Origin of the sequence: Shewanella livingstonensis (assembly GCF_003855395.1) — a bacterium.
GTDB lineage: Bacteria > Pseudomonadota > Gammaproteobacteria > Enterobacterales > Shewanellaceae > Shewanella > Shewanella livingstonensis.
The window spans coordinates 4,090,282-4,147,952 of the sequence record NZ_CP034015.1 but is presented as its reverse complement, the minus strand read 5'-3'; the positions used below and the strand labels follow the sequence as shown (position 1 = coordinate 4,147,952).

General features: G+C 41.0%; 53 protein-coding genes and 7 tRNA genes (1 of these 60 running past the window's edge). 27 read left to right on the top strand and 33 right to left on the bottom strand.

Annotated elements, in window-relative coordinates; genetic code table 11:
* Both EGC82_RS18035 and EGC82_RS18030 read right to left on the bottom strand, forming a co-directional pair.
* On the bottom strand, positions 1–1,139 hold the 5' portion of the coding sequence (locus EGC82_RS18035) for a site-specific integrase (RefSeq protein ID WP_124731977.1). 1,063 nt of this gene lie to the left of the window's left edge; 1,139 of the gene's 2,202 nt are visible here — the first part of the coding sequence; the start codon lies at positions 1,137–1,139; the stop codon falls past the left edge of the window.
* Entirely contained in the window at positions 1,132–1,716 is a 585-nt protein-coding gene (locus tag EGC82_RS18030; protein WP_124731976.1) for a hypothetical protein, read from the bottom strand. The genes EGC82_RS18035 and EGC82_RS18030 overlap by 8 nt, the downstream gene beginning before the upstream one ends.
* A 393-nt stretch (positions 1,717–2,109) precedes the next feature.
* Here EGC82_RS18030 and EGC82_RS21285 point away from each other — a divergent pair, with 393 nt between their 5' ends.
* From EGC82_RS21285 to EGC82_RS18010, 6 genes are all read left to right on the top strand, one after another.
* Positions 2,110–2,268 (top strand): hypothetical protein, encoded by a 159-nt coding sequence (locus tag EGC82_RS21285; protein ID WP_164839159.1) that lies wholly within the window; start codon positions 2,110–2,112, stop codon positions 2,266–2,268.
* Positions 2,269–2,563: 295 nt separating this feature from the next.
* Complete coding sequence (gene fic / locus EGC82_RS18025; protein ID WP_124731975.1) at positions 2,564–3,676, top strand: protein adenylyltransferase Fic; 1,113 nt, start codon at positions 2,564–2,566, stop codon at positions 3,674–3,676.
* Positions 3,677–3,964: 288 nt separating this feature from the next.
* Positions 3,965–5,068 carry an ISAs1 family transposase gene (locus EGC82_RS18020; RefSeq protein WP_124731974.1) on the top strand — a complete coding sequence of 368 codons (1,104 nt, stop codon included), beginning with the start codon at positions 3,965–3,967 and terminating at the stop codon, positions 5,066–5,068.
* Positions 5,069–5,365: 297 nt separating this feature from the next.
* Positions 5,366–5,584, top strand: a complete 219-nt coding sequence (locus tag EGC82_RS21380; RefSeq protein WP_208646905.1) for a hypothetical protein — start codon at positions 5,366–5,368, stop codon at positions 5,582–5,584.
* A complete protein-coding gene (locus tag EGC82_RS21890; RefSeq protein WP_462939095.1) occupies positions 5,505–5,741 on the top strand; it encodes a Tse2 family ADP-ribosyltransferase toxin in 237 nt (78 codons plus the stop codon). Before EGC82_RS21380 ends, EGC82_RS21890 begins: the two co-directional genes overlap by 80 nt.
* Positions 5,742–5,984, top strand: coding sequence for a hypothetical protein (locus EGC82_RS18010; RefSeq protein ID WP_124731973.1), 243 nt, complete (start codon positions 5,742–5,744; stop codon positions 5,982–5,984).
* Between the two features lie 892 nt (positions 5,985–6,876).
* On the opposite strand, the gene EGC82_RS18005 is transcribed toward EGC82_RS18010, so the two are convergent.
* Positions 6,877–7,044, bottom strand: coding sequence for a hypothetical protein (locus EGC82_RS18005; protein WP_244212486.1), 168 nt, complete (start codon positions 7,042–7,044; stop codon positions 6,877–6,879).
* Between the two features lie 231 nt (positions 7,045–7,275).
* Between EGC82_RS18005 and EGC82_RS18000 the strand changes: the two genes are divergently transcribed.
* The 6 genes from EGC82_RS18000 (at position 7,276) to lysC (ending at position 13,905) form a co-directional block, all read left to right on the top strand.
* Positions 7,276–8,550: an alpha/beta hydrolase gene (locus EGC82_RS18000; protein WP_244212485.1), complete on the top strand. Its 1,275-nt coding sequence runs from the start codon at positions 7,276–7,278 to the stop codon at positions 8,548–8,550.
* A gap of 360 nt (positions 8,551–8,910) precedes the next feature.
* Positions 8,911–10,614, top strand: a complete 1,704-nt coding sequence (locus tag EGC82_RS17995; protein WP_124731971.1) for an ATP-dependent nuclease — start codon at positions 8,911–8,913, stop codon at positions 10,612–10,614.
* 1 nt (position 10,615) lies between these two features.
* Positions 10,616–12,247: a UvrD-helicase domain-containing protein gene (locus tag EGC82_RS17990; RefSeq protein ID WP_124731970.1), complete on the top strand. Its 1,632-nt coding sequence runs from the start codon at positions 10,616–10,618 to the stop codon at positions 12,245–12,247.
* A gap of 525 nt (positions 12,248–12,772) precedes the next feature.
* Positions 12,773–13,240, top strand: a complete 468-nt coding sequence (locus EGC82_RS17985) for a lysozyme (RefSeq protein WP_124731969.1) — start codon at positions 12,773–12,775, stop codon at positions 13,238–13,240.
* Positions 13,240–13,467: a hypothetical protein gene (locus EGC82_RS17980; protein ID WP_124731968.1), complete on the top strand. Its 228-nt coding sequence runs from the start codon at positions 13,240–13,242 to the stop codon at positions 13,465–13,467. The genes EGC82_RS17985 and EGC82_RS17980 overlap by 1 nt, the downstream gene beginning before the upstream one ends.
* Before the next feature lie 87 nt (positions 13,468–13,554).
* Positions 13,555–13,905 carry an Rz1-like lysis system protein LysC gene (gene lysC, locus EGC82_RS17975; protein WP_124731967.1) on the top strand — a complete coding sequence of 117 codons (351 nt, stop codon included), beginning with the start codon at positions 13,555–13,557 and terminating at the stop codon, positions 13,903–13,905.
* 6 nt (positions 13,906–13,911) lie between these two features.
* On the opposite strand, the gene EGC82_RS17970 is transcribed toward lysC, so the two are convergent.
* The 6 genes from EGC82_RS17970 to aspA form a co-directional block, all read right to left on the bottom strand.
* Positions 13,912–14,964: a porin gene (locus EGC82_RS17970; RefSeq protein WP_124731966.1), complete on the bottom strand. Its 1,053-nt coding sequence runs from the start codon at positions 14,962–14,964 to the stop codon at positions 13,912–13,914.
* A 235-nt stretch (positions 14,965–15,199) separates the two neighbouring features.
* Positions 15,200–15,925 (bottom strand): fumarate reductase iron-sulfur subunit, encoded by a 726-nt coding sequence (locus EGC82_RS17965; RefSeq protein ID WP_124731965.1) that lies wholly within the window; start codon positions 15,923–15,925, stop codon positions 15,200–15,202.
* Complete coding sequence (locus EGC82_RS17960) at positions 15,922–17,931, bottom strand: fumarate reductase flavoprotein subunit (RefSeq protein WP_124731964.1); 2,010 nt, start codon at positions 17,929–17,931, stop codon at positions 15,922–15,924. The genes EGC82_RS17965 and EGC82_RS17960 overlap by 4 nt, the downstream gene beginning before the upstream one ends.
* A 203-nt stretch (positions 17,932–18,134) precedes the next feature.
* Complete coding sequence (locus EGC82_RS17955; RefSeq protein ID WP_124731963.1) at positions 18,135–18,860, bottom strand: fumarate reductase cytochrome b subunit; 726 nt, start codon at positions 18,858–18,860, stop codon at positions 18,135–18,137.
* Between the two features lie 138 nt (positions 18,861–18,998).
* Complete coding sequence (locus EGC82_RS17950) at positions 18,999–20,300, bottom strand: anaerobic C4-dicarboxylate transporter (protein WP_124731962.1); 1,302 nt, start codon at positions 20,298–20,300, stop codon at positions 18,999–19,001.
* A gap of 114 nt (positions 20,301–20,414) precedes the next feature.
* Complete coding sequence (gene aspA / locus EGC82_RS17945) at positions 20,415–21,857, bottom strand: aspartate ammonia-lyase (RefSeq protein ID WP_124731961.1); 1,443 nt, start codon at positions 21,855–21,857, stop codon at positions 20,415–20,417.
* Positions 21,858–22,448: 591 nt separating this feature from the next.
* On the opposite strand from aspA, the gene ansB reads away from it, so the two are divergent.
* Entirely contained in the window at positions 22,449–23,507 is a 1,059-nt protein-coding gene (gene ansB / locus EGC82_RS17940) for an L-asparaginase 2 (RefSeq protein WP_124731960.1), read from the top strand.
* A 299-nt stretch (positions 23,508–23,806) separates the two neighbouring features.
* A complete protein-coding gene (locus EGC82_RS17935) occupies positions 23,807–25,237 on the top strand; it encodes an IS4 family transposase (protein WP_124730358.1) in 1,431 nt (476 codons plus the stop codon).
* Positions 25,238–25,948: 711 nt separating this feature from the next.
* Here EGC82_RS17935 and EGC82_RS17930 read toward each other — a convergent pair.
* The 3 genes from EGC82_RS17930 to EGC82_RS17920 form a co-directional block, all read right to left on the bottom strand.
* Positions 25,949–27,310, bottom strand: coding sequence for an L-serine ammonia-lyase (locus tag EGC82_RS17930; RefSeq protein ID WP_124731959.1), 1,362 nt, complete (start codon positions 27,308–27,310; stop codon positions 25,949–25,951).
* Between the two features lie 70 nt (positions 27,311–27,380).
* Positions 27,381–28,640, bottom strand: coding sequence for an aromatic amino acid transport family protein (locus EGC82_RS17925; RefSeq protein WP_124731958.1), 1,260 nt, complete (start codon positions 28,638–28,640; stop codon positions 27,381–27,383).
* Positions 28,641–28,830: 190 nt separating this feature from the next.
* Positions 28,831–29,508: a helix-turn-helix transcriptional regulator gene (locus EGC82_RS17920; RefSeq protein ID WP_124731957.1), complete on the bottom strand. Its 678-nt coding sequence runs from the start codon at positions 29,506–29,508 to the stop codon at positions 28,831–28,833.
* A 778-nt stretch (positions 29,509–30,286) separates the two neighbouring features.
* On the opposite strand from EGC82_RS17920, the gene EGC82_RS17915 reads away from it, so the two are divergent.
* Positions 30,287–30,661, top strand: coding sequence for a hypothetical protein (locus EGC82_RS17915; RefSeq protein ID WP_124731956.1), 375 nt, complete (start codon positions 30,287–30,289; stop codon positions 30,659–30,661).
* A complete protein-coding gene (gene rimI, locus EGC82_RS17910; protein ID WP_124731955.1) occupies positions 30,648–31,106 on the top strand; it encodes a ribosomal protein S18-alanine N-acetyltransferase in 459 nt (152 codons plus the stop codon). The genes EGC82_RS17915 and rimI overlap by 14 nt, the downstream gene beginning before the upstream one ends.
* Before the next feature lie 90 nt (positions 31,107–31,196).
* On the opposite strand, the gene lipA is transcribed toward rimI, so the two are convergent.
* The 14 genes from lipA to leuS form a co-directional block, all read right to left on the bottom strand.
* Entirely contained in the window at positions 31,197–32,162 is a 966-nt protein-coding gene (gene lipA, locus EGC82_RS17905) for a lipoyl synthase (RefSeq protein WP_124731954.1), read from the bottom strand.
* The gene (lipB, locus tag EGC82_RS17900) at positions 32,162–32,812 is read right to left on the bottom strand and encodes a lipoyl(octanoyl) transferase LipB (protein ID WP_124731953.1); all 651 of its coding nucleotides are present in this window, start codon (positions 32,810–32,812) and stop codon (positions 32,162–32,164) included. Before lipB ends, lipA begins: the two co-directional genes overlap by 1 nt.
* 102 nt (positions 32,813–32,914) lie before the next feature.
* The gene (gene ybeD, locus EGC82_RS17895; protein WP_011636177.1) at positions 32,915–33,181 is read right to left on the bottom strand and encodes a DUF493 family protein YbeD; all 267 of its coding nucleotides are present in this window, start codon (positions 33,179–33,181) and stop codon (positions 32,915–32,917) included.
* Between the two features lie 155 nt (positions 33,182–33,336).
* Positions 33,337–34,548 (bottom strand): serine hydrolase, encoded by a 1,212-nt coding sequence (locus EGC82_RS17890; protein WP_124731952.1) that lies wholly within the window; start codon positions 34,546–34,548, stop codon positions 33,337–33,339.
* Between the two features lie 153 nt (positions 34,549–34,701).
* A complete protein-coding gene (locus tag EGC82_RS17885) occupies positions 34,702–35,514 on the bottom strand; it encodes a septal ring lytic transglycosylase RlpA family protein (protein WP_124731951.1) in 813 nt (270 codons plus the stop codon).
* On the bottom strand, positions 35,504–36,466 hold the full coding sequence (gene mltB / locus EGC82_RS17880) for a lytic murein transglycosylase B (protein WP_244212595.1): 963 nt from the start codon (positions 36,464–36,466) through the stop codon (positions 35,504–35,506). Before mltB ends, EGC82_RS17885 begins: the two co-directional genes overlap by 11 nt.
* 65 nt (positions 36,467–36,531) lie before the next feature.
* The gene (gene rodA / locus EGC82_RS17875) at positions 36,532–37,653 is read right to left on the bottom strand and encodes a rod shape-determining protein RodA (RefSeq protein WP_415837667.1); all 1,122 of its coding nucleotides are present in this window, start codon (positions 37,651–37,653) and stop codon (positions 36,532–36,534) included.
* Positions 37,635–39,491: a penicillin-binding protein 2 gene (gene mrdA, locus EGC82_RS17870; RefSeq protein ID WP_124731948.1), complete on the bottom strand. Its 1,857-nt coding sequence runs from the start codon at positions 39,489–39,491 to the stop codon at positions 37,635–37,637. The genes rodA and mrdA overlap by 19 nt, the downstream gene beginning before the upstream one ends.
* A gap of 129 nt (positions 39,492–39,620) precedes the next feature.
* Positions 39,621–40,091, bottom strand: coding sequence for a 23S rRNA (pseudouridine(1915)-N(3))-methyltransferase RlmH (rlmH, locus tag EGC82_RS17865; protein ID WP_124731947.1), 471 nt, complete (start codon positions 40,089–40,091; stop codon positions 39,621–39,623).
* The gene (gene rsfS / locus EGC82_RS17860; RefSeq protein WP_011636184.1) at positions 40,091–40,420 is read right to left on the bottom strand and encodes a ribosome silencing factor; all 330 of its coding nucleotides are present in this window, start codon (positions 40,418–40,420) and stop codon (positions 40,091–40,093) included. The genes rlmH and rsfS overlap by 1 nt, the downstream gene beginning before the upstream one ends.
* A gap of 161 nt (positions 40,421–40,581) precedes the next feature.
* Positions 40,582–41,217 carry a nicotinate-nucleotide adenylyltransferase gene (gene nadD, locus EGC82_RS17855; protein WP_124731946.1) on the bottom strand — a complete coding sequence of 212 codons (636 nt, stop codon included), beginning with the start codon at positions 41,215–41,217 and terminating at the stop codon, positions 40,582–40,584.
* Positions 41,218–41,236: 19 nt separating this feature from the next.
* Positions 41,237–42,271 (bottom strand): DNA polymerase III subunit delta, encoded by a 1,035-nt coding sequence (gene holA / locus EGC82_RS17850; protein ID WP_124731945.1) that lies wholly within the window; start codon positions 42,269–42,271, stop codon positions 41,237–41,239.
* Positions 42,271–42,765, bottom strand: a complete 495-nt coding sequence (locus EGC82_RS17845; protein ID WP_124732700.1) for an LPS-assembly lipoprotein LptE — start codon at positions 42,763–42,765, stop codon at positions 42,271–42,273. The genes holA and EGC82_RS17845 overlap by 1 nt, the downstream gene beginning before the upstream one ends.
* Before the next feature lie 129 nt (positions 42,766–42,894).
* A complete protein-coding gene (gene leuS, locus EGC82_RS17840; protein WP_124732699.1) occupies positions 42,895–45,486 on the bottom strand; it encodes a leucine--tRNA ligase in 2,592 nt (863 codons plus the stop codon).
* Between the two features lie 120 nt (positions 45,487–45,606).
* Between leuS and EGC82_RS17835 the strand changes: the two genes are divergently transcribed.
* Positions 45,607–46,107 (top strand): zinc ribbon-containing protein, encoded by a 501-nt coding sequence (locus EGC82_RS17835; RefSeq protein WP_124731944.1) that lies wholly within the window; start codon positions 45,607–45,609, stop codon positions 46,105–46,107.
* Between the two features lie 16 nt (positions 46,108–46,123).
* On the opposite strand, the gene EGC82_RS17830 is transcribed toward EGC82_RS17835, so the two are convergent.
* The 7 genes from EGC82_RS17830 to miaB all read right to left on the bottom strand — a co-directional run bounded on the left by EGC82_RS17830 (position 46,124) and on the right by miaB (position 52,664).
* Entirely contained in the window at positions 46,124–46,414 is a 291-nt protein-coding gene (locus tag EGC82_RS17830; RefSeq protein ID WP_164839158.1) for a DUF6482 family protein, read from the bottom strand.
* Between the two features lie 110 nt (positions 46,415–46,524).
* Positions 46,525–47,037, bottom strand: a complete 513-nt coding sequence (locus EGC82_RS17825) for a prepilin-type N-terminal cleavage/methylation domain-containing protein (protein ID WP_124731942.1) — start codon at positions 47,035–47,037, stop codon at positions 46,525–46,527.
* Positions 47,038–47,049: 12 nt separating this feature from the next.
* Positions 47,050–48,612 carry an apolipoprotein N-acyltransferase gene (gene lnt, locus EGC82_RS17820; protein ID WP_124731941.1) on the bottom strand — a complete coding sequence of 521 codons (1,563 nt, stop codon included), beginning with the start codon at positions 48,610–48,612 and terminating at the stop codon, positions 47,050–47,052.
* Between the two features lie 3 nt (positions 48,613–48,615).
* Complete coding sequence (corC, locus tag EGC82_RS17815; protein WP_124731940.1) at positions 48,616–49,494, bottom strand: CNNM family magnesium/cobalt transport protein CorC; 879 nt, start codon at positions 49,492–49,494, stop codon at positions 48,616–48,618.
* 45 nt (positions 49,495–49,539) lie between these two features.
* Entirely contained in the window at positions 49,540–50,010 is a 471-nt protein-coding gene (ybeY, locus tag EGC82_RS17810; RefSeq protein ID WP_124731939.1) for an rRNA maturation RNase YbeY, read from the bottom strand.
* Positions 50,007–51,071 carry a PhoH family protein gene (locus tag EGC82_RS17805; protein ID WP_124731938.1) on the bottom strand — a complete coding sequence of 355 codons (1,065 nt, stop codon included), beginning with the start codon at positions 51,069–51,071 and terminating at the stop codon, positions 50,007–50,009. The genes ybeY and EGC82_RS17805 overlap by 4 nt, the downstream gene beginning before the upstream one ends.
* A 168-nt stretch (positions 51,072–51,239) precedes the next feature.
* Positions 51,240–52,664: a tRNA (N6-isopentenyl adenosine(37)-C2)-methylthiotransferase MiaB gene (miaB, locus tag EGC82_RS17800; protein WP_124731937.1), complete on the bottom strand. Its 1,425-nt coding sequence runs from the start codon at positions 52,662–52,664 to the stop codon at positions 51,240–51,242.
* Positions 52,665–53,305: 641 nt separating this feature from the next.
* Between miaB and EGC82_RS17795 the strand changes: the two genes are divergently transcribed.
* The 10 genes from EGC82_RS17795 (at position 53,306) to EGC82_RS17750 (ending at position 57,545) form a co-directional block, all read left to right on the top strand.
* Positions 53,306–54,529, top strand: a complete 1,224-nt coding sequence (locus tag EGC82_RS17795; RefSeq protein WP_244212484.1) for an FAD-dependent monooxygenase — start codon at positions 53,306–53,308, stop codon at positions 54,527–54,529.
* 218 nt (positions 54,530–54,747) lie between these two features.
* Positions 54,748–55,335: an aminoacyl-tRNA hydrolase gene (gene pth / locus EGC82_RS17790; RefSeq protein ID WP_124731935.1), complete on the top strand. Its 588-nt coding sequence runs from the start codon at positions 54,748–54,750 to the stop codon at positions 55,333–55,335.
* Between the two features lie 77 nt (positions 55,336–55,412).
* The gene (ychF, locus tag EGC82_RS17785; RefSeq protein ID WP_124731934.1) at positions 55,413–56,504 is read left to right on the top strand and encodes a redox-regulated ATPase YchF; all 1,092 of its coding nucleotides are present in this window, start codon (positions 55,413–55,415) and stop codon (positions 56,502–56,504) included.
* 214 nt (positions 56,505–56,718) lie between these two features.
* Positions 56,719–56,795: transfer RNA gene (locus EGC82_RS17780), tRNA-Met, on the top strand.
* A 45-nt stretch (positions 56,796–56,840) separates the two neighbouring features.
* Positions 56,841–56,925 (top strand) — tRNA-Leu (locus EGC82_RS17775).
* A 45-nt stretch (positions 56,926–56,970) separates the two neighbouring features.
* Positions 56,971–57,045, top strand: a tRNA-Gln gene (locus EGC82_RS17770).
* A gap of 23 nt (positions 57,046–57,068) precedes the next feature.
* Positions 57,069–57,143 (top strand) — tRNA-Gln (locus EGC82_RS17765).
* 5 nt (positions 57,144–57,148) lie between these two features.
* A tRNA-Met gene (locus tag EGC82_RS17760) sits at positions 57,149–57,225 on the top strand.
* 93 nt (positions 57,226–57,318) lie between these two features.
* Positions 57,319–57,403: transfer RNA gene (locus EGC82_RS17755), tRNA-Leu, on the top strand.
* Positions 57,404–57,470: 67 nt separating this feature from the next.
* Positions 57,471–57,545, top strand: a tRNA-Gln gene (locus EGC82_RS17750).
* Positions 57,546–57,671 lie beyond the last annotated feature (126 nt).

Here is a 57,671-nt window from a genome sequence, read left to right as displayed (position 1 = left end):
TGTACTAAAGGTTTTATCGTTTGTCTGTACTTTTGAGTTGGCAATAGGTGCTGTCTGATTAAGGTATTTTCTTCGGTGTTGAAGTTCCACAGCGAAAGTTGCTCAAAGGGATTACCGAGCATTAATGAAGCTAAGATGAATGAGCGTGTTAAATCATTGTGTTCGTTATTTAAGCAAAATTTCAATAGTGTCTCTATTTCAAAATTACTTGCATTATTGATGTCGCATGGTAATGCCATTTGGTTCTTTAATACTTGATTGACCTTCGCTCTTGCTTGTAGCTTTTGAATGGCGTATCCATTCATTAAAGGCTTTTTCATTGAAACTAGGTAAGCATTCTTAGTTTTTTGAGTTCCCGACTCTTCACGTTGCCATTGTTCTTTTGTTCTTGCGACTTCACTTAGCTCAATGATAGTTGACTCATTTGTATCGTCTTCAATTTTTTTGCCAACAATGACTGTTTTTCGACGACCAAATTGAGGCTTTACGTTCCGAGTTATACCTTCTTTGTTGTTGTGACTATCACGGATCGGAATATACATTCTTGATAATTGCTGTCCCACTTGCTCAGTAGCGCTGACCTCAAGGTTTTTTTTACGAGCATCATCAAGCTCGAGTAATAGCCGTTCTATTTCATTGTTTATAACGTCTGGAAGGTTATTGGACAATGAATCACGCTTACCTAGCGCCCACTGTCTGAGTTCATTGCATGCACCTTTGATTGCCGATTCGTGTGAGCCGATCATATATAATCTGGCACATACGAGTAGGATTATTGCTTTATATTGGTCATATTGATTTTTATCTTGGGAGGGAGATGACATAACGCAGGATATAAACGCAACAAAGTAATATTTTTCGAGCTGCTTGTTGCTTTTTAGATGGCTGTATAATTCTTTTAAATTTGTGTGATCCGCATTGACCATGATGCTTTGATCAGCAAAAGATTCGGCATGTTCTTTGATTGTTGTGAGCTCTTTAAATTCACGTTTATATTGGCTTTTAAGTAAGCTGGTAAGTCGTAGCACCTCGCTAGCAATAAGATGATGATAAGTTGATAACGCTTTAGGAAATGCATTGTTGAGTGCATTTAATATCACCTCTTTTGCAAATCGACTGCTAGCTTGGTTCTCATTCATGTAGCTTTTCCAAAACCATTGCAAATACAGATTCGGCATCCATTTTTTCGATAGTTGATTGCTCAAGCCGCTTTTTTTTGGCTCTTTGTTTAGCAATACAATCTCGAGATTTTGTGGCTATACTTGCGAATTTTTCCTCTGATAACCTTTTGGCGTTAAATAGCTTTTGCATAATATGTTCTGGCATTAGCTCATTAATGCTATCGAATGTGGCTCCCAGGCTATCTTCTGTGATCGAGCCGAATAATGATTTTGAGATTACAGCTTTCCAAGCATGGGACTCTATATAAGCCTGAGAGGAAGCTAAGGGGTGAACGATGACGATTGAATCGTCTAACTGAATGTTGTTGATATCGAAAAATGCGTGTTCAAAACCGCTGATGAGTTGGAGCGTATCTGACTTATGTATAGCGTGTAGTACTTGTTGAGGGCTAAATCCTGTTTGCTCTAATAACGTTAACCCCGGTCCGAATAGAGACCGTTTTTGGTGTGAAAATTGGTAAGCAGTTTCGGCAAACGTGTGAATCGAGATTTTGTGTATTCTTCGAGCGTATTTTTTGCGCAGTAGTGAAACCATCCTGGTCTCCTCCCTTAAATCCTTGTAGAACCTATATACATTTTTTTGTGACCAAAAGTCAACGTGCGAATCAATAAACTGTGATAATAGGCGTTAAATGATAGTTTTCGATTTAGTAATAATTTGCAGTTAAAATATTGAATACTCCGCTTTTTACGTTAATTGTTGGTTGATATCATTCTAGCCTGTTTGGGCTTTAGTCGGTCTCCAAAACCGATGGTTGCGAGTTCGAGTCTTGCCACCCCTGCCAAATTTAGAAGGCCTAGCAGAAATGCTAGGCCTTTGTCTTTTCTGGCTTTTATGAATTTTTTATTCTCCTCTATAGCACGAATTCCATACCCCAGAAAATTTCAATTTTGCAATTGGTGACCAAACCGTGACCACGAGCTTTTTATGGGACTTTCTCGTCTGCAAAATATTGTTACTGATGACAAGAGTGCTCAGTTAATTGTTGATAACCAAGCTGCAATAATAATAGTACCTAACGCCAGGGTAACACTAGATATGTTGATATGCGTTCGTGAAGAGGTCGAAGCCGGTGTGACTGCATAGGTATAGATAACCCCATTTTCTATACATATTAACTGAACATGTATAGATTTCGGCAATTTCTATATGTTAACGCCTGTATTTCAAAGCAGATATCTCACTGCCTGTATCTATAGCAAAGCGCAAAACAGTCGCGAAGAGGGTGGTTAATGTTGATTCAATCGACATGAGCGCAATAAACAACCATAACATGTCGATTAAATCAGTTTTTATAAACATGTTTTCTTTACATGTCGATTGAATCGACATAAGCTCACTGCAATCTCTTTATATGTCGAAAAAAGAAGGTTTTTTAAACATGGAATGGCAAGCTGAGCAAGCATACAACCATTTGGCCCCTTTACCGCTAGACAGCGCACTCGCAGAGTTGGCCGAAACCTTACCCATACTCAAAGCCTGTATTCCAGCTCGCGCAGCCCTTGCTGAATTAAAGCAAGCGGGAGAGCTATTGCCTAACCAAGGGTTACTGATCAACTTACTGCCGCTGCTCGAAGCACAAGGCAGTAGTGAGATAGAAAACATTGTCACCACCACCGACAAGCTATTTCAGTATGCTCAAGAAGACAGCCAAGCCGACCCCATGACCAAAGAAGCGCTGCGTTATCGTACTGCGCTTTATCAAGGTTTTACTGAGCTAACAAGTCGGTCGCTATGTGTTACAACTGCACTAGAAATTTGCAGTACCATCAAGTCGGTGCAAATGGATTTACGTAAAGTAGCTGGTACCAGTTTAACGAATCAAGCCACGGGTGAGGTTATCTACACCCCGCCATCAGGCGAGAGCGTGATTCGTGATTTGCTCAGTAACTGGCAAGCTTTTTTACATAATCAAGATGATGTCGATCCACTGATTAAAATGGCCATGGCACATTATCAGTTTGAAGCCATTCACCCTTTTACCGATGGTAATGGGCGTACTGGCCGTGTGCTTAATATTCTTTACCTAATTGACCAACAACTGCTTAGTGCACCTATCTTGTATTTAAGCCGTTATATCGTCGCCAACAAGCAAGACTATTATCGTTTATTACTTAACGTGACCACTAAGCAGGAGTGGCAACCGTGGATAATCTTTATGCTTAATGCCGTAGAACAAACGGCTAAGTGGACGACCCATAAAATAGCCGCCGCCCGTGAGCTCATTGAGCACACGACCGAACATGTTCGTCAGAAATTGCCCAAAATCTATAGTCATGAATTAGTACAAGTCATTTTTGAGCAACCTTATTGCCGTATTCAAAACTTAGTCGATAGTGGCCTAGCTAAGCGCCAAACCGCCTCAGTCTATTTAAAGCAGTTGTGTGACATTGGCGTATTACAAGAAGTACAAGCAGGCAAAGAAAAGCTATTTGTGCACCCTAAATTTGTCACACTCATGACCAAAGACAGCAACCAGTTCAGTCGCTATTAAGCGGTCAATAGTAAGCGATCACACTAATAAAAAAGTGACGCTAAAACCCTATTCAGTCAGCGCCGTAATCGGCCTAATGCAAAGAGTAAATTAAATGAGCACTACTGTAAGCAGCAACGATATCGTCCAAAAACGGTGAAACCTCTGTGACGTACTGCGCGACTAGGAGCTGATCATACTCGATCGATTTTCATACATCCTTTTAAAAACATAGAGATAAAAAAATAGCTTGATTGATCTCACCAGTGTGATCAAATAGCGCTCTTTTTCTTTGTCTTTATACTTAATATGCTTAAACATCTCGATAAGATTACTGATTGCCGTTCCCATATAAATCAAGAACATGATGTCATTGATATCTGCTTCCTCGTCCTAAGCGCAGTGATATCAGGTGCGCAAAGTTGGGCCGATTGCCACGAGTTCGGGACATTAAAACTCATGTGGCTGCGTAAATATCGTCCCTTCGCTAATGGTATTCCCAGCCAGCAGAGCATTGGTCGCATCTTCAGAGGAGTGTCAAAGCAATCCTTGCTAGATGCCTTGTTGAGTTGGGTCAACGAGCATCGGCTTAGCACAGGACTTTCATCTATTGCGATTGATGGGAAAGTGCTTAAAGGTGCCAAAGCATCAGCCTCAAGCGCAGCGTTACATATGGTAATCGCATATGATACCGGCTCTGGTTTAGTTTTCAGCGCTAAATCAGGTGCGAGCAAAAAGAGTGAGCTCAAACTCGTTCAAGAATTGTTGATGTGTCTTGATTTGAAGTCTGAGTTACTGACATTAGATGCGCTGCATTGCCAGACACAAACACTGGATTATATTGTCAAAAAAGGTGGGCATTGTATTTTACAAGTCAAAGGTAATCAACCCAAGCTGTACGAGGCAGTACAGGCACAATTTACTGATTACATTACAAATACCCCTGATGCTGAATGCTTTACGCAAGACGATAAAGGCCATGGTCGAGTTGAAAAACGGATAACGTTTCAGTGTCCGTTGCATTTACCCGCCGAGATAAAGATGAAATGGTCTCAATTAAAAACATTAATCGCAGTAGAACGTCATCGAAAAGTGGGTAACAAAACCAGTATAGATACACACTTTTATGTCAGCAGTGCAGTACTGACATCAGAAGCCTTTGGTAAAGCGATTAGGGCTTACTGGCAAACGGAAAATAATCAACATTGGCTTTTAGATACACTATTTCAAGAAGATAAGCAGAAGATGTATGATGAGGATGGTGCCAGTATTCTGGCTATTTTAAGGTGTCGGGCATTAAATCTAGTGAAGCTACATCCCGCTAAAACAAACCAGAATCAGAAATTCAATAGGGCTTGTTGGAGTGATGATTTCAGGGAAGAGATTATTTTTGGCGCGGGTCAAAAAGTGTAATCAGCCCCTGATTTTTATGGGCGTTTCACTGTGGTTTTTTGCAGTCTAAAGGACTATGTTGAGAACAATAGGGCTGCTCTAGTTTGTTGATATTGTTTGGTTTATTTCTTTGCATTTGATGCGGGCACTGTTAACGCGCAATTTATGTTTTTTATTTGAGTGTAAGAGTCATTAAATTGCTTTACTTCAAAGACATAGAAAACATCGGATGATATTAATCAATAACTTAAACGATCGAGCTGTTCAATAAGCTGTTATAGCAATAAATCTACAACTCGTACTTAATAAGGATATTTTATGAAACAAGAAGATTTATATTTTGCACCAGAGGATCTATTTAGGTTGGGTAACTCATCAGGACCTCGATTAACAAATGTGAGAAGACCTAAAGATGTAAATACAACAGAAATAAATTGTATATGTGTTGTTATTGCTAATGGGAAAGGTATTTCATTATCAACCAAGAGCCGCCTCGATAATACCCTATATGTCAGGATGGGTTTGGAAAATTGGTAAAGGTATACAAATGCCAGTAGGTTTAACACTAATAAACGATCGACTTGGGCACTATACTGTATGCCCCACATCTAATATGGCATTAGATGAATTTATTGGTTTGTTATCTAAATTAGCTCTAAAATGTCAAAAGGTATTTAAAAAAGAAGTAGTGTAAATGATTGTTACTCGTGAGCTTAATGTAAATCTTAATGATTGGGAGACTAGATATATCCTAGAATCACTATCTAAAGAAATGGCACATTTAAAAGCTATAAACGCTTCATCAGAAGATGAGGACGAGGTTGCAGATGCAGGAAATGACTTTATTGAGCTGTCAGGTCTGTATGATCAAATGTCATCTAATGCAGTAGAAGTGTTTGGACAACAAATACTAGATTTTAGCAGAGACGAAATTTAGCTATCAAGTTGCTTAGACGGATACGTATAGTTTGCTCTCGCTTCGCAAATTGTACTTAGTCCTAGCAAGGTGTTGAACTAAGCTGCTGCGCGGAGCCAAATGAGGCTGCAATTGAGTGTATAATCCTCATTGAAACCGTTAGGCTTAAAGATGTAAGATAGAAAAATAAAATGAAAAGGAATTTCAATGAAAAACTTACCCACTACTCAATATCAACAGTCCAAAACTGCTTTGTATTCCATAGCCAGCATCAAAAAAAGCAAATTCCTATAGCATGAAGCATGGCAATTAATTTTGACTAGGCATAGGCCAAGTCCAACAAGCGATTTATGCGCTGAAAATAGCGCATAAATACTACAACGTTATGTGTACAGGGAATTACTGTGAATAGTCTACAAAATTACTATTTATTGGGCTTTATTTTATCTTCTGCAATATTGAATGCATTTATCGATGAGCAATCTATTGGTATAAAGCTTTTGTGCTTAACTTTATTAACTACAAGTTTCATTTTTGCTTCTCTATTTCATAACTTAAGAAATAGAGTGTCTAAAAGTAAGCTTACAACATAGAGTAATGTACACATACAAATAAGGATAGGCCGCGCGAAGCCGCGTCCTTATCCCAAGTGTTGAACAAGCCCGAACTCCTGAGAGTGACTCTTTATTATGTAAATAACAGCTCAAGAAAACGAGCTGTTTGATGTGATAGTTATCGTGCTAATTTTCTGTAGTCAATATATCGGGTAAGCGCTTGACCTGCGGTGGCTTAACAATACTCAGCCACTCCCAGTGTTGGTTAAGGACATACCGGTAGAAAAACTGTAATCCATTACGGTCGAGTTTTACGGTACTTCAGGAATGAGAGGCAATTAAATCAGCAAAGTACCGCTTCAAATCATTGGTTGAAAGGTTATCAGGGCAACAGTCAAAATAAGCACTAATACGCCGACTGCACGGCTATAAGCATCGATGGCAGCAGGCCGCTTGCCTTGCAGCGTTAAATAGGTAAGATGTTGTTGATAAAGACAATCAAAGCGTTGTTGTTCTGATGTGTTCATAGTGATACTCCTAGATAGCTGCCAAGGTAGGCAGGGTCTAGTAAGTATTTATGATGGGGCTAAAGATGTGTTTTTATCTTTTCTTCCGCAGAGCGGCTTCGTTCAACAAGCAAATTAACAAGGACTTAAAACAGTTGACTGTTTTCGTACCTCGCTATTATAGCCAGTCATTTTTAGCCGCTTAGTGAGGTGTTAGCCCTTTAACAAATATTATACCTACGGATGGCTATAATGATAAAAACACTCACTCTCGTCTTCGCTTTACTATTTTTAATTACACCAAAACTTTCCTTTTCGGCCGAACTAAACACCGGAGAGCGGGTAAAAATACAATCAAGCGTTCTGAAGGAAGAGCGAGAAATTCAAATTCTGCTGCCCGAAAGTTACTCTAGTCATTCAGCTGCAACTTACCCCGTCATTTACCTTATAGACGGTGATTATACGTTTCATGGTATGTCCGGCATGTTGGATTTTTTAGCAAATAAAGCGCAATTAATTCCAGATGTGATTGTTGTGGCTATCGCCGATAAAGGCACTGAGATATATCGTCAGAACATGACACCCAAGGGGTTAACCGCACCCATTAAAAAAGAAGATGCTGGCAAAGCCGAGCTATTTTTAAGTTTTTTAACAAAAGAGGTTAAACCTTACATAAATAGCAATTACAGAGTGGCGGATAACGCCATTTTGGTGGGGCATTCTATGGGCGGGTTATTTGTGCTTAATGCACTATTTGAGGCACCCAATGCCTTTGAGCATTTTGTCTCTATGAGTCCATCGGTTTGGTTAAATGATTATGCCATTATGGCAAAGGCAAAAATCTTTATTGAAAAAGATGACCATAAACCAACTTCATTGTATTTATCATTAGGCGATGAAAATAGGCAGGGAGTCTATGGGGTTTTACAATTACTGGATGAAGCCGAACCTAAAAATACCCACTGGCAGTTTTCACAATATCCCAATGAAAATCATAATTCTGTCGGGCTAATTGCCTTGCGCGACACCTTAAAAGCCATATTTAAGGGATGGTATATTACGGATAAAGAATTATCGCAGTCAATGTCACCAGAGCAACTACTACAGCATTACAAAGCACTGTCTTTATCGCTAAACCTTAATCAATCCATACCAACGCCAAGCATTAAATCTGCCATCCGATATTTTTATCGCCAAGAAAAAGCCAGCGAAATCCCTGCGTTTATGGCTAAGATAAAAAAAGAACTGCCCGCATCAGAGCAAGGCTTTATTATTATGCAGTCGAGTTATGTTGGACATTATGATTCACCTGAGTCCGCTTTAAAAATATTACAACTATCTGAAGAGCGTTTTAATCACTCGGTAGAATATTTAAAAAGTATTGCTTCAACCTACGAGCAGTTGGACAATACCATTTTGGCCATTAACTATTATGAAAAAGCGTTGAAATTGGCCCAGCTATACAATAGTAATCAATGGCAAATAAATATTATTGAGGCTAAGTTGCTAAAAATAAGGGCTAAATAGAATTTAAAGCGGGACACCAAACAAAAATGGTTACTTGATGTAGCCATTTTTATGGGCGTTTCACTGTGGCTTTTTGCAGTCTAAAGGACTATGTTGAGAAAAATAGGGCTGCTCTAATGTATTGATATTATTTGGTTTATTTTTTACATTTGATGTGGGCACTGTTAACGCGCAATTTACGTTTTTTATTTGAGTGTAAGAATCATTAAATTGCTTTACTTCAAAGACATAGAAAATGTAAGGTTATGCTCATCAATAAATAAACGGGCGGCTTTATCAGTCGAGCCGTTCAGTAAGCTGTTACAAGGACCAATCTGTAGCTCGGTGCCTTCTGATAATGTTAACTATAAGGATATTTAAGTGATAATTGAAAAAGTTGAAGTTATCGGGTTCAGGAATTTTACTCAAGCTACTATTCGTTTTAACGAGAGTACTCTGGTTATAGGTTCAAATGATATCGGAAAAACTAACCTAATATATGCCATTAGAGTATTACTCGACAAATCTCTTTCAGAAAGAGATATTGAACCACAATCCACTGATTTTCATATATTTGAAGATGGAAGCCAATCCAAACAATATTCAATTACGATCTTTTTTAAAAACATTAATGAAGATGCAGCTCTATCTTCATTAAAAGATCATGTGAGTGATGCTGGCTGTTCCATTTTTAAATTCGTAGCAGACGACAGTTTTGATTATAAAATATATATCGGTAGCGACGAAGCAAACCTTGAAGAAATACCTAGTCGATATTACCTAAAATATATTAATTTAAGGTATGTAAAATCACGTCGTGATTTGAGAAAGTTCATAGATATTGAAAAGAAACAATTACTTAATTTATCTAAAGAAAGCCGTGACACTACAGAGTCTTCAAGCGATGATTTACAACTTAGTAAAATATCAAGGGGGCTTAATGTTATCAACGAAAGAGTCAGACGTTTAAATTATGTAAAAGAGTCAACATCTTTAGTGAATGATGAATTGAAAAAACTTTCACATTGTTATGATGACTATTCAGTACATCTAGATTCAGGGGCAATCAAAGTACATCAATTTATTGATAATTTAGAACTTGGTGCTTCTAGCGCTGGAGCGAAGCTAATGCTCGGTGGGGATGGGAGAGATAATCAAATTCTATTAGCATTATGGAAAGCAAAAAGTGAAAGAGAATTTGATCCTGTTCACGAAGTGACTTTCTATTGTGTAGAGGAACCGGAAGCGCATCTTCATCCACATCAACAGAGAAAGTTGGCTGATTATTTGATAAAAGAGTTGCCAGGTCAAACGATCATTACTAGTCATTCTCCTCAAATAGCTGCTAGATATAAACCCAATTCAATTGTACGTATTACAAGTAAATTTGGTAATAGCTATGCCGCAAATAATGGATGTTCTGATTGTATTAGTGATGCTTGGGATAATCTAGGCTACAGAATGAGCATTCTACCTGCCGAAGCGTTTTTTTCACATTGCGTTTTTCTGGTTGAAGGGCCTTCTGAGCAACTATTTTATCAAGAGCTTGCATATTCATCAGGAATTGATTTAGATTTTTTTAATATCTCTATTCTCTGTGTTGACGGGGTTCAATTTGATGTTTACGGGAAAATACTAGATGCTCTTGAAATACCTTGGGTAATGCGAACAGATAATGATGTATCTAAAGTTCCATATAAAGACTTTAAAAACTTAGCCGGAATTAATCGATGTTTAAATATTAAGGGACTACCCCCATATCCTCATCATACAATTCAAACGACACCGCAGAGCCTCGTTCAAAATGGAGTTTGGGCAAATGTTTCTAATATAATAAACCCTCTAGGATTATACCTTTCACAAGTCGATCTTGAACATGATATCGCTTTGGAATTACCTAAAGAATTATTAGAATATGCAAATGAAACTGATATATCAAAAGCAATAAGTTACCTGCAAGCACAAAAAGCAATTCGTATGCGAGAGTTTTTGGTTCTTCACAAAAATCAGTTGAAAAATATTAGTACAGGTTTATTAATTCAACCATTAATTCATGCAAAAAAAATCGCTGAAGGAGTGAAATGAAATGGTAGGTTTTGAGTTTACGCCAGATCAAAATGCAGCGATAGAATCAAAATCTAATATGGTTATCACTGCCTGCCCAGGAAGTGGTAAAACATCCGTTATCGTTGAGAAAATAAGACGAGAAGTTGCTGGCTTGCAAGCGTATAAAGGCGTTATAGGTATCACTTTTACTATTAAAGCTAGTAAAGAGTTAAAGCAACGATGTAAGCAAGGTGGCTTAGATACAAAATCAAGTTTTTTTGGGACAATAGATCACTTCTGTTTGTCTGAATTAATATTTCCTTTCATATCGAGATTATACGGAAAGTCAGATTATACCGTTGAGTGTAAATCGTATACCGAACTGGATGAAAGCCTAAAAATAGGATTGCCACCGTTAGATGATATTGGACATGAATTTAATACTGATGACTATATTACATATGAAAATAAATTTAAATTGTTACACGATAATGGAGTTGTTCTTCTAGAGTCAATTGGTGTTATTGCTGTACAAATAGTTACTGACTCTTTAGCTTGTAGGAATTATATACTTTCTAAGTATACGTCACTGTATATTGACGAATATCAAGATTCATCCCAACCACAACATGAGTTGTTTCTTAGCTTATTAGAACTTGGCTTGAAGGCAGTAGCGGTAGGGGATGTAAAGCAGTCTATTTATGCATGGCGAGGAAGTGACCCTCAGTATATTCAATCTCTAATTACAAAGCCTGAAATATTTGAGCATCATATAGTGAATGTTAATCATAGGTGCCATCCTTCAATTGTTAATTATGCAAATCGAATTTTTGACAGTAATTGTTTGTTATTGCCCACAAGTGATATTCGAGTTTACCAATGGGTATTAAATGGCACACAACATGATGTGGCAGAGTATTTGACTGAAAGTATCAATAAGTTACTTGCTGATAAAATTGTACAATCACTTTCAAATATAGCTATTTTAGTGCGGAATAATAATAGTCTTTCTCTCCTTGAAACTAAACTAGGAGTCCCAAATAGGATATTTGGCGAAAATCCATTGAGTCAAATTAATACTTCAAAAACTAAATTAATGAGCAGTCTTTTGGCTTATTATTTGGATCATAAGGTATTAATTAATGATGTTGTTGAGGTGGCCGAGCATTATTCTTCTTTTTCTCCATCAAGTTTGAAAGATTTGAGGGCTTCGGTTAAATCAATTTCTGATCTCGACAGTTCTACTATAAAAAATGCAATCTTAGAGTTGACTAACAAAATTTTGGATGAAAAGGTTATTGAGATTGAAGTGAATGCTTTAGAGCGAGTGCTATCGGATAAAAACATTTTGAAGCAATACATGCCTGAAAATAAAAATGAAGTTCAAATCATGACACTACATAAATCTAAAGGTCTAGAGTTTGATATAGTTTTTCATCTAGATCTTTACGACTGGATAATGCCCAAACGAGAATTCATAAGTGGTTGTTATGATGAGGTGTTTGCTAGTTGGGAGCAGGATCTGAATTTGCATTACGTAGGAATAACTCGTGCAAAAGAACATTGTATTCTTGTGAATAGTACAAATAGATTTAATCATGAGGGCGTTATAAAACAAGGGAAAAAATCACAATTCATGATGCTTGATGGTTTGACTGGGTTATATAAATAAATACTAATGTTAGTGCGTACTAAGGTACTTGCAACAAGGAATTTAAACGGAACTAAAACAGTTATTTAGGTTTCGCTGCGCTACACATTATAGCCAACAATTTTTGTCCGCTTAAGCGGGCGTAAATCTCAACTATAGTTAACATAAGGTGATTTCAGAGCGTTTAGCCTTTTTTGTCCATCAACAAGTTCGCTGATAGCTCGCGCACCATTTCTTACTTGCAGCAACTCACTTAACCGATAACTTTTAAATCAAACCTAGAAGTTATCGGTTTTACATATCACACAATTTCAATTCGACCAACGCCATATGTGGCGTAAAACACGCCATATATGGCGTGTTTTTACCCCTAAAAACCGCTACAGTTTATATAAGCTTGATACCACTGCGTAACTGGCTTTGCTTCCGCGCTTGCTCCTTTATGCGTTCTCTCTCGTTCTCTCTCGCTCTCTGTCTAGTTGCATCCTCGCCGTTGGGCTCCTGTATTGGAGCCCATTTTTTTTGCTCATATTGACCAGGTGCTGCATGAATATTAAAACAAGGCTTTTGGCGCTGGGGTTTACTGGTGCCATTCTTACTGGCGGTGTGTTAGTTGCCACGGGTGAGGGTGAAGTGTTGCGCACCTATGTTGACCCTGCCGGTATTGAAACGGCCTGCTTTGGCCAAACTGGCCACAATATTAAACTTGGCATGGTGTTCACTCACCAGCAGTGCTTAGACATGTTGGCAACCAGCCTTAAAACCTTTGACCGTGAATTGCTTAAACTCACGCCGCCATTAAGCGAGGGTGAGCACATTGCTTACTTAAGTTTTATTTACAACGTAGGGGCCGAGGCTTTTGGGGCTTCTACGCTGCGCAAAAAGTTGTGGGCTGGTGACCGCGTTGGCGCATGTAATGAGTTGCCAAGGTGGGTTTACGCCAAAAAGAAAAAGTTACCTGGTTTAATTAAACGCCGCTCAAATGAGCGGCGTTATTGTTTGAGGGACTTGTAATGTTCAACGATTTTAAAACCACAGTGCTGTTATGTGCAGTGCTGGTTATGGCGACGGTGATTGCCGTTGGGGCGTTAGGCATTACCTCACTAAAAGCGAAAAACAGCTCATTAAGCGATGACTTGTTGCAGTCGCAAGTTAGCGTGGATGCGTTACTGAGCAGCAACGACAACAAAGATGAACGGATTAAATTGCTTGAACGTGATTACCGTATTATCCCCAGCTAAACACCTCGCACCGCAAGCAACTGGCTGAGCTTGAATCGACGTTAGATCACAAACTAGCACGTGCTGATCAGCTAAGGACATCGCACCATGAGCCAACTAAAACATGGGTTAATACTGATTTGCCTAGTGATGCTGTGCAGCTGCTCAAGCAAACCGATTGTGAAAGTGGTGACACACACCAACACGGTTTATGTGTTACCGCCCGCTGATTGGCTTGAGCTTTGTGATAGCCCACATTTTAGCGGGTTCTCAAATCTGGATTTACTGAATTATTCCCTTACTCAAACCAACGCGCTAGCAATGTGTAATGTAAACATGCTGCGCTTACAACAATGGCGGCAGCAATATCAGCATGCCTCACTCTCTGGAGTCAATGGCGCTCTATTGGGGATCACCTTCTTAGTGCGCCAATACCAAAATCAATTAAGTGATGGCTGAATGTAACTAAAACGTATAGTCAAAGTTATAACGCATACCAACCATTATCTGGTCATTCGTTTCTTTGTATTCAAAATCTTTTTTCTGATATTCGATAAAGGTGCTGAATTTCGATGTTTTATGCCATTCTAGTGTCGTGTTATAGGCATTATAATTCTCAGAGGTAATATCACTACCACCGTCATCGTATTTAGCTATTCCGAGCTTAATTTTATAGGTTTCATTGATGAAGTAGCTTGCGACGATATCAAGAGTTGAACCATCGACAGTGTCTTTTTCTATATTTTGATAAGCAGCTGCTAGATAAAGGGAATCGAAGTTTTTGGCTAAGGTGATACCTACGGTATTTTCATCGGTACCGTCTTCTAACTCCTTGGTGTAAAACGCCGCGGCAATATAAATTAGTTCGGTTTTATAACGTAAACCAGTGTTAAAGAAATCACTTCCATCACTGCCTTTATTACCATCAAATTGGCCATCTGCCGAAAATAAGATATCGCCAAATTGTTTACGATAAGTCACAAGATTATTAAGTCGAAATGGACTTGCACTGTCATAGGCTATAGGCGTTCCTGAGCGATTAAAAATATCGACTGGATCGTAGATGATTTCTTGTGTGACAGCTTGCTTACCAATTGCAACTCGACCAAAAAAGCCCTCAAGCCCAACATAGGCTTTTCGTGCATCGCCAAAATCACCATCGTTTCTTATATCAACTTTAAACTCACCTTTGGCAAAGGCCGTTAAGCCACTTCCTAATTGGTGCTCCGTTGCAAAACCAATCCGTGAGTTTGCATCGCCAACATCCCATACATCGTCTGAATTAGTGTGCGTAAGACCGAAAGTAGGACGTAAAGATCCATAGAAATTAAACTGGGTATCAGATGGAGTCGATGGCTCACTGTCTTGTGTTTCTAGCGTAGCGAGCCGTTGTTGAATTTGCTTTAATTCAGCTCGTAATTCATCATTTGTCTCAGTGTCATTATTGGCTTGAACGGTGAAGATGGGTGCGGCAAAGCTCAGCATAATCATCGCTGATGCTAGTCTGGACTGTTTCATTTATGTTTCCTTACATAACAACTACTAGCGCTTTGCTAATGGATTTTGTTGCCGGTGAAACAGCACTGCTAGTAGTAAGGATGTGCACTCGTAAAGTGCTTGAGTCGAGGCCATCTAAAATACAGAGGCCTCGGATGTCTGCTGTAGGTCGAGTTGGCCTGTTAGCAAATTTGGTGCTGTGTTGCCTTTATCCATCCCGCTAAACTCGCGGGATGTTGATTAAAGGATTTTAGGACTACAGAATTGTCGAGGCCATTTTTCGGCGTAAGTAGGCAATTTGTTGCATATGTGGAAGGTCTTTAGGGCAATTATCTTGGCAGCCCAGCAACGTCATACAGCCAAATACACCATCTTGATTACCGATAACATGATAGAAATCATCCGCGCTGCGGTTGTCTCTGCTGTCCATTTCAAAACGGGCAATTTTCATCATGCCTACCGCACCCACAAAGGTGTCGCGCATTTGTTTAGTGGCACAGGCGGAAACGCAGACCCCACATTCGACGCAGCGTTCTAGCTCATATATTCGCGCGGCTTCTTCAGGTGCCATTGGGTTTTCGAGGCGGTGCATGTCTTGGTCGTCAGGTTTAGGGTGCAGCCATAGCTTTAATCGCTCGGCTAATTCACGCATAAATTTACCGGTATTTACCGATAAATCGCCAATCAGTTCAAAGCCTGGCAGAGGCATTAAGGTAATTTCACCATCAGGATAATTCGCCGTCAAAGTTCGACAGGCAAGGGTGGGGAAGCCATTAATTACCATGGCACAACTACCACATATACCTGCTCGGCAGACAAAGTCGAACTGTAACGAGGTATCTTGTTGTTCACGCAGTTGATTTAAGGCGATAAACACCGTCATACCAGGTGTTTCCGTTAATTGATAACGTTCCATCTTTGGCTTGTCTTGGCCATCTTGAGGATCGTAGCGGAAGATATTAAAGCTTATTTGACGGCTCATAATGGTTTATTTCCTACCGGTTGAGATGGCGTGATCGCTAAGGTGTCGCTAAGACGTTCGTTGGGTGGCAGCAGATGGCTAGGTAGCGTATACGGCATCAAGGCTTGCTGTAGCGTGTGCCTATCTGGGTCGTCGCCTAGCGCTGCGATCACTTTGTTTATTTCTATGATCCGTTTTTCAGTATCTGGATGGGCGATGGTATTGTCGTTACCGTAACCACGGTATCCCGGTGGTAACTCCATTTTCATCACATCTAGGGCTTCATAGCGTAATACTGGTGTTAATGACTCTGCATCTGGCCAGGTCGCTAGTGTACGATTTAGCCAATCTTTATCATTGCGTTGTGGATAATCTTCTCGCGAATGCGCGCCTCGGCTTTCGGTGCGAGCAGCGGCGCCACAGGCGACAGTTAAGGCTACTTTCAACATTCGGGTGACACGGAGTGCTTCAACCAATTCAGGGTTTGAATGGCGTTTTTTACACTTAAGCCCAAGATTTTTTGCGCGCAGTAGTAATGCTTTAAGCTCTTGAATTGCTTTGTCTAGCTCAGGACCGTTTCGGAAAATACCGACGTAGTTCATCATTATCCGCTGCATTTCTTTCTTTAATTCGAAGGGGTTTTCTTTACCGTTACCGTCGACTAAGTTATCAATTTCGTTTTGCAATTTATCGATAAATTTTTGGGTCAGAGCGGTATCAATTTCTAAGGAATTTTGTTCACAAAAATCGGCTACATATTTGCCGATAATCATGCCGCCAACAACGGTTTCAGCCACTGAATTACCCCCTAAACGGTTAAACCCATGCATATCCCAGCATGCCGCTTCTCCGACACTAAACAACCCTTTGAGTTGTGGGCTTTCACCAGTGGCATTGGTGCGAACGCCGCCCATAGAATAATGCTGAGTAGGTCTAACAGGGATCCATTCTTTACAAGGATCAATTCCTAGAAAGTATTCACAGATTTCTTTCACTTCGCGCAGATTGGTTTCAATATGCTCACGGCCTAGCAGGGTAATATCTAGCCAGAGATGCGGGCCATAAGGGCTGTCGACACCATTACCTTTACGCATATGTTCGGTCATACGGCGCGATACCACATCGCGGGAGGCGAGTTCTTTTTTCTCCGGCTCGTAGTCAGGCATAAAGCGATGACCGTCTTTATCGCGTAATATGCCGCCGTCACCTCGACAACCTTCAGTGGTGAGGATCCCGGCAGGAACGATAGCAGTGGGATGAAATTGTACTGCTTCCATATTACCTAAGGTCGCCACGCCAGTGTCTAGTGCTAATGCTTGGCCTATGCCTTCGCAGATAGTGGCATTAGTCGATATTTCATAAATTTTGCCATAACCCCCTGTGGCAATCGTGGTGGACTTTGCCACATAAGCGCGCAGTTCACCGGTCACTAAACAACGTGCGATTACCCCATGGCAACGTTTACCGTCATGGATCAATGACAAGGCTTCAATTCGTTCATGTACCGGAATACCCATAGATATTGCTTGGTTATCTACTGCATACAGTAATGAGTGACCTGTGCCATCAGCGGTATAGCAGGTGCGCCATTTTTTGGTGCCACCAAAATCGCGAGCATTGATAAGGCCATGAGCCTCCTCTGCTTCATGTAGGGTCACCTTTTGCGCATTCATAATTACATCGCGTGGACCTGCAGAAACTCTAGACCAAGGGACTCCCCAGTTGGTCAGTTCTCGAATAGCTTTGGGCGCGCAGTGGGCAAACATACGCGCCACATCTTGGTCACAACCCCAGTCAGAGCCTTTTACAGTATCTTGAAAATGTATGTCTTCGTTGTCACCCATGCCTTTTACTGTGTTACCAAGGCTTGCTTGCATGCCGCCTTGAGCTGCTGCGGAATGTGAACGCTTGGCAGGAATAAGCGATAATACCAGTGTATCTAGGCCGCGCTCTTTGGTGGCAATAGCGACTCTAAGGCCTGCTAGCCCGGCACCAATGACTAATGAGTCTGTATAAATAAGTTTCAAAATCAGCTCCTTACCTAATAATTTAGATAATATGTATGAATTTCTATTGCGCGCTCTGCGATAGAGGTAATACACCTATTCGTCAGAGGAGGATCCATGTGTTGAGGCTTAGCCTTGCTATATAGGGGTGGGTGCTCATTTTGTTATTTGCTCTGGCTGTTTGTTGCCAGGCAATCACACTTAGTGTCCCCTTAGCACGCCTATTACTTCGGAATAAACGGTTGAACGGGTACTGTCAGTTCACTGCCAATGGAGATGTAGGTGATGAGGCTTAATGAACCTAAACACAGTAAATAGATCATCAACACTTGGGCTATTGTGCGTATGAGAGAACGATTATTGCTCACTCCCCATTTTAAGATGACGCGGTATAATCCAATTAAGCCGTGTACTAATACGACGGGAAGGAATACCACATACAAGAGCCAGGCATGTCCGTTATAGACGCGGTCGGCTGAGAGGTGTGGACCAATTTCAGGATCTAAAATCATAGTGGCAAGGTGTGCTGATACTAAGAAAAATAATATAAAGCCTGTGATCATCTGCCAATACCAAGCGCGAGTGTCTTTATGCTTTATGTTGGACATAAAGCCACGCAGTGCACGCCACTGGCCTAGTTGTACCGGAAAGCGACGTAATGCTAGCGCCGCGTGAACGACGACGATAACTAAAATAAATACTGAAAAGATTTGTGTCACTAATGGCCAACCGTGACCAGTAGCGCTAAACATGCCACCTTCGAGCACTTGCACGAAGCGGTAAAAGGTTTCTTTGCCTAATAAAATGCTTGCCTCAAAATGCATGTGCACTAATAAGAAAGCGCCCAGTAAAACACCCGTCAAACTTTGTAAACAGTCGGCTCTAGCTGACCAGGCTTGTCCAAATGGCCCGCCATTGATAGCGGTTGGAACACGTGTTTTTTCTGACATTAATTCACCTCTTATAAGGTTTGTAATGATGAAAATGCGTAAGCATTACCCCAAAACAAAGTCTCTATATACAGATTAAAAGAACCGGGTTAATCCATTTTCTGCATTAGCCCTTCAATTACTTTGTTTAACATTGAGCTATATAATCATGCCGCCAAATAAGAACGCTAACGCGACGCTGGTGGCAATGGTCACCACACCTGGGATCAGGAATGGATGGTTAAATACCGCCTTACCAATTCGAGTCGAGCCGGTGTCATCCATCTCAACAGCTGCGAGTAGGGTTGGGTAGGTAGGTAATACAAACAGCGCGCTTACTGCGGCAAAAGAGGCAACGGCAGTCAAAGGACTTACACCAATGGCTAAGGCCGCTGGCATTAATGCTTTAGTAGTGGCCCCTTGTGAGTAAAGCAACATAGAAGCAAAGAATAGCGTGACTGACAATAACCAAGGCTGACTTTGGAGTAAGGTTCCGGCAAGGCCTTTGATTTCTTCAATATGATTCGCCACAAAAGTATCGCCCAACCACGCCACGCCTAATACACAGACACAAGCAGACATACCAGACTTAAACGTGGCAGCATTAGATATTTCACTGGCGTCTAATTTACAAAAAATCGTAATAGCTGCTGCTGCTGTTAGCATTATCACCATGATGGCTGAATCGCGAGGTAATACCGGATTAACAATTAATCCCACCTTGTCGGAAATCGCAGTGGCATAAATCATCACAGCCGCAATGGCCATCAAAAAAATCACTACGGAACGCTTAGCGCCGTCTTTAATGTTTATTTGGGTGGTACCGCGTTTTTTGATCAATCCTTTAGCTAAACGATCTTGGTAGATAGGATCTTCGCTCAGCGGTTTACCCATTAAATTGGCTACAACAGCACCGACCATACAGGCAAGAAAAGTAGAAGGGATACATACTGCTAAAAGTACTAAATAATCGACTCCTAAGGGTTCTAGAATGCCTGAAAAAAACACCACTGCCGCTGAAATAGGCGAGGCAGTAATGGCAACTTGAGATGCTACAACAGCGATAGATAAGGGACGAGATGGGCGTATACCTTGCTCTTTTGCCACTTCGGCAATAACAGGTAAGGTTGAGAATGCTGTGTGGCCTGTTCCTGCAAAGAGTGTCATAAAATAGGTGACCACAGGTGCTAGAAAGGTAATTTGCTTTGGATGTTTACGTAATAACTTTTCTGCTAGTGAGACTAGGTAGTCCATCCCACCCGATACTTGCATAGCCGCAATTGCGGTGATTACCGACATAATAATTAATATTACGTCAATTGGAATTGTACCTGGTGTTAGTCCAAGCCCTGCTGTCAGTATCAATACTCCGACGCCGCCAGCGAAGCCGATCCCCATGCTACCCATTCTTGCACCTAGGTAGATTGCGCCAAGTACGATAATTATCTCTAATATAATCATGGTGTTAACTCTATTTGTTTTTTGATTGCTATAGCCTGATAAATGTCACTTATATAGGCTTATTATTGGATAATTGAGTTATGGTTGGGAGCGTTATCTCCCAACCATACTGAGTTACACTTTGGCTTTACTGGTATTTCGTTTACCCTGATATTTAGGATGCATTAGGTTTTCAACTGAGAGGATCTCATCGAGTTCTTCAACGGTTAATAAGCCACGCTCAAGTACCACTTCGCGGACATTTTTACCCGTTTGGGCACAAATTTTGCCGATAATATCACCTTCATGGTGGCCGATGAACGGATTAAGGTAGGTCACAATACCAATAGAATTTAATACATGATTCATGCAGACTTCAGGATTAGCAGTGATCCCTTCAACACATTTCTCGCGCAGTGCAATACAGGCATTTCCCATAAGGCTTAGCGACTCAAACATGGCCTGGCCAATGACAGGTTCCATCACGTTTAGTTGTAACTGTCCTGCTTCGGCAGCCATAGTGATAGCGATATCGTTACCAACAATCTTAAAGGCGACCTGATTAACCACCTCAGGAATAACAGGGTTAACTTTGGCAGGCATGATAGATGAACCCGCTTGTAGCTGAGGTAAATTGATCTCATTAAAACCAGTGCGAGGGCCCGATGAAAGTAAGCGTAAATCGTTACAGATTTTGGATATTTTAATGGCCATACGCTTAACGGCACTGTGCAACATAACGTAGGCGCCACAATCTGATGTGGCTTCAATCAAATCTTCTGCTGGGACATATTCACGTCCCGTAATTTCAGCCAGATGTTTAATTGCTAATGAGGAATAACCTATTGGGGTATTCAAACCAGTACCAATAGCCGTTGCGCCTAAATTCACTTCAAGTAATAATTCTTGGCAACGTTTAATCGATTTAATTTCTTCGCGCAGTGTTACAGCAAAGGCGTGAAACTCTTGGCCTAATGTCATAGGCACAGCGTCTTGTAACTGAGTGCGGCCCATTTTTAACACTGTGTTAAATTCAGCTGCTTTAGTATCAAAGGCGCTGATGAGATCCGTTAATGCTTCTAACAGTGTGTCAGTGCTATTGATTAACGCAATTCTAAAGCCGGTAGGATACGCATCGTTGGTGGATTGGCATTTATTGACATGGTCATTAGGATTGATAACATCATAACGGCCTTTTTCTAGGCCCATAAGTTCCAATGCAACGTTAGCCAATACCTCATTGGTATTCATGTTTACCGAAGTACCTGCACCACCCTGGTAAACATCGACCGGGAACTGGTCAACAAATTGCCCAGTCGTGAGGATTAAATCGCAGGCTTCAATAATTTTATCGGCGATTTCGGGAGTAATCGCACCCAACTCACTATTGGCCATCGCGGCCGCTTTTTTGGTTAACATCATGCCACGTACTAATTCAGGTACATCGGAAATTTTTTGATTACTTAATTTAAAGTTTTCCATTGCACGTAGAGTATGTATACCGTAATAGAATTCATTAGACACTTCTTTAGTACCCAATAAATCTTCTTCGATCCGTACGTCATTAATTTTTTTCATTTCGATCCTATTACATCCTGTTAATAGTGAGATATATTTTCGACTTCGAGCTGCGGCATGTGTATATGTTCTTAAGTTACACATCAAAATAACTCTTCGAAAATATGAAGGAGAATCGTCTCCTTGACTATTGAATTAGATATTACCTCTTTAGTAGTATTTTGATATAGATGAAGATCACTTAATTACTTGGAATTAAATATTTGTTTTAGTTATTAGATAAACATCTCAACTGAATGAAATAGTGTGAGCTATTACTTTTTGATATAAATTAGATGCGGAGTTGTTATGTTAATACTAAAATGTAACATGGTTGTGTAAAAATATTTTAAGTTAAAGTTTTTTATTTAAAAACCATCTATAAAAAGATATTTATACAAGTTGTTTATACAAGTTAGCTATACAGATTATTTGTAGCGGGTTATTTATTGCTTATTTGATTAAACAATAAATTAGTTAATCGATATTTAAATGTAAAGACATATTGTTGTACTTCAATGTGGTTATTTCGTTTTAGTGATAATTATCACGGTGAGACTTAAATAATAGTGCACACTGTGGAGCGTTTATTATAAATAAAAGGATGTAAACATGAATTTCTCTATACGTAAGCTCTTGCTGTCGGTCACATTAGGCTTATTTCTATCCTCCGCAGTGCAAGCGCTGCCACAGGTACGAATTATAGCTACCGGTGGAACGATTGCAGGAGTGGGGCAATCGGCTACTGAGTCAAATTATCAGGCTGGTGAAGTAGGAGTAAATAGCTTAATAGCAGCGGTGCCAGAGATAAAACAGCTTGCCGATATTCAAGGTGAGCAACTGGTTAAAATCGGTTCGCAAGACATGAACGATAAAGTTTGGTTAGCTTTAGCCAAGCGAATTAATATTTTATTGGCCGATAAAAATGTTGATGGGATAGTGATTACCCATGGCACCGATACCTTAGAAGAAACCGCCTATTTTTTAAATTTAACTATTAAGAGTGATAAACCCGTAGTTATCGTTGGCGCAATGCGTCCATCAACGGCGATGAGTGCTGATGGTCCTATGAACCTATATAATGCAGTCGCCATTGCCGCGAACCTTGAATCTAAAGGTCGAGGTGTTTTAGTGGTGATGAACGATACAGTACTTAATGCTCGCGATGTGACTAAAACTAATACTACTGGAGTGCATACCTTTGCGGCGCCTAATTTTGGCCCACTTGGTATTATTCATAATAGTAAGGTTGAATATATGGGCAAAACGGAACGTCAGCATACAACTCAAACGCCTTTTGATGTCAGTAAACTCGACAAATTACCACAGGTAGGTATCGTTTATAACTATGCTAATGCCAGTGATTTGCCTGCCAAAGCGATAGTTGAGGCAGGATTTGATGGCATTGTTAGTGCCGGTGTCGGTAACGGTAATATTTATCACTCTATATTCGACACGTTAGCTAATGCTAGTAAAAAAGGTATATTGGTTGTTCGCTCTAGCCGTGTGCCTACAGGGGCAACTACGCTTGATGCCGAAATAGATGATGCCAAATATGGCTTTATTGCTGCAGGTAATCTTAACCCACAAAAAGCCCGTATTTTGTTGATGTTATCATTAACTCAAAGTAAAGATCCTCAACAGATCCAGCGTTGGTTTCAGCAATTTTAGGTGCTAACTAAGATAAAAACACGATAATTTTTTGAAGCCAGTAGCCACTCCCTACTGGCTTTTTTATGTACCTTATTCCAGTTCTTAATCACAGTAGACATATTGGTGTCCAATAAATAATGGTAACACCCGTACTCTTAAAGTCGGTTTAGATAGTCTAGTTGTAGCGTCTATCTTTCTAATATACATCACATTAGACTCACTGTTGTAGAGCTGACTCTTCTACACAAATCTGAAGCAAAATGAACTTTGTGACAAATCGATGATCAGATCTGGTAACTCAATCAACTTGCAGATTAATGATGTCAATTTTCAACCCAGAGCAATGGTCATACAATCACTTTAAAAACGGTTCATTTGGTGACTCGCGTCGCACTGACCGTGTCATCGAAGTTGCTGCCGACATGGCGCGTTGTAGCGGTAAGTCAATCGCTTTATCATGTCGAGGTAATGAAGCTAAAGTTGAAGGGGCTTATCGATTGATCCGTAATGACAACATTTCTCCAGAAGTGATTAGAGCTTCTGGTTTTCAACATACTGCAGAGCTTGCCCAGCCCTATGCTGAGATATTAGCCATTGATGACACCACTGCGTTGAGTTACAAACACCAAGTAGCACAAGAGCTTGGCAAACTGGGGACGACGACAGATAAATCACGTGGTTGGTGGGTTCATTCAACCCTGCTATTAGACAGCTTCACGACTCAGACTATCGGGCTTATTCATCAAGAATACTGGCTTCGTCCTAATAACCCTGAAGATGCTGACGAAAAAGAAAGTGGTAAGTGGTCAGAAGCGTCCTATTTCTGCCGTCAACGCTTGGGAGACATCATGTCACGGGTCATTTCAGTGTGTGACAGAGAAGCAGATATATTGAGTTATATTCAAGATAAGCAGAAGCATAATGAACGTTTCGTTGTTCGAGCGAAACATTCTAGAACGCTGATAGAGACTGACGCTACGTTATTTGAACATCTTGAATCACAAGCCGAACTGGGTGAATACACTATCGATATCGCCCAGAAAGGGACAAAAAATAGTAAAGGGAAGCCTGTAAACCGCGTGGCAAGAAAAGCCAAGCTAACAATTAAAGTGGCACAGGTTACGTTCAAAACGAAAGGTGAGACTCAGCCAGTAAACGTGGTGTACGCTCAAGAAAAAACATCAAAAAGCGTTACTGAGCCGTTGCGCTGGGTGCTATTAACAACAGAGCCAATCGATACGTTAATTCAAGCACTTCATATTATTGATATTTACACAGCAAGATGGCGAATTGAAGATTTTCATAAAGCATGGAAAACGGGTGCAGGAGCTGAGCGCCAAAGAATGACAGAGCCTAAGAATTTAGAAAGAGCGGTTTCAATCTTAGCGTTTATCGGCGTCCGTTTACTGCAACTCAGAGAAGCCATCACCCTCCCTTATTATTTACGTAAAAAAGGGCTGCTTGAGGAGGCCAAAGCAGTGGAGGCTCAACGCTGTGACACGGTGCTCGAAGAAGATGAATGGAAGGTGCTAATGTGGTTTAATAAGCCTAGAGGGCATAAAGGTAAAGGAGCGCCGAGTCTGAAGTGGGCGTATCAATCAATCGCAAAGCTGGGTGGTTTCACCGATACCAAACGAACAGGGATCGCAAGCTGGACGGCGGTTTGGGAAGGTTGGAGTACATTACAGTCTCATGTTGTAGGCTACCGAGTCGCGAAAGAAATGATTGCTGATGGCGAGAGCTTATGAGATCTGATCAAGAGACAGGTTGTAGAGTATAGCTGTAGCGAAGCAGTCTCAATATTCAATAACCTAATTCGTACATCTTGATTAAAGCTATTGATAACTATTTTATTAGAACGAACAACCATAAAACCTTTACAAATTAGACCTAAACCTAAGCATCAATATCAATTTAAAAATTATTAAGCTAAATAGTATAAGCTATTAAAGTGCCCTGGGAATATACAGCTAATCAGCGATTATCTACATATACTTGTATTCATTATACTCATTGGGTGGGAAGGCGAGAATGTGATTGGTGAGTTTTTCGTGGAGCGTATAGTGAGGAAAATAGAAAATTGGCTTTAACTAAGTGCAAATCCAAACTCATTTTTTGAGTTGGATAAGTCTTTAGCGTTACATATAACATGAAATATCAGTTGGCGAGTTAGGTTTTAGCGTTAGAGGTTAAGCGCGTTAATCAAGGAGTAATTTTAAAGATGAGCAGGCTACATCTCATCTTTAAAAATAATAAAGCAACCACTCTCAATAATCTTAGAGGCTATAATTATTTAGATACGGTTAAATTAACTTAGTTCGTTATAGATTAATAGTATTGTATATTTATAAAATATTAAATTAATGTGAGAGACTATTGAATGTTCGACGTTAGTTTTTTAATTAAAATATATTGCTATAACGTTATTAATAATAAATATTGTCGCTAAATTTTTAATATCAGCAGATAACTTTGATTGCTAAGCCACCTAGAGAGGTTTCTCGGTATTTAGCGTTCATATCCTTACCTGTTTCCAGCATTGTTTCGATGACTTTATCAAGAGAAACCAAAGGATCCGAAGAACGACGCAGTGCCATACGAGCAGCGTTAATCGCTTTTACTGCGTTAATGCCATTACGCTCAATGCAAGGTATTTGCACTCGTCCAGATACGGGATCGCACGTTAGTCCCAAGTTGTGCTCCATACCAATTTCTGCAGCGATACATACTTGTGCAGGGCTACCACCCAGTAATTCAACAAGCCCTGCAGCAGCCATTGAGCACGCAACTCCAACTTCACCTTGGCAACCCACTTCCGCGCCTGAAATGGAAGCATTCAGTTTAAACAACCCGCCAATAGCACCAGATGCAGCAAGGAAACGCATATAGTCTTTTTCGGTAATTCTATGAATAAACTTGTCGTAATAGGCAAGTACTGCAGGGACAATACCGCAAGCCCCATTGGTAGGTGCAGTGACAACTCTGCCTCCAGATGCATTTTCTTCGCTTACCGCAAAAGCAAACATATTAACCCAATCAATAACAGCCATAGGGTCATTAGATGTAGATTCAGAAGCAACAAGTTGTTGGCAAAGCGCAGCGGCACGACGAGGTATGCGCATTGGTCCGGGTAACACCCCCTGAGTATTCATACCGCGTTCCATGGATTCACGCATTGTTTTCCAGATATGAGTAAACTGAGCTTGAATATTACCGCCTGGGCGCAGCGATTTTTCATTTTCTAACACTAAAGAACTGATCGATAATCCTTCAGCTTTACAATGTTTAATTAATTCTTCTGCTGTAGAATATTCGTAAGGTACTTTTACCAACAGCTGCTCTTGTTTGCCGAAATTTTCTTCATCAACAATGAATCCGCCTCCGATAGAATAGTAAGTTTTGGAGAGTATTTTCTCGTTGTCTATCCATGCATGGATCTGCATACCATTTTCGTGCAGTTCTAAATTTGTATCATGGAAATGAATGCTTTTATTGTGAGGAAAAGACACCGTATGGCAGTGCATGCCTACAGGGAGCCGTTCACTTTCTTCCAGTCGGGTAATAAAGCTAGAGATCGTTTCAATATCGATGTCTTCCGGCATATTTCCCGCTAGCCCCATAATAATGGCTATATCTGTGTTGTGACCCTTTCCTGTTAGTGACAATGAGCCATATAAATCGACTGTGATTCTGGTGATATCTCGAAGTATACTTTTTGAGCGCAGCTCATCAATAAACACTTTACCTGCTTTCATTGGGCCGCCGGTATGCGAGCTGGATGGCCCAATACCCACTTTATAAATATCAAAAACACTAATCATATAAATTCCTTCACAAGAGAGCCTCTACACTAAGAGGCTTAATGTCATCGTTTATGAATGGGTAAAGCCGTTAAAATATGTCGTAAAGAACAGAGCTAATAGCTGCGAGACCACATATAACTGTAAATATTTGAACCGGAAGTGTTGTTTTATACTTAGCCATGGCAGGTACTTTATGCATAGCAAAAACTGGCATCAGGAACAAAATCGCAGCAATCATAGGAGCACCTACAGCCTCTATCATGCCTAAAATACTTGGATTGACGATAGCGACCACCCATGTAGATAGCACAATGAAAACAAGTGATACTTTTTCAATTATTTTTACTGAAGCGGTTGTCCGACATTTAATCACTCCAACCAAACCTTCGTGCGCACCAAGGAAGTGGCCAAAATAACTGGAGGTAATAGCGGTAAAGGCCACAATAGGACCCATAAGAGAAATCATTGGAGATTCATGTTCATTGGCCAGATAAGACAGAATAGAAATATTTTGTTCTTTAGCTAATAGCAGCTGTTCTGGTGATAACGATAGCACCACTGAAAAGACAAAGAACATAACAAATCCCATTAACATTAACGCCGCACCCCCCGTAATAGCGTCAGTTTTTGCTACAGCATTATCACCATACTTTCTACGCTGTTCTTTGGTGAATTGACTGATGATAGGACTATGATTAAACGAAAAAACAATGAGTGGAATTGATAACCAAATAATTGATGGCATAGACGACCACTCTGGTGATACTGCCATCATCGAAGTATTCCAGTCTGGGATAAGATAAATCGATAGCGCTAACAAGAGAAACACTAAGGGATAAACCAGAATAGAAGTGACTTTCAACATCAGTTCTCTGCCAAAGATTACGCCACCCGTCATTGTCAGAATTAATCCGCCAGATAATAGCCAGCGTGGAATTGATTCTATACCCATCTGGTTGACCATGAAGGAATCTACGGTATTAGTAATTCCCACTCCGTAGATAAGCACGATAGGGAAAATGGCAAAGAAATAAGCAAAAGAAATCAGGTTAGCGCCTGTTTTACCAAAGTGCTCCTCTACGGTGTCGGTGATATTTGATTCAGGTTTAGTTGAAGATAGTACAAATCGGGCTAAAGATTTATGGGCAAACCATGTCATAGGTGCTGCAATTAAAGCTAAAATAACGAGAGGCCAAAACCCCCCAGCTCCAGCTTTAATCGGCAGAAAAAGGACTCCAGCTCCTACTGCTGTGCCAAAAAGAGATAAGCACCAGGTAAAATCTTGATAGTTAAATTGACTCTTATCAGCCGGTAACAAAGAGCTATTCGTTAATGTTGTTGAGTTCATATTTATATACTCACTATACTGCAACTAATTAATTCGACATAAGTTCTGTCTCAGCTTTACTCATGGGACAGAATCATATGAACTTTCGGTCGGTATAACCTTATGGTGTTTCGTGCAAAAACAGGCTCTGAAGTTATGATCTTTACAGGTCAGCTCAGTGCATTATTTCTGATTTTTTGACTGTTTTTTACTAGGTTCTAAACTCGCGAATGTATTTATAAATAGCATGACGAGTTATTCCGAGCCTCTCTGAAACTACGTTTGTGGCTTCTTTTAGTTCAAATATGCCATTTTCAAATAACAGCTTGGTTATGGCTTTATTCTTGCTTTTCAAGTTGACAGCCTCGTCGCTTTCAACTTTTAAAATGGCATTTTCAAGCGTTTTCTCAATTAACTCACTCGGAGATGAACTGAAGTTCTCATGAGCACCAATGGATGTGTCTATCGTGTCAGGCATTAGCGTTTTAATGATCTCGGCAAATGGGTAGGATAAGTTGGCATTGATGCAGAATAATCCTATTGGTTTTCCATTTTCTCCAGCTAGCACACATGTAGTCGATTTCAATAAAGATCCGTCTTTGATTCTGGTGAAATAACTTTTTGGTGTCGCATCCCCCGTTTTCTCAAAAGTGCTCAGCATCTTTAAACCCATGTCGGTAATAGGTGAGCCTACCTTTCGGCCAGTATGATGCCCATTCACAATTTTCACGACAGAATGCTCTAAGCTTTCGAATGAATGGACCACGACTTCACTATGAGGCCCGATAAACTCAGCTATGGTTTCTGCCAATCGAAAATTGGACTCCATAAATTCCTTGTCTTTATCTGTAAACACAATATTGAATGATTTGTATGTATGCATCTTCATGTAAACACCACTAAAGTTAACTAAAATAGAGCTTAATTGGCTATTTCTAAGCGTTAAATTCAACTCATCGATCGACTTGATGGAAGCCATAAGACAATAACGACCAAATTGAGTCAATAGAATAGTTACATATAGTTAATACTTGTGATCTTAATTGCTATTTTAAGCCTAAAAAAGTCAATATAAGTTACATATAGTTAACTTTAAAGCGTGTAAATATAAAGTGATTGTATTTAGAAGAATGGCAGATTAAAGTCAAAAAAACTTAACTGACCTCAGATCTGTTAGCGCTGACCCAATCATTACTAATATTTATCCAGCACAGTATTAGATGGCTATTTACCGTCGATTTTATTGGTGAAATAATTTTTTGATAGGGTTTATCGTTAGGTGAGCCCTAGAGCCCTAGAGTCGTCGATAGGTGATAGGTGATAGGTGATAGCGTTATACTTAACCAATAGCTAATTAATCAAAAATAATAGCCTATGTTCGCTATACAAAGTCAGTGTGTCGTTATTGTCTAAATTCTGGTCTGTGCTCGGTATAAAATATTGAAGTATTAGATCAACATCGATTCATAAGATTTTTACCCCAAAGGGTACAGTATTATTAGTCCTAATAGACATTGATGTATGTCTAGTGAGGTTGAATCAAATGCTGTTTAGGGGCCAAACCGCTCTTTAGGGGCGCTTACTCTATTGTGTTGAGGGCAAATTAGCATACAACCTTATTTACTTAGCTGCTATGCTTGCCAGAGTATCCTTGTTTTGAGAGTTCGATGGATAAATCCGCTTATTTAGATGCGATGAATATTACTCGCTGGCTTAGTGCCGATAAACCGTTAAAACCTTATTTAGTGTTACATGATCTCGATGCCGATTTGTCTGATCAGATCTTTATTAATGATGTACTGCGTTTATTAAACGTTGAAATTGATCAGTGTGAGTTTGATTGTGAAATGATCAAAGGACCGCAGGTTATATGGGATATGCGTAAGACAAAAGTCCGGCCTCGTGTTGCTTGGATTATCAGTGCTCCATTAACAGATTTACATACTCATGCTGATGAAAAACGCTATTTATGGCAGCAAATATTTCAGCATTTAGATAAAGTGCAACAATTAAGTAAAGGTGAGTCCAATGAGCAACATTGATACTGACTTGATTGTCCCCCTTAGTATTGAGCATGCTGCAGTAATGGCTAAAATTGAAAACCAAGCTCATACTCATCCTTGGTCTGAAACTGGCTTAAGAGAGTGTTTTGGACCTTTATATCGAGCCGTGGGGATTAAGCAGCAAGGTGACTTATTAGGTTTTGCGATAGTACAGCAAATAATTGACGAGGCGACATTACTTGATATTTGTGTTGCACCTGAAAAACAGGGCGTTGGTTTTGGTGGCTTATTAATGCAGCAGCTAATTGATGATGCAAAAAGTGCCGGCGCCGTTGTGTTGATGCTTGAAGTGCGTCAGTCAAATGAGGCGGCAAAATACTTATATGGCAAATTCGGTTTTATTGAGGCAGGGCGACGTAAAGACTATTACCCTGCTAATAATGGCTATGAAGACGCTATTTTAATGGATTTATCATTAGTGTAACGTTTGAATATTGCATCGGGCTTATTGCAGATTTATTAAAATAAAAAACAGCGCTACTTGAGCGCTGTTTTTTTATTCAGTAAGACTCAATTACTTCACTTCTTTACCCTGTGCTTGTAAATCAGCATGGTAGCTTGAACGGACCAATGGACCACAAGCTGCATGGGTAAAACCAAGTTTATCGGCTAATGCTTTCAATTCATCAAATTCAGCTGGTGGAACATAACGTTCAACCGGCAGGTGGAATTTAGACGGTTGTAAGTACTGACCAAGGGTTAGCATTTCAACATTATGAGCACGTAAATCGCGTAATACGTCAGCTATCTCTTCGTTAGTTTCACCTAAGCCCATCATTAAACCAGACTTTGTCGGAATAGTTGGGTGACGCTCTTTAAAGCGCTTAAGCAGATCTAATGACCACTGGTAGTTAGCACCAGGACGCGCTTTGCGATAATGAGCTGGTGCAGTCTCTAGATTGTGATTGAATACATCAGGAGGCTCAGTTGCTAAAATATCTAAAGCAGCATCAATACGGCCACGGAAATCAGGTACAAGTGTTTCAATCTTTATTTCAGGGTTTAATAAGCGAATCTCGCGAATACAATCTGCAAAATGTTGTGCGCCGCCATCACGTAAGTCATCACGGTCAACTGAAGTAATTACTACATATTTTAACTTCATGTCTTTAATGGTTTGCGCTAGTTTTTTAGGCTCATCAGCATCGGCTTTAAGTGGTCGGCCATGGGCTACATCACAAAATGGGCAACGACGAGTACAAATAGCCCCTAAGATCATAAAGGTTGCCGTACCGTGGTTAAAGCATTCTGCTAAGTTAGGACAAGATGCTTCTTCACAAACTGAATGTAATCCATTTTTACGTAATGCTGCTTTTATTTCAAGAATACGTTGATTTGATGAGGGTAATTTTACTCGCAACCAATCTGGCTTTCGCAGCATAGTTTCGCGCTCTGATGGCACGACTTTTATAGGAATTCGAGCGACTTTATCGGCATCACGTAATTTGACACCTGGTTGTAATCTTTCAGGCCTATTCATTATTCTGCTAATCCTTGATGATGTACAATTTGTTGATAGCCCATAATTTGGCTAAAGGTTTGGATTAATTTATCGCCAGCTTCAAGTACCGTCTGTGGTCCGCCCAATGCTTTGCATTGCACCATTTCTAAACCGGCATATCCGCAAGGATTAATACGCTGAAACGGGGCTAAGTCCATATCGACATTGAGTGCTAAGCCGTGAAAAGAGCAACCTTTACGAATGCGTAATCCTAAAGAGGCTACTTTTCGTTCGGTGACATAAACACCTGGAGCATCAGCTTTTGCGTAAGCATTGATATCATAATAAGCGAGCATATCGACAATGCTTTGCTCTATGTTGTTCACTAACTGACGAACACCTAGTTTATTACGTTTGATATCGATAAGTGGATAAACCACTAATTGACCAGGTCCATGATAAGTAACTTGACCACCACGGTCGACTTGAATAACCGGAATATTGCCTGGGTTGAGTATATGCTCGCTTTTACCTGCTTGGCCTTGGGTAAATACTGGTTGATGCTCAACAATCCAAAGTTCATCTTGGCTGTCGCTATCTCGAGTGTCAGTATAGTCCTGCATTGCATGCCATGTTGATTCATAGTCTTGCATGCCAAGATGGCGAACGTGCAGTGTTTGTGCTTGCAAGGGCAACGTCTCCCCCAGGTAAATGTGTGTGTCCATTGAAACAATGGATTAATTCTTGAGTATTATACTCATGTTTATCGATGGAGATGACTTTTCTGGCATTTACAAGACGCGTTTTACGCCTTCAATTGCGGCAAGATCGATGTACGCTTTTTCAATATGTTCTTTGCTGGTAACAGTAATACGGATAGTTACTGAATAGTAACTGCCTTTACTTGATGCTTTAACACTTGGAACATAATCACCAGGAGCAAGTTGTTGTGCAACGGCAACAACACGATCGGCTAAGGTATCATCCGCGTCACCAATTACTTTGAAAGGGCACGAATTAGGAAATTCCATCACTTGGTCAAACGTTGTATTTAACATTAACTTACTCGATTCTGTTTTGGTATTACTAATATGGTGGCGATTATACCCGATTCAAGCCTAATAGATCTGAAAAAATTAAAGCCGCTGATTAGGCGGCTTTAATTAGTTGATTCACTAATAGTTTCATTAGTGAATCATGTAAATTTGATTAATTACTCAAACCAACTAGCAAACATTTGCTTAAAGTAATCCATTAGCTTACTGAACCAACTGCCTTCTTGGACTTCATTTAATGTCACTAATGGGAACTGAGCAATGTCTTTTCCGTCAAGTTGGAAAAAGACCCTACCGACTGTTTCGCCTTTAGCTAGCGGAGCAGTTAACGGCTTAGTTAATTCAAAGTTAGCTTGCAAATCTTTTGCTTTACCACGGCTAATCGTAATAGGGGTATCAGTGATAACACCGAGATCAACGGTTTCTCTATCGCCATACCAAATTTGTTGCGTTACGAAAGTATCGCCAGCTTTATACGGCGTAATGGTTTCAAAGAAACGGAAACCATAGTTAAGCAGTTTTTTGCTTTCAGCTTTACGGGCCGATTCACTTGATGTGCCCATCACTACGCTGATAAGGCGCATACCTTCGCTAGTACCTGATGATACTAGGTTGTAACCTGCACCAGATGTGTGGCCCGTTTTAATACCATCAACATTTAAGCTTTTATCCCATAATAATCCATTACGGTTATATTGCTTAATGCCATTATACGTAAACGATTTTTCTGAATAGACTTTGTATTCTTCTGGCACATCACGAATAAGCGCTGCACCTAAAATGGCCATATCATAAGCTGTGGTTTTATGATTTTCTGAATCTAAACCATGAGAGTTTTCAAAGTAACTATCTTTCATGCCCAATTGCTTGGCCCATGAGTTCATTAGATCAACGAAAGCCCCTTCAGTACCAGCAATGTGTTCAGCCATTGCAACGCAGGCATCATTACCCGATTGAATAATAATACCGCGGTTTAAGTCGTGTACTTTGACTGTCTTACCCACTTCAATAAACATTTTAGATGAGTCTGGGAAATTCTTTGCCCAAGCATTTTTAGTAATAGCGACATCATCATCAAGTGAAATATTACCAACGCGGATTTCATGGCCAATGACATAACTGGTCATCATTTTCGTCAGACTTGCTGGGTTTAAACTTTCGTAAGCATTTTCTTCGGCAATGACTCTGCCAGAATTATAATCCATTAGCACATAGGCTTTAGCCGCAACACTTGGTGCGTCTGGTGTAACCATAGGAGCACGATTTGGTGTTGGACGTATATCAGGTTGTGGCGTTGCTGCGAGTGAAGAAAAACAGACAACTGATGCCAAGAGCATCGTTGTTAATTGAGCGGTTTTGGAAGTCATCATGAAGTTAGCACGTCTCTGGTTAGTCGAAGAAAAGACAAAGATCAATTGGTATAATTTGTTGATTATACATTAGTAGGCAATCATTTCGCATTAAGGTTCATTCATCCAATGTAAATGAACCTTAATGAGACCATTTCGTACCAATATTATGGCTTACGGTACGATAAAGCTCTGCGGATAGCCATCAGCTTGTACACGTTCGAGCAACTTATTGGTCAGATGAATTTGTCTGATAGGGCCCAATTGCAATCTGTGCATACCATTTATCGATGTCACGCGAGAGGTCACGGCATATTTGGTTTCTAGCTGTCTGGCTAGCATATTGATGCGCAGCTTATCTTGGGAGGCGGCAACTTGAATAAAATGATTATCATCATCTTTTAAATCACTAATGACTCGTTCTTCGGGTGAGGCAATGTAAACGGTTTCGATAGCGACTTTTGCGGTTCCTCTAGCCAGCATGCCTAAGTGATAAGCCGCAGCATACGAAAGATCAATCACTCGGCCATGATGAAACGGTCCACGGTCATTTACACGGACAATAATTTGCTTGTTATTGTCTAAGTTAGTCACTTTGACATAACTGGGCAAGGGCAGGTTTTTATGCGCGGCAGACATAGTGTACATATCATAAGTTTCGCCATTAGAGGTTAAATGGCCATGAAACTTTGAACCATACCATGAAGCATGACCTTGCTCTTTAAATCCCTTTCCTGTGTCGAGTACTTGATAGCTTTTACCCAAAACCGAATAGTTACGATTACCTTGTCTGCTGTAAGGTTCGTATTTAGGTTGGGCATTTTTAACCAAGCTAACGTCCGGCGCGTCATCAGGATAACGATCGTCAGTCATCTGATAGCGGCTTTTTTTGCCGGAAGAGGTTTTGTTACCCTCGTTTGACGAACAGCTTATCAGTAATACACTGCTAAAAATGATTAATAGGATGAAACGGTAATTAATGGTCATGTTTATTTACCGATTGGTAATGAGCGTTAAGTTGTTGGCTAAATTGATAAACCGCCATTGCATATAAGGGGCTTCTATTGTATCGGGTGATGACATAAAAGTTTTTTAGTCCTAACCAATACTCAGTATTCTCTGCTTGGTCTAACTTTACTAATAAGGCTTTTTGGGAAGCATCCAAATCTTGGTTATTCGCTAGGCTCAGGGTTGGGCTAAGAATATCTGATACTTTATAATGCAGCTTTTCTTTGGTCCATACTTTAGCTTTAGGTGTTGTGCTACCTGTATGGTTTAACAATAGTGCTACCGGTTGGCCTTTTTGCCATCCATGCTGATGAAAATAATTAGCTACACTACCAATAGCGTCGGCTTTACTGGTTAATAAGTCACGTCGACCGTCACCGTCAAAGTCGACCGCATAATGGCGGTAACTTGATGGAATGAATTGACCATAACCCATTGCGCCAGCGTAAGAGCCTTTTAGGCTACTATTATCAAGTTTTTCTTCTTTGATAAGTGCCATTAAATTAGCGTATTCACTGCGAAAAAACGTTGCTCTAGGTGGATAATAAAAACCTAATGTGTATAACGCATCTTGCACTCGATAATTACCCATATAGCCGCCATAAAAGGTTTCAATACCAATAATGGCAACAATAATTTGTGGGTCAACGTTAAATTTTTCAGAGGCTTGACTAATCACAGCATGGTTTTCTTGCCAAAAAGCTAAGCCTTTTTCTAGGCGCTTGTCGGTTAGGAAAATAGGATAATACTGGTGCCAAGGCTTAGCTTCCCAGGGTTTAGTCATGGCATCAATGATGCTCTGATCGAAGGTGGAAGTAGATAAAAACTGTTCCACCTCAGCCTTGCTAACGCCTTTTTTTACCTGCTCTTTTACAAATGCACTTTGTAATGCTTGGGGATCATTTTCAGTTGCAGCATTGAGATTGAACATGACGCTGCTAAGTAGTGCTAAGCTGGCGATTTGAACGGTTATTTTTGTCATAGTTAAGGTTAATCCTATCGGTCGACAAATCGTCTGTGGGTGTGAATGCTCATTAGAATACCAAAGCCTGTCATTAAGGTCAGCATCGAGGTTCCACCATAGCTTATCAGTGGTAAAGGGACTCCTACTACAGGTAAAATACCTGATACCATGCCAATGTTAACAAAAACATAGACGAAGAATGTTAAGGTGATACTCCCGGCCAATAAGCGTGCAAAGCTAGTCTGTGCTCGTGAAGCAATAACAAGGCCCCTGCCAATCACAAATAAATACATTGCTAATAAGAGTAAACTGCCAATAAGTCCAAACTCTTCGCCTATTACCGCAAAAATAAAGTCGGTGTGACGCTCTGGTAAAAATTCTAATTGTGATTGAGTGCCATCAAGCCAACCTTTGCCCCACATTCCACCAGAACCAATGGCTATTTTAGATTGGATAATATGATAACCCGCGCCCAAAGGATCTTGTTCAGGATTAAACAAGGTTAATACTCGAGTGCGCTGATAATCGTGCATCAAGAAGAACCATAACACAGGTAAAAAGATTAAAATGGCGGTGACAAAACCACCGACAATTAGCCAACTCATGCCTGACAGAAACAACACAAACACCCCTGATGCCGCCACCAAAATAGAGGTGCCTAAGTCAGGTTGTTTTGCAATTAAGAGTGTTGGGATCAATAAAATAATCACCCCACCGGCTAAGTAGCGCTTTTTCGGTGGTAATGGGAATTTACTGATATACCAAGCCATGGTGATAGGGAAGGCTAGTTTTATTAATTCCGACGGCTGAAACTCCATAAATCCGAGATTTAACCAACGTTGTGCACCTTTGTTAATGGTGCCAAATAACTCTACGCCTAACAGTAATATTATTCCGGCGATGTAAATAGGTAATGCCCAACGCCTGAGTATCTCGGGATTGATTTGTGCAAAACAAAACATTACCCCCAGCGACAGTGTCATACGAACCAGCTGGCGTTCCATCATGGCAGGATCTTCACCACTGGCTGAATAGATAACAAAAAGCCCAAACCCCATCAGTATTAATAGGCCGATGAGTAATGGCACATCTATGTGGATATTTTGCCAAAATGATTTTTGATAGGGATGATTATTCACGGTTTTACCGCCCATTTGTCGCGTAACATATACTCATCGAGCAATGCTCTTGCGACCGGGCCGGCATTTTTGCCGCCCCAACCCGCATTTTCAAGTACCACTGCTAAAACAATACGAGGATTTTCATAGGGTGCATAAGCAACCACGAGTGCATTATCGCGCAGGTGATCTGCTATGGTGTCGGCATTATACTTTTGATCTTTGCCGACACTAAATACCTGTGCAGTACCTGTTTTCATTGCGGCGGTATAACTAGCATCAGTAAAGTGCGATTTATCGGCGGTTTGACGCATTGCCTCATTAATGATGTCCCAATTACGCGGATCTTTAAGTTCTATTGGCAACTGCTCATCAATAGGAGAATCAATTTTAACAGTACTATTTTTAAATGATTTTAATAGATGAGGTGTAAATCGTTTGCCTTTATTGGCCATAATTGTCACCGCATTAGCAAGCTGTAATGGGGTCGTAGTCCAATAGCCTTGGCCAATACCCACCGAAATGGTATCGCCGTTATACCAAGGCTGATTATATCGCATTCTTTTCCAGTCTCGGGATGGCATCACCCCATCAGACTCTTCGAAAATATCAATACCAGTACTTTTGCCAAAGCCAAAGCGCTCCATAAATATCGCCATTTTATCAATACCAACTTTGTAGACTAGGTCATAAAAGAAAATATCACAGGACTCAACAATGGCATGGTAGATATCTACCCAGCCATGGCCCCATTTTTTCCAGTCACCCCATTTACGATCAACACCGGGCATTTGCCAATAGCCAGGATCCCAAATACGCGTGCGTTCGCTAATGATTTTCTCTTCCAAACCCAGTAAGGCAACATGCGGCTTTATGGTTGACGCCGGAGAGTATTGTCCTTGGGTTGCGCGGTTAATTAATGGTCTCGATTTATCATTTAACAGGTCATTATAGGCTTTAGAAGAAATACCATGTACAAATGGGTTAGGGTCATATGATGGGCTCGATATCATCGCTAAAACACCACCATCTCTGGGGTCTATTGCCACAACAGATCCTTTACGGCCATCTAACAGTTCCATGGCTTTTTGCTGTAGTTTGAGATCGAGTGTTAGATAGATATCTTGTCCCGGTGTCGGCGGGGTAACTTTGAGGGTACGGATCACTCGGCCACGGTTATTCACTTCTTCTTCGAGGTGGCCTGGAATACCATGAAGCAAACTTTCATAAAATTTTTCAATACCCTGCTTACCAATATCTTTGGTTGCAGCATAGTTTTTCCACTGGCTGCTTTTTTCAAGCAATGCTTTATCGCGGGTATTAATCTTGCCAACATAGCCAAGCACATGGGTCAGTAATGCGTTATAAGGATAATGACGCTTAAGGCCTGCTTCAACGTAAATGCCGGGAAATTTATATTGATTAACACTAAAAATAGCGACTTGTTCGTCGGTTAATTTGCTCTTGATCGTTAACGGCTTAAAACGACGGTGAAACTTGAGCGTTTCAGTAATGTTTTCACGATCATCTTCTGAGAGTTCAATAAAGGTATTAAGCTCATCTAAGGTGGCAGTAATATCCTCGACTTTCTCTGGAATAAGTTCTAAAGAATAATAAGGTTGGTTTTCGGCTAATAGCACACCATGGCGGTCATAAATCAACCCTCTACTCGGCGGAGTTGGAACCACACGGATACGGTTATCATTTGAACGAGTTTCATAGTCTTTGTAAGAGACAACTTGCAGATGATAAAGATTTGAAAATAATATGCAGAGTAATAAGAATACACAAACGAAAGTGAAGAATGCACGGCGTTTAAATAGCGCGGCCTCTGCGGCGTGATCATGCATGGTAATGCGCTTTTTTGGCGACACTTATGCTATCCCCGTCGTTACCAAATGAAAGGTTGGGTTATAAAAAGTCACTGTATCAGCTGATGGGTATGAAAAAAAGAGTAGCATGATAATCATTATCTATAAGCTAAGTTATTCATGCGACTGAGTTTATTCTCTGTGATATGGATGATTGTTATTGACGCTCCAAGCTCGATATAGGCTTTCTGCCACAATAACCCTAACCAAAGGATGAGGTAAGGTTAGGGCAGACAAACACCAGCTTTGGTTGGCCGCCTCTTTGCAAGCAGGTGAAAGTCCTTCTGGGCCACCAATAAGTAAGCTGACATCTCTACCATCTAGTTGCCACTTTGTCATTTGCTCGGCAAGTTCTGGGGTTATCCAGTTTTTACCGGGTAAATCTAAACTAACAATGTGGTTACCTTTGGCTACTGCCGCGAGCATTAATTCGCCTTCCTTATGTAAAATTCGGGCGATATCTGCATTTTTTCCGCGCTTCCCAGCAGGGATTTCGATGAGTTCCAAAGCCATATCTCTAGGAAAACGGCGTTGGTATTCTTCGAAGCCTCGGGTTACCCAGTCAGGCATTTTTGTGCCAACGGCAATAAGCTGTAACTTCATTAGACGCTGTGTTCAGACCAAAGTTTTTCAAGCTCGTAATAATCACGAGTCTGTTCTTGCATCACGTGCAAAATAACTGAGCCTAAATCAACTAAAACCCATTCGCTGCTGTCTCGTCCTTCAACCCCAAGAGGTTGCACGCCAGCATTTTTAGCTGACACGATCACGTGTTCACCAATAGAACGAACGTGTGTTTTCGACGTACCAGTACAAATGATCATGGTGTCGGTGATAGTTGACCGTTTAGAAACATCTATAACAGTAATATTTTTTGCTTTTAAATCATCGACTTTGTCGATAACGAAATCTTTTAGTTCGGTGCCTTGCACTCGAAGTACCTCATAAGTAAAAATTAACGGAGTATTATACTCAAATTCACTGTTAATGCGCAATTAAGCACGGGTAAACAACGGTAGATTTAATTTAGTGGTTGATATTGAGTTAACCAATAATCCTAAGAGTTGTGTTAACCACCTTGGTGATTATTGTGTTAACGATAGAGTCTATGTTGGCGGATATAGTCGGCAGTTGTTTGAGTTAATACGCTGCTGATATCTATATTTTGAGCTAAACGTTGACGGATCTCAGTTGAAGATATATCGACTAACTGGCTGTTGATGCAAAATATTCTGCCATGTTTAGCGTGCTGTGCTGAGTCGAGATAGTCTACGTTTGCTTGTCTAAATAATAGTTGTTTAGTCATTTCGCTATGTGTATCCATTGTCCATCCAGGGCGCTGGCATAGTGCGATATGACACAGATTAAACAATGATTGCCATTGATACCACAAGGGTAGTTGAACAAATGAGTCCATACCCATAATGAAAAAAAATTCATTATCTGGATACTGCAATGTGAGCAAGGTGAGCGTGGTGACACTGTAAGAGGGAGTATCGCGATTGATTTCGATATCACATAGCTCAAATTCTGGGTGCTGTTGGCAAACTAACTTCACCATTTCAAGTCGGTGATGGCTGCTCACTACGGTAGTATTTTTGTGTGGAGGAATATGATTGGGCATTAACCAAATCTGGTCTAAATTAAGTTGCTGTTTTACGTCTAATGCCGGATTAATATGTCCTAGGTGGATAGGGTCGAAGGTGCCGCCCAAAATACCGATACGCATTCGTAATCCTTTTTTAGTGTCAGTCAGTTAATTCAATATGGGCTAAACGGTTATGCGCCCGAGGATCGAATAAAATACATAAATGACTGAGGCCAATCCAATCTTCACGCCCTTTTTGTTTGAGATTTAATTCCAATGCAGAGGCAAATGCGAGCATATGTTCGATATGATCTAAATCTAAGCGCGTTATTGCGGCTTGGTACAGTGGTTTACGTTTATCCCAAATTCGGTGCTGGCCCCACAACTTGCTCAGTTGCTCACCATTATGAACTGCCAGTTTTAAGGTCAGCAACAGGTTAATTTCTTTGAATAAGGCCCACATTAAAATCGGCATAGCAGTGCCTTCGGCCTGTAATTGAGCCAACATGTGCTGCGCGTGTTTTTGATGGTTACCTAGAATGGCATCACAGAGTTGAAATACACTAAAACGAGATTGATCTTCGAAATATTGACTCAGTTGCTCTGGGGTAATATTTTGCTTTGGACTGAGCAACTGTAACAATTGCATTGCTTGTTCGCCAGCCAGTAAGTTACCTTCAAATAAAGTAAACAGCATCGCTTTGGCATCATGGTGAACAGTGAGCTGATAATGAGTAATTCGGCTGTCTAACCAACGTTCAAACTGTTTACCTTCAGGCGTAGTGCAAGGTAAATATATGCCTTTGGCATCAAGCGATTTAAACCATTTGGTATTGGTCTGTTCTGCGCTGGCTTTAGGGCCTTGCACAATGAGTAGCATGTCTGGATTTGGATGTTGCAACAATGTTTGAAATGCCGCCGCGCCTTCGATACCAGGTTTACCTTGTGGTAGGGTTAATTCAATAATCCGTCGACTAGCAAATAAGCTCATTGCTTGCCACTCTTGGACTAAGTCACCCCAATTAAAGCCGCTTTCTTGACTTAATTGCACTCGTTCTTCAAAACCCTGTTTTTTAGCGGCACTAAGAATTAGTTGTTTGCTATTGTCAATTAACCATGGGTCATCGCCAAACAGTAAAAAGCATTGTGGCAGTGGTTTAAGGTGCTGCTTGAGTTGATCCGGATAAACCCGCATTACTCCGCTCCGATTGACGCCAGAGTTTGAATAATATAATCGGCTGCTTGCACACGCATCTCTTTAACTAACAACTCCATTTCACGACTTTTTGCTAATGCTGTACGGGGATCATCCTGATAATCACGGCGAATTTCAGTATCAAAATCTTGCGGATCTTGTCCTGGTAAGGTAACTGAATAATGCACTAAGTAGATCAGCTCATATTCTGCGACATTACCTGTGGGATAAAGTGATAATGTGGCGCGCTCTAGCGAGTCATTGATTAATCGCAGTGTGGGTATTTTTTCTGCTGCATCGACAAGGCTAATGCGGTTGATACGTAATCTGTCACGAACTAAGCGAGTTAACTCACTGTATTCATCACTGCTGCTTAAATGCAATTCAGCTAATTCAGCAGGAATAGAATAACTGCGTTGGAGTTTAAAGCCGCAACCTGCACTGGTGAGTATTACCAATGTCATTATTGCCAATAAAATCTTTTTGGCTAGCATAGTGAGGGTAGGCATCCTTGTTATTGCATCGTTAAAATAAATAACTTACCGCGGTGTAACCCACGGTAAGTTATGTCACTGAAGCGTCATCTCTATCTGCCTATAGGAGCTTTCCCCTATTTGGACGATTTAGTTAGCGACAATACTTAATAGTTTGCCAGGTACGTAAATAACTTTACGAACCGTTAAGCCTTCAGTGTGCTTCTGTACATGTTCATCACTCATGCCTAATGCTTCAACATCTTCTTTTGATGCATCGGCGGCTACTGTGATTTTTGCACGCACTTTACCATTAACTTGAACCACAATCAGTTTACTGTCTTCAACCAATGCAGACTCATCGACTTCTGGCCAGCGGCTGTTTTCAATATCGCCTTCGTTACCCAACTCGTTCCATAACGTAAAGGTCATGTGCGGTACGATAGGGTAAAGTAAACGCGTTACAGCAGACAAGGCTTCAGCAAGTAATGCACGGTCTTGGGCGGTTTCTTGTGATGCTTTGAGTAAATGGTTCATTAGCTCCATTACTGAGGCAACAGCGGTGTTAAACATTTGACGACGCGCAATGTCATCACTGACTTTGGCGATGGTCTTATGTAATTCACGGCGCAATGCTTTTTGATTAGCATTTAATTTGCTGACATCTAGTGCTTCAGTTTTACCTGCGGCAACATGATCGCTTGCTAATTTCCAGAAACGTTTGATGAAGCGATGTGCGCCCTCAACGCCAGACTCTTGCCATTCCAGGGTTAATTCTGGTGGCGAGGCAAACATCATGAATAAACGGACTGTGTCAGCACCGTATTTTTCGACCATGACTTGTGGGTCAATGCCGTTATTCTTTGACTTAGACATCTTACTCATACCGGTGTAAACCAGTTCATGACCTTGATTGTCTATCGCTTTTATCGTGCGGCCTTTGTCATCTTTTTCTACCACAGTCACTTCTAAAGGTGATACCCAAACTCGGGCACCTTTTTTGTTGGTGTAGTAGTAAGCGTCAGCTAATACCATGCCTTGAGTCAGTAATTGCTTTGCTGGCTCATCACTGTTAACTAAGCCTGCGTCACGCAGTAACTTATGGAAGAAGCGGAAATATAACAAATGCATACACGCGTGTTCAATGCCGCCAATGTACTGATCTACTGGTAACCAGTAGTTCGCTTTGGCTGGATCTAACATTTCATCTGCATGCGGGCTACAGTAACGTGCGTAGTACCAAGATGATTCCATAAAGGTGTCAAAGGTATCTGTTTCGCGTGTTGCTGGCTGACCGTTGACAGTGGTTTCGGCCCAAGCTTTATCGGCTTTAATTGGACTTTGAATACCGTCCATCACCACATCTTCTGGCAAAATAACGGGAAGTTGATCTTCAGGCGTTGGCACAACAGTACCATCGGCGAGGGTCACCATTGGAATTGGTGCACCCCAATAACGCTGACGAGACACACCCCAATCGCGTAAACGATAATTGACTTGGCGTTTACCTTTGCCTTCAGCGGTTAATCGAGCATTAATCGCTTCAAAGGCTGCTTGGAAGTCTAAGCCGTCTAGCTCAGGGAAAGTATCACCTGAGTTAAATACCATACCTTTTTCACTGTAGGCTTCTTTGCTAATGTCCAGTTCGCCTTCAATAGGCTTGATCACCGCTTCAATAGCAAGGTTGTATTTAAGTGCAAACTCATAATCGCGCTGATCATGAGCAGGAACCGACATTACTGCACCAGTGCCATAATTCATTAATACAAAGTTAGCCACCCAAACTGGGACTAATTTGCCACTAATTGGATGAACTGCCTGTAAGCCTGTAGCAACACCTTTTTTCTCCATTGAAGCCATCGCAGCTTCTGTGGTGTCGGCATTTTTACATTCTTCTAAAAACTCAGCCAGTTGTGGATTATTTTCAGCAGCCTGTATTGCTAATGGGTGACCTGCTGCAATAGCAACATAGGTGACGCCCATTAAGGTATCCGGACGGGTGGTGTAGATATCAAATGTAGCGTCACTGTCCGCCACTGCAAAGGTCATTTCAATACCTTCACTGCGGCCAATCCAGTTACGCTGCATAGACTTAACCTGTTCAGGCCAGCCATCTAACGTATCAAGGTCGTTAAGCAATTCTTCAGCGTAATCGGTAATTTTAATAAACCACTGCGGAATTTCTTTTTGGATAACCTGGGTATCACAACGCCAACAGCAACCGTCTTGAACTTGTTCGTTCGCCAGTACGGTTTCATCGTTTGGACACCAGTTTACGGATGAGGTTTTTTTGTACACTAAACCTTTTTCATACAACTGAGTGAAAAACCATTGTTCCCAACGATAGTACTCAGGAGTACAGGTAGCGATTTCACGGCTCCAGTCATAACCAAACCCTAATAGCTTGAGTTGGTTCTTCATGTAGTCGATATTTTCGTATGTCCATGGCGCGGGTGAGGTCTTGTTATTGATCGCGGCATTTTCTGCAGGCAGACCAAATGAGTCCCAACCAATCGGTTGCAAAACATTTTTACCTTGCAAACGTTGATATCGTGCTACTACATCGCCTATTGTGTAGTTGCGGACGTGACCCATGTGAAGACGACCTGAAGGATAAGGAAACATTGAAAGACAATAGAATTTCTCTTTGCTTTCATCTTCAGTCACTTCAAATGTTTTATGTTCGTGCCAGTGCTTTTGCACTAAGGCTTCAATTTCTGAGGGATTATATAGCTCTTGCATCAATCTATTTCCGGCCATGCCGCCCATTGTTTGATCTAACGCTCAGCAGCGAGATTTATAACTGCATAGAATAAACCAGAAGTGATCTATTAAAAAGGTGCGTATTAAGGAGTATTACCTATGAGTGGAAAAAGTTCAGCGCTATTAGCCTTATATCAGTCACTATTCGAACAGGTGAAAACCACGTTTGACCAAGATAACTCATTGACAGCTAAAAGTTTGTTTAAGTCAGTGACCCAGGGAAAAGAGTATTTAAAACTTAAATCTCATGCAGATGAAGAAGAGCTCGCATTAGTAGAAGAATTTTTAAAGCGAGACATTGCAGCCTTCCTAAATGAGGAAAATGCCGATAATTTGAGTTTTAGTCCGATGGTCATAGGGATTGAGAATACATTATGGCAGTGGTTGAGCGAAATAACTGATCGTAGCCAGGTAGAATGGCATGAGTTATTACAAGATTTTAAACATCATGGTGTTTATAAGTCTGGGGAAATCATTAACCAAGGTAAACTGACCTGTAATAAGTGTGGTCATCAAATGCAAATTGATTTCCCTGGGGTCATCCCCGACTGTCCAAAATGTGATTTTAACGAGTTTTCTCGGGAGTCGTTAACGCCATAATCTGCAATATTAACGCTTAAAACTCTACTCGGTAACGGTAGTGACTTGCACTGCTGTTACCGATCATTTCATCATAAGCCGTTTGAATTTCTATCATGGCGTAATGAATGCCTTGTTGTTTCAATAACACTTCAGCTTGTTTGATTGAGTTGAGGCTTACCAGTTCCCCGGTTTTATTTCGAGCGCTTCGAAAGTTCCCTTGCTCGTCTTTAACACCGAGCAAATAATGATTTGAGTCGGCATAACTAATAATCGTTGGATATTTAGTTTGTTGGGATATGGCTAATTTTATTTCAAATAGTTGCATCGTAATCTTCACCAATAGTTATTTACTGAGACATTACGAAGCAAGCTGAAGCTTAGTTTATATTGATAGCTTATTTTTAACATCTAAATGCATTTAAAGATGGTTTTAGATTAGCAACCACTGACTACAGTTTGATATTCGGGTGCGGTATTTGCATCTGCGGCTTGAGTATAAGAGAAGTAACAATTGTCATTGATGACCTGGCCATTATCATCTTTATCATATCCGATATAAGTAATAGCAATTCCTTGATATTGAATGGTAAAAGCGTCATCCACAACGATCCATTTTTCAATGTCCGTGTTGTCTAAATAGCCCCATTTTAACCGAGTTTCAAATACTCCGTCGTTGTCTATATCAATATCGATTAAGTCATCGCGGTTTGTGACTGCTTGCACTCGTAAGCTCGTCATTTTTGAACGGGCATACACCAGAGTATTGGCTGTTTTAATGCTGCCCATGAGGCCCGATAGGGTGCGCTGTCTCGCTTCGGTACTCAAGCCAATAAATTTAGGTGCTGCAACCAGCGCTAGAATGCCTAAAATAATGATGACTACAATCAATTCTATTAAGGTAAATCCTTTTGAGAGAACCTGTGTTTGGAGTCGAATCGATTGTGACATCAAATTTTCCTGTTATTTACGTAAGACGTTTCTGACACCAAATAACACTAATAAACCGCACAGTATTAGTAAGGGCAATTGACCTATTTTTCTAAACCATGTTTGCCCTTGATACAGTGGAATATTGGTGACAAGCACTCCGGCTTCAAATTGTGGGATAGCATCTGTTATACGTCCATGTGGATCTACCACGGCAGTAATGCCGTTATTGGTGCCACGCAGTAATGGTTTACCCATTTCAATGGCACGCATTTGGGCAATTTCCATATGTTGTAATGGACCATTTGATGCGCCAAACCAGGCATCGTTTGATACAGTAAGCAACATATCAGTTTCGTTAGTCACACTTGCTCTTACTTGCTCAGGAAAGGCGATTTCGTAACAAATAGCCGGCGCAATGTGATAACCCACAGCGATTAAATTTGGCTGGGTATAATCACCTCGTTGGAATGATGACATCGGTAAATTAAAAAACGGTGCAATAGGGCGCAATAAATCTCCAAATGGTACAAACTCACCAATTGGCAGTAAGTGATGTTTTTTAAACTGATTGTTACCATCACCAATATAATCAGCACTTGGTTGCTGTTTTTTATGATGATTTCCTAACACAATAAGCGAGTTAAAAAATTCGTGTTGTTGGTTGCTAATAATGCCGGTAATTATTGCCGCGTTGTTGATACTGGCAACTTTACTGACATCCATTAAGAAGTCTTCCACCATGGCTTCGGGTGCTGGAATGGCAGCTTCTGGCCAAACAATGATATCGACGCTCGAGGCGTCATCAAACTGTTCGCGAGTCAGATCCATGTATTTAAGCATGGTCGGCCACAGTGCATCGGGTTCCCATTTCATGCTTTGGGGAATATTGCCCTGAACTAAAGCCACTTTAACGGTTTTACCACTGGTCGAAATAGGGTTTAGTAATGGTGCTGCCCAAGCGCTTAATGCCAATATAGGTAATATAATTAACACTGGCAATATGCGCTTTTGGGTTAATAACATTATTGAGCCGGCGACTAATGCGACTAAAAAGCTCAGGCCCAAGGCACCTACAAAGCTGGCTAATTCACTCAGCGGCCCTAATGTTTGGCTATAGCCTGCCCAAATCCAAGGAAAGCCGGTAAATACCCAGCCTCGTAACCATTCTGTAAGCACCCATAACGCTGGGAATAGTCCAAGATAGGTTAAGTATGGATTTAAGCTGTATTTAGAGGTGCGTGATAATTTGCTAAGCAAATACCCCGTTATAGCGGGATAAATGGCAAGGTATAGCGCCAGTATCGCCATTAAGGTTATCGACACAACAATGGGCATACCACCAAATGTGTCAATGCTCACATGAACCCAACTAATGCCAATAGCAAAACAGCCAAAACCGAAACTAAGCCAATAATACACACTTTGTTTAGCGGATAATGCCTGACTTTGCCATAAGGCAAAACTCAATGCTAAGGGAAATACCGCCCAAATTTCATAAGGCGCAAACGATAGGGCCGTACTGGCACCAGCAATAAATGCCGTCACCAGACGGACAATACTCAAAGAAGAGTATAGAGGTTGAGTTTTCTGCACGATTTAGTCGTCGAATTCTTCACTGATATTAGGGTCGGGCAGTTTAACACGAAGTTGCACCAAGCGGCGGTTATCCGCATTAATGACTTTGAACTCAATATTACTAATAACGATGCTTTCATTACGTTCAGGTAAGTGACCGAATGCATGTGACACCATTCCCCCAACCGTATCGAATTCTTCATCGCTAAAGTGGGTGCCACACGCTTCGTTAAAATCTTCTATTTCAGTGAGAGCTTTGACCATAAAGACAGTGTTACTGAGTTTTTTAATTTCAGTGTCTTCAACTGAGTTGTGATCAAATTCATCTTCTATTTCACCGACAATCTCTTCGAGAATATCTTCAATAGTGACTAAGCCTGATACACCGCCATATTCATCGACAACTATTGCCATATGGTAGCGTTGTGAGCGGAATTCTTTAAGTAGAACATCGACGCGTTTGCTTTCTGGTACAACAACAGCAGGTCGTATGACTTGGGCAAGCGTCAAGGGGGCATCAGATTGTTTAAAGCCATATTTGAGCAAGTCTTTGGCCAGTAAAATGCCTTCAATATGATCTTTGTCTTCATTAACAACGGGGAAGCGAGAGTGACCAGAATCCATGACGATTTCTAAAAACTCATCGACGGTCGAGTCTATTTGAATGGTAACAATTTGCGATCTTGGGATCATGATGTCGCGCACGCGAAGGTCGGAAACCTCTAATACACCTTTAATCATTTCGCGTGTGTCTTCTGTAATGAGGTCGCGCATTTCGGCACCTGCAATTACATCAACTAAATCTTCGCGATTTTGAGGTTCGCCCTGAAATAATTGGTTAATTTTATCGAACCAGCTTTTCTTGTGGGCGTTTGTACTCGGGGGGATATCGTCACTCATAATATTTACCTAAACAGGGCTATCTATTAGATATGCCTTGTTTATTTATGCTTCCTTATAGGGATTTGTAAAACCTAAGCCTTCAACAAGTTGGGTCTCTAATGACTCCATCTCATCGGCTTCCTGGTCGATAATATGGTCATAGCCGAGCAAATGCAAGCAGCCGTGTATGACCATGTGTGCCCAGTGTGCGTTTAGCGGTTTATTTTGCTCAATGGCTTCTTGTTCCACCACTTGCGCGCAGATAACGAGGTCACCTAATAAAGGCAATTCAACTTCAGGTGGTGCTTCAAATGGAAATGACAACACATTAGTCGGTTTGTCTTTACCACGATAAGTTAAATTGAGTTGCTGGCTTTCTACAACCTCAACAATACGAATAGTTAACTCGACGATAGGCATTGTCTGACCAATAGCGGTGCGCACCCAGGTTTCAAACTGTGTTTGCGTCGGTAAATTTACGTTATCGACGGCAATTTGTAGGTCGAGGTCGAGTGATATTTCTTGCTGGCTCATTGAGGGGTAGCCTCTTTTTCAAGTAACTGGCGTTTCTGTTCTCGTTCGCGATAGGCTTGATCTTTCGCGGCTTTTTCGATTTGTTCTTGTTGCTCAAATGCTTCATAGGCTTCAACAATTCGAGCGACCACAGGATGACGAACTACATCTTGGGCAACAAAGAAGTTAAAGCTGATTTCAGATACTTCACTAAGCACCTCAATTGCGTGGCGCAAACCTGACTTTTGGCTACGAGGTAAATCAATTTGAGTAATGTCGCCAGTGATCACCGCACGAGAATTAAACCCAATACGGGTTAAGAACATTTTCATTTGTTCAACTGTGGTGTTTTGGGCTTCATCTAAAATAATGAAAGCATCGTTGAGCGTCCGGCCACGCATGTAAGCGAGCGGGGCGACTTCAATTACGCCGCGTTCAATGAGTTTTTCAACTTTCTCAAACCCCATCATCTCAAACAAGGCATCATAAAGTGGGCGTAAATAGGGATCGACTTTTTGGCTTAAATCGCCCGGTAAAAAACCGAGTTTCTCGCCAGCTTCAACCGCAGGACGAGTTAATAGAATGCGGCGTACTTCCTGGCGTTCGTAGGCATCAACTGCCGCAGCAACGGCAAGGTAAGTTTTACCGGTACCCGCTGGGCCAATACCAAAACTAATGTCGTGACGAGTAATGTTATGCATGTACACACTTTGATTAGGTGTACGAGGTTTAATGACACCACGCTTGGTTTTTATATGAATGCTCGTGTCGTTATTGTCTTGTTGTGCTTCAAGGTTAATGGCTTCTTGAATCGCGAGATGAATAACTTCTGGTTCTAGATCCGGTGTGCTGCCTTTTACGGTTTGGGTTTCAATGTATAACTGACGTAATAAGTTATTGGCATTGAGTGCATTTCGTGGCAAGCCGACAATCGTAAAATGGTTGTCTTTATGGACAATCTCAACACCTAATCGGCGTTCAAGTTGTTTGATGTTGTCATCAAATGGGCCACATAATGAAACGAGGCGACGAGTATCTGCAGGTTCAAGATACACATTCATGGTGGTAACTTTAGTGGTCAAATAAGGCTCCAGGTTTTGCTGTTGCACAAAAATAATGGCTTTAAAATATCATATTATAATAATGATAGTTTACGAGTCTCAATGTGGAATTACCATAATATGGCTAATTTTAGGCAAAATTAAAGGCGGACAAGCCGCCTTTAATAATGATGACACAACAAACATTAATTACGGCTTAAAGTGGGTAACACCTAAGGCGTCATCTTGCTTGTGTTTAGCCATAATATCAGCGGGTTGTAAACTGCGACGTAAATCCATTTCATCTTCACCACGGACAAATTCACCGCGTAATGAGTTGGTATACACATCAACAATTTTCACATCAACAAAGCTGCCGATATGAGTATGGGCAGCTTCAAAATTAACGACTCGACTGTTTTCAGTACGACCACGAAGCTCCATTGGATTCTTTACCGATGGACCTTCGACTAAAATACGTTGAACCGAGCCTAACATATGACGGCTATAACGCATTGCTTGTTGCGTAATACGCTCTTGTAAAATGGCTAAACGTTGTTTCTTTTCTTCTTCGCTAACATCATCTGGCAAGTCGGCCGCAGGTGTACCTGGACGTGCACTGTAGATAAAGCTAAAGCTGTGGTCAAAGCCAACATCTTCTATCAACTTCATGGTATCAGCGAAATCTTGTTTAGATTCACCAGGGAAACCAATAATAAAGTCTGAACTGATTTGAATATCAGGACGTGCTTTACGCAGACGACGAATAATCGACTTGTACTCAATCGCCATGTGACCGCGTTTCATTTGGGTCAAAATACGATCTGAACCTGATTGTACCGGTAAATGCAGGAAGCTCACCAATTCTGGGGTGTCTTCATATACATCGATAATATCTTGGCTAAATTCAATAGGGTGGCTGGTGGTAAAACGCAGGCGATCGATGCCGTCAATTGATGCGACTAAGCGTAACAGTTCCGCAAAGGTGCAAATTTCATCATCATGGGTTGCACCGCGGTAAGCGTTAACGTTTTGGCCAAGTAAATTGACTTCACGTACGCCTTGAGCGGCTAATTGAGCCACTTCAAGAATAACGTCATCCAATGGACGGCTGACTTCTTCACCACGGGTGTATGGCACTACACAGAAAGAGCAGTATTTACTGCAACCTTCCATAATAGACACGAATGCCGTTGGACCGTCAGCGCGAGGCTCAGGAAGACGATCGAATTTTTCAATTTCTGGAAAACTGATGTCGATAACGACTTTTTCGCCACGTTGGATCTGGTCAATCATCTCAGGTAAACGGTGCAGCGTTTGTGGGCCAAAGATAATATCAACGCATTGAGCGCGATCTTTAATCGCTTTACCTTCTTGCGAGGCAACACAACCACCCACCCCAATAATTAAATTAGGATTTTTATCTTTTAAAGATTTCCAACGTCCTAGCTGATGGAAAACCTTCTCCTGTGCTTTTTCACGAATAGAGCAAGTATTAAGCAGCAGTACATCTGCTTCGCTTGCATCATCGGTCAAGGTATATCCTTGATAGTCGTCTAATAAATCAGCCATCTTTGATGAGTCGTACTCATTCATTTGACAGCCCCAGGTTTTAATATGAAGTTTTTTACTCATCAGTGCTCGCCGGTAAATCACAGTAAAAATAGCGCGACATTTTACCTGTTGTCAGGCGGTCTGGCTAGTACTAGTGCAAGTTTGATCCATTTGAATATAAATTTTGTAATAGCCTTAAAAATAGTAATGACTAATGGTTTGAATTAAACTGGATGAATTAAGTCCAGTCGGAAGTAAGCTTAATGACTATTTACCCTTGTTCCTAAAGTGCTTTAATAAGTTGTTTTGGGCTTAAGTTACGATTATAGCCTTGCTACATTGCCGTGGTTTGTTGATATAGGGCATAATTGAGCATATCGAGGATATGCCATTGTCGTGGTTTCATTCTTGTTTTACTGCCGTAATGGTATTTACAGATCCTGCAACAAAGCATGAGATGTCGCGGGGTAAAGCGATAACACCAACGAGCAAGCAAGTATGTTACCAAGTAAGCCATAGTCGCTGTCATAGCGTATAGATTAATCACTGTTGATACCCAATGTGGATTAAGTTAATTCAATCTGTACATTAGGCCGTCATAACACAGTGTCATTATAATATTTAATCATGTGTTAGCTTTTTAGATGCCTTGATACGGGTTTCGCCTTGTCGACTGCCATACTGAACATAAACTCATTTCACTATTTATGGATGTAAACACAATGCAAGATGCTTCATTCACATCAACCAATTCCCCTAGTCATGCTCGTCATTATGATGTTGTCGTTGTGGGCGGCGGAATGGTCGGTGCAGCAGCAGCGATTGGGTTAGGTCAATTAGGCTTAAGTGTTGCGGTTATAGAGTCTCGCCAACCGCAGCCTTATGATGTAGAACAGCCTTTAGATGTTCGAGTTTCAGCCGTCAGTGTGGCATCTGAACAATTGTTAACCCGTTTGGGCGCCATGGATGAACTGCTTTCTATGCGTCATGCTCCTTACACAGGCCTAGAAACATGGGAGCTCGACGGTTGCCTTACTGCATTTAGCGCTGAACAAGTTGGTCAATCGCACTTAGGTTACTTTTTTGAAAACCGGTTAATTCAGCTCAGTTTATGGCAACAACTGCGTAGCATGGATAATGTGGCCTTATTATGCCCGCATAAAGTGATGCAGTTTTCACGTTTAAGTGACAATCATCAAGTTACCATTTTGCTTGATAATGGCGCTACACTTTCGACCAAACTCCTTATTGGTGCAGATGGTGCTAATTCGCAAGTACGCCAGTGGGCTGGCATTGGCGTCACCGGATGGGATTATGCTCAATCGGCGATGTTAATTAATATTACTACGCAAACACCACAGCAGTCAGTTACCTGGCAGCAATTTACGCCAGCAGGCCCTAGAAGCTTATTACCACTGCCAGGGAATCACGCTTCATTAGTGTGGTATGACGATGCTAATCGAATTAAACAGTTATCCCAGCTTAATGATGTGCAATTAGCTGAACAAATTAAACAGCATTTTCCGCCTCGTTTAGATCCAGATTTTACGGTTGATAATCGTGGTAGTTTTACCTTAACTCGACGACATGCACAGCAATACTATCAAGATAACTTAGTGATTATTGGTGATGCTGCCCACACTATTAATCCTTTAGCTGGCCAAGGGGTCAATATTGGTTTTAAAGATGTCGATGTGCTGGTGGCCCAAATTGCTAATGCTATGGGCAGTGGTGACACATGGTGGGACACTCGTGTGCTTAAGCGTTATCAGCAAGCACGTTATTACGACAATCAGCTAATGATGACCGCGATGGATGCATTTTATGCGAGTTTTAGTAATAATTTACTGCCATTAAAACTACTGCGCAACGGCGCACTGAAATTGGCAAACATAGATTCACCGTTAAAGCGCAAAGTACTCAAATATGCTCTTGGACTGAATTAAACGTTCACTTGAGTAAAACGCTGCTTTATTGATTTACTTTTTTAGCCAACAGGCATTACTTCAATAAGGTGTGGTTCACGGTACAGCTTGAGTGGTTTTGAATGATTACATTATGAGTGGAATTGGTATAAAATGCCGCGTTTTGCATCATGTGTATCTTGATGTACCCGATGAAGGCATTTGGCGGCAGCGTTCGCTAATAAACTGACTAGGTTGTGATGAGTAACATTAAATTGATTGTTGGGTTGGCAAACCCAGGTGCTGAATACGCACAAACTCGCCATAATGCTGGTGCGTGGTATGTGCAGGAGCTGGCTCGTATTTGCAATGTTCAATTAGTACCAGAGAGTAAATACTTTGGCGTTAGCGCACGGGCTATTTTACATGGCAAAGATGTGCGGTTGTTGATCCCAACAACTTACATGAATTTAAGCGGAAAGTCTGTGGCTGCATTAGCCAACTTTTTCCGCATTCTGCCTGAAGAAATATTAGTCGCCCATGATGAACTCGATATGGACCCTGGGGTGGCTAAATTTAAACTAGGTGGTGGCCATGGTGGCCATAATGGCTTAAAAGACATTATCGCTAGTTTAGGCAACGACAAGAACTTTCATCGCTTGCGCATTGGTATTGGTCATCCAGGTGATAAAAATAAAGTTAGTGGCTATGTTCTGGGCAGGGCACCAGCAGTAGAACAAGAACGAATAATCGCTGCGATAGATGAAGCCGTTCGTTCCACCGAGATTTTATTTAACCAAGACATGGCGAAAGCTATGCACAGATTACATTCGTTCAAAGCAGAATAAGCTAGGCTAGTTTTGTTTTAACACCCTTTCGACATCATTATCCAATGGGATAATTCTACATATATAAAGGTAAGCATATGGGTTTTAAATGCGGCATTGTTGGTCTTCCAAACGTAGGTAAGTCAACGTTGTTTAATGCGTTAACACAAGCCGGTATTGAAGCGGCAAACTTTCCGTTTTGTACTATTGAGCCAAACACCGGCGTGGTACCTGTACCAGACTCACGTCTTGACGCGTTAGCAGCTATTGTTAAACCGCAACGCATTTTACCGACTTCTATGGAGTTCGTTGACATCGCTGGTTTAGTGGCAGGCGCTTCTAAAGGTGAAGGTCTAGGTAACAAGTTTTTAGCTAACATTCGTGAAACCGATGCTATTGGTCATGTTGTGCGTTGCTTTGAAGATCCGAACATTGTTCATGTTGCTAACAAAATTGACCCAGCGGGCGATATTGAAGTGATTAATACTGAATTAGCCCTAGCGGATCTAGACGCCTGTGAACGCGCTATATTTCGTCAAGCTAAACGCGCTAAAGGCGGCGATGCTGATGCAAAATTTGAAGTGGCTGTGCTTGAGAAAATGCGTCCATTGCTAGACGAAGCTAAAATGCTACGTTCATTAGACTTAACTAAAGAAGAATTAGCTGCAGTTGCGTACTTAAATTTCTTAACATTAAAGCCAACAATGTACATTGCTAACGTGGCTGAAGATGGTTTTGAAAATAACCCTCATCTTGATGTTGTGCGCGCCATAGCTGCAACCGAAAATGCTGTTGTTGTGCCTGTATGCGCTGCAATTGAGTCAGAATTGGCCGAGATGGAAGCGGATGACCGTGACGAGTTTATGGCCGATTTAGGCATAGAAGAGTCTGGTTTAGATCGCGTGATCCGTGCTGGGTATGAATTATTAAATCTGCAAACTTATTTTACGGCGGGTGTAAAAGAAGTACGTGCATGGACAGTGCCTATTGGTGCATCTGCGCCACAAGCGGCAGGCGTAATCCACACCGATTTTGAACGTGGTTTTATTCGTGCACAGGTTATGGCATATCAAGATTTTATTACCTACAAGGGTGAAGCTGGCGCTAAAGATGCTGGTAAATTACGTGTAGAAGGTAAAACATACATCGTTAAAGACGGTGATGTAATGCATTTCTTATTTAACGTATAAGCATCACTTACGTTATTAAGAAATCATAACAGGGGCGTAAAGGATATTTTAGTGAGTTAATGGGCTTTATTTTGTCGATTCGGCATTCAGTTTGGTGAAGTTATAGCCGAACAAGACGAATTGATGAAAATAGCGAAAAAAACCAGTTGACCTAGATAACCTGAATAAGCATAATACGCCCCGTTCCTCGCCAAGAGGGATTGCAAGAAATAGTGGCAATATAGCTCAGCTGGTTAGAGCACAGCACTCATAATGCTGGGGTCGCAGGTTCAAGTCCCGCTATTGCTACCATCTATTTCTTACCCATCTGCTCAAGATGTTAAACTAGAGTGTTGTGCGGGAGTGGTGGAATTGGTAGACACGCCAGATTTAGGTTCTGGTGCCGCAAGGTGTGAGAGTTCAAGTCTCTCCTTCCGTACCATTTATTAGAAGTATTGGCTTAGGCGAATGTTTCAAAAAGCTTGATTGGGATATCGCCAAGCGGTAAGGCACTGGGTTTTGATCTCAGCATTCCAAGGTTCGAATCCTTGTATCCCAGCCATTTATAACGTTAGACAAGATTATTGGGATATCGCCAAGCGGTAAGGCACTGGGTTTTGATCTCAGCATTCCAAGGTTCGAATCCTTGTATCCCAGCCATCTTTGGCAATATAGCTCAGCTGGTTAGAGCACAGCACTCATAATGCTGGGGTCGCAGGTTCAAGTCCCGCTATTGCTACCATATTTATTGGGTAGAGTGAGTGCTACTTACACTAGCTGGTAAAGCAAAGTTTACTCTGAAATAAAAAGAGTATACTCTAAGTTAAAATTTGATGCGGGAATGGTGGAATTGGTAGACACGCCAGATTTAGGTTCTGGTGCCGCGAGGTGTGAGAGTTCAAGTCTCTCTTTCCGTACCATCAAATTTTAATTGAAATAAATAGTTAATTTAAATAGTCACTTAGTATTAATATAAACAGTAATAATTGGGGTATCGCCAAGCGGTAAGGCACTGGGTTTTGATCTCAGCATTCCAAGGTTCGAATCCTTGTACCCCAGCCAAATTTAAAAAAGCCCGTCTATAAGACGGGCTTTTTGCTGTATTTTTTTTGTGAAAATTTTGAGTATAATCAAGCCTGATGGTATCAATGCTGCTTAATGAGAAATCAAAGCTTCGTCCTATTCAAT

What these genes read in the sequence shown, in the direction of transcription:
- ychF (WP_124731934.1), top strand. Translation starts at nt 55,413, where the DNA reads ATGGGTTTTAAATGCGGCATTGTTGGTCTTCCAAACGTAGGTAAGTCA.
- EGC82_RS17885 (WP_124731951.1), bottom strand. Translation starts at nt 35,514, where the DNA reads ATGACCATTAATTACCGTTTCATCCTATTAATCATTTTTAGCAGTGTA.
- mltB (WP_244212595.1), bottom strand. Translation starts at nt 36,466, where the DNA reads ATGTTCAATCTCAATGCTGCAACTGAAAATGATCCCCAAGCATTACAA.
- EGC82_RS17930 (WP_124731959.1), bottom strand. Translation starts at nt 27,310, where the DNA reads ATGATTAGTGTTTTTGATATTTATAAAGTGGGTATTGGGCCATCCAGC.
- nadD (WP_124731946.1), bottom strand. Translation starts at nt 41,217, where the DNA reads ATGCGTATCGGTATTTTGGGCGGCACCTTCGACCCTATCCACCTAGGA.
- EGC82_RS21285 (WP_164839159.1), top strand. Translation starts at nt 2,110, where the DNA reads ATGGGACTTTCTCGTCTGCAAAATATTGTTACTGATGACAAGAGTGCT.
- EGC82_RS17835 (WP_124731944.1), top strand. Translation starts at nt 45,607, where the DNA reads ATGAGTGGAAAAAGTTCAGCGCTATTAGCCTTATATCAGTCACTATTC.
- rlmH (WP_124731947.1), bottom strand. Translation starts at nt 40,091, where the DNA reads ATGAAGTTACAGCTTATTGCCGTTGGCACAAAAATGCCTGACTGGGTA.
- EGC82_RS17965 (WP_124731965.1), bottom strand. Translation starts at nt 15,925, where the DNA reads ATGAGCCGTCAAATAAGCTTTAATATCTTCCGCTACGATCCTCAAGAT.
- EGC82_RS17830 (WP_164839158.1), bottom strand. Translation starts at nt 46,414, where the DNA reads ATGCAACTATTTGAAATAAAATTAGCCATATCCCAACAAACTAAATAT.
- EGC82_RS17970 (WP_124731966.1), bottom strand. Translation starts at nt 14,964, where the DNA reads ATGAAACAGTCCAGACTAGCATCAGCGATGATTATGCTGAGCTTTGCC.
- EGC82_RS18030 (WP_124731976.1), bottom strand. Translation starts at nt 1,716, where the DNA reads ATGGTTTCACTACTGCGCAAAAAATACGCTCGAAGAATACACAAAATC.
- EGC82_RS17825 (WP_124731942.1), bottom strand. Translation starts at nt 47,037, where the DNA reads ATGTCACAATCGATTCGACTCCAAACACAGGTTCTCTCAAAAGGATTT.
- lysC (WP_124731967.1), top strand. Translation starts at nt 13,555, where the DNA reads ATGAGCCAACTAAAACATGGGTTAATACTGATTTGCCTAGTGATGCTG.
- EGC82_RS17920 (WP_124731957.1), bottom strand. Translation starts at nt 29,508, where the DNA reads ATGAAGATGCATACATACAAATCATTCAATATTGTGTTTACAGATAAA.
- EGC82_RS17925 (WP_124731958.1), bottom strand. Translation starts at nt 28,640, where the DNA reads ATGAACTCAACAACATTAACGAATAGCTCTTTGTTACCGGCTGATAAG.
- EGC82_RS17795 (WP_244212484.1), top strand. Translation starts at nt 53,306, where the DNA reads ATGCAAGATGCTTCATTCACATCAACCAATTCCCCTAGTCATGCTCGT.
- holA (WP_124731945.1), bottom strand. Translation starts at nt 42,271, where the DNA reads ATGCGGGTTTATCCGGATCAACTCAAGCAGCACCTTAAACCACTGCCA.
- rodA (WP_415837667.1), bottom strand. Translation starts at nt 37,653, where the DNA reads ATGGGCGGTAAAACCGTGAATAATCATCCCTATCAAAAATCATTTTGG.
- EGC82_RS17990 (WP_124731970.1), top strand. Translation starts at nt 10,616, where the DNA reads ATGGTAGGTTTTGAGTTTACGCCAGATCAAAATGCAGCGATAGAATCA.
- EGC82_RS17980 (WP_124731968.1), top strand. Translation starts at nt 13,240, where the DNA reads ATGTTCAACGATTTTAAAACCACAGTGCTGTTATGTGCAGTGCTGGTT.
- EGC82_RS17955 (WP_124731963.1), bottom strand. Translation starts at nt 18,860, where the DNA reads ATGTCAGAAAAAACACGTGTTCCAACCGCTATCAATGGCGGGCCATTT.
- EGC82_RS17985 (WP_124731969.1), top strand. Translation starts at nt 12,773, where the DNA reads ATGAATATTAAAACAAGGCTTTTGGCGCTGGGGTTTACTGGTGCCATT.
- pth (WP_124731935.1), top strand. Translation starts at nt 54,748, where the DNA reads ATGAGTAACATTAAATTGATTGTTGGGTTGGCAAACCCAGGTGCTGAA.
- rimI (WP_124731955.1), top strand. Translation starts at nt 30,648, where the DNA reads ATGAGCAACATTGATACTGACTTGATTGTCCCCCTTAGTATTGAGCAT.
- EGC82_RS17950 (WP_124731962.1), bottom strand. Translation starts at nt 20,300, where the DNA reads ATGATTATATTAGAGATAATTATCGTACTTGGCGCAATCTACCTAGGT.
- EGC82_RS17890 (WP_124731952.1), bottom strand. Translation starts at nt 34,548, where the DNA reads ATGATGACTTCCAAAACCGCTCAATTAACAACGATGCTCTTGGCATCA.
- leuS (WP_124732699.1), bottom strand. Translation starts at nt 45,486, where the DNA reads ATGCAAGAGCTATATAATCCCTCAGAAATTGAAGCCTTAGTGCAAAAG.
- EGC82_RS18005 (WP_244212486.1), bottom strand. Translation starts at nt 7,044, where the DNA reads ATGAACACATCAGAACAACAACGCTTTGATTGTCTTTATCAACAACAT.
- lipA (WP_124731954.1), bottom strand. Translation starts at nt 32,162, where the DNA reads ATGAATAGGCCTGAAAGATTACAACCAGGTGTCAAATTACGTGATGCC.
- EGC82_RS21890 (WP_462939095.1), top strand. Translation starts at nt 5,505, where the DNA reads ATGGGAAAGGTATTTCATTATCAACCAAGAGCCGCCTCGATAATACCC.
- EGC82_RS18020 (WP_124731974.1), top strand. Translation starts at nt 3,965, where the DNA reads ATGCTTAAACATCTCGATAAGATTACTGATTGCCGTTCCCATATAAAT.
- corC (WP_124731940.1), bottom strand. Translation starts at nt 49,494, where the DNA reads ATGAGTGACGATATCCCCCCGAGTACAAACGCCCACAAGAAAAGCTGG.
- aspA (WP_124731961.1), bottom strand. Translation starts at nt 21,857, where the DNA reads ATGAAAAAAATTAATGACGTACGGATCGAAGAAGATTTATTGGGTACT.
- fic (WP_124731975.1), top strand. Translation starts at nt 2,564, where the DNA reads ATGGAATGGCAAGCTGAGCAAGCATACAACCATTTGGCCCCTTTACCG.
- EGC82_RS18010 (WP_124731973.1), top strand. Translation starts at nt 5,742, where the DNA reads ATGATTGTTACTCGTGAGCTTAATGTAAATCTTAATGATTGGGAGACT.
- ansB (WP_124731960.1), top strand. Translation starts at nt 22,449, where the DNA reads ATGAATTTCTCTATACGTAAGCTCTTGCTGTCGGTCACATTAGGCTTA.
- EGC82_RS17935 (WP_124730358.1), top strand. Translation starts at nt 23,807, where the DNA reads ATGATGTCAATTTTCAACCCAGAGCAATGGTCATACAATCACTTTAAA.
- miaB (WP_124731937.1), bottom strand. Translation starts at nt 52,664, where the DNA reads ATGAGTAAAAAACTTCATATTAAAACCTGGGGCTGTCAAATGAATGAG.
- ybeY (WP_124731939.1), bottom strand. Translation starts at nt 50,010, where the DNA reads ATGAGCCAGCAAGAAATATCACTCGACCTCGACCTACAAATTGCCGTC.
- EGC82_RS21380 (WP_208646905.1), top strand. Translation starts at nt 5,366, where the DNA reads ATGAAACAAGAAGATTTATATTTTGCACCAGAGGATCTATTTAGGTTG.
- EGC82_RS17845 (WP_124732700.1), bottom strand. Translation starts at nt 42,765, where the DNA reads ATGCTAGCCAAAAAGATTTTATTGGCAATAATGACATTGGTAATACTC.
- ybeD (WP_011636177.1), bottom strand. Translation starts at nt 33,181, where the DNA reads ATGTTAAATACAACGTTTGACCAAGTGATGGAATTTCCTAATTCGTGC.
- EGC82_RS18000 (WP_244212485.1), top strand. Translation starts at nt 7,276, where the DNA reads ATGATAAAAACACTCACTCTCGTCTTCGCTTTACTATTTTTAATTACA.
- EGC82_RS17915 (WP_124731956.1), top strand. Translation starts at nt 30,287, where the DNA reads ATGGATAAATCCGCTTATTTAGATGCGATGAATATTACTCGCTGGCTT.